The sequence below is a fragment of the Stenotrophomonas sp. SMYL20 genome (genome assembly GCF_036320045.1).
Classification (GTDB): domain Bacteria; phylum Pseudomonadota; class Gammaproteobacteria; order Xanthomonadales; family Xanthomonadaceae; genus Stenotrophomonas; species Stenotrophomonas maltophilia_A.
Window position 1 is genome coordinate 59,203 of record NZ_JAWIRT010000017.1, and the last position, 42,910, is coordinate 102,112.

35 protein-coding genes and 1 tRNA gene are annotated in these 42,910 nt (G+C 66.8%); 20 read left to right on the forward strand and 16 right to left on the reverse strand.

The features are described 5' to 3' along the window. Positions 1-126: 126 nt before the first annotated feature. The 5 genes from nagA to V3B48_RS14110 are packed head-to-tail and all read right to left on the reverse strand — an operon-like array spanning position 127 to position 5,497. Entirely contained in the window at positions 127-1,254 is a 1,128-nt protein-coding gene (nagA, locus tag V3B48_RS14090; protein WP_329893931.1) for an N-acetylglucosamine-6-phosphate deacetylase, read from the reverse strand. Next, a complete protein-coding gene (locus V3B48_RS14095; RefSeq protein ID WP_014038836.1) occupies positions 1,251-2,027 on the reverse strand; it encodes a DeoR family transcriptional regulator in 777 nt (258 codons plus the stop codon). The genes nagA and V3B48_RS14095 overlap by 4 nt, the downstream gene beginning before the upstream one ends. Positions 2,028-2,060: 33 nt before the next feature. Next, on the reverse strand, positions 2,061-3,395 hold the full coding sequence (locus V3B48_RS14100) for a D-tagatose-bisphosphate aldolase, class II, non-catalytic subunit (protein WP_329893932.1): 1,335 nt from the start codon (positions 3,393-3,395) through the stop codon (positions 2,061-2,063). Between the two features lie 16 nt (positions 3,396-3,411). Next, the gene (locus V3B48_RS14105) at positions 3,412-4,350 is read right to left on the reverse strand and encodes an ROK family protein (RefSeq protein WP_329893933.1); all 939 of its coding nucleotides are present in this window, start codon (positions 4,348-4,350) and stop codon (positions 3,412-3,414) included. Continuing rightward, positions 4,343-5,497: an SIS domain-containing protein gene (locus tag V3B48_RS14110; RefSeq protein WP_329893935.1), complete on the reverse strand. Its 1,155-nt coding sequence runs from the start codon at positions 5,495-5,497 to the stop codon at positions 4,343-4,345. Before V3B48_RS14110 ends, V3B48_RS14105 begins: the two co-directional genes overlap by 8 nt. A gap of 321 nt (positions 5,498-5,818) precedes the next feature. Between V3B48_RS14110 and V3B48_RS14115 the strand changes: the two genes are divergently transcribed. The 5 genes from V3B48_RS14115 to V3B48_RS14135 all read left to right on the forward strand — a co-directional run bounded on the left by V3B48_RS14115 (position 5,819) and on the right by V3B48_RS14135 (position 14,740). Beyond that, the gene (locus V3B48_RS14115) at positions 5,819-9,178 is read left to right on the forward strand and encodes a TIM-barrel domain-containing protein (RefSeq protein ID WP_329893936.1); all 3,360 of its coding nucleotides are present in this window, start codon (positions 5,819-5,821) and stop codon (positions 9,176-9,178) included. Positions 9,179-9,311: 133 nt separating this feature from the next. After that, positions 9,312-12,287 carry a TonB-dependent receptor gene (locus tag V3B48_RS14120; RefSeq protein ID WP_329893937.1) on the forward strand — a complete coding sequence of 992 codons (2,976 nt, stop codon included), beginning with the start codon at positions 9,312-9,314 and terminating at the stop codon, positions 12,285-12,287. Positions 12,288-12,352: 65 nt separating this feature from the next. Continuing rightward, positions 12,353-13,708, forward strand: coding sequence for a Gfo/Idh/MocA family oxidoreductase (locus tag V3B48_RS14125; protein ID WP_106469419.1), 1,356 nt, complete (start codon positions 12,353-12,355; stop codon positions 13,706-13,708). 154 nt (positions 13,709-13,862) lie between these two features. Further along, positions 13,863-14,282 carry a hypothetical protein gene (locus V3B48_RS14130; protein WP_125895560.1) on the forward strand — a complete coding sequence of 140 codons (420 nt, stop codon included), beginning with the start codon at positions 13,863-13,865 and terminating at the stop codon, positions 14,280-14,282. Further along, a complete protein-coding gene (locus tag V3B48_RS14135; RefSeq protein ID WP_329893938.1) occupies positions 14,279-14,740 on the forward strand; it encodes an adhesin in 462 nt (153 codons plus the stop codon). The genes V3B48_RS14130 and V3B48_RS14135 overlap by 4 nt, the downstream gene beginning before the upstream one ends. Positions 14,741-14,791: 51 nt before the next feature. On the opposite strand, the gene V3B48_RS14140 is transcribed toward V3B48_RS14135, so the two are convergent. Beyond that, positions 14,792-14,868: transfer RNA gene (locus V3B48_RS14140), tRNA-Arg, on the reverse strand. Positions 14,869-15,017: 149 nt separating this feature from the next. Here V3B48_RS14140 and ubiA point away from each other — a divergent pair. The 3 genes from ubiA (at position 15,018) to V3B48_RS14155 (ending at position 18,148) form a co-directional block, all read left to right on the forward strand. Beyond that, complete coding sequence (gene ubiA, locus V3B48_RS14145; RefSeq protein WP_329893939.1) at positions 15,018-15,911, forward strand: 4-hydroxybenzoate octaprenyltransferase; 894 nt, start codon at positions 15,018-15,020, stop codon at positions 15,909-15,911. Positions 15,912-16,283: 372 nt separating this feature from the next. Next, a complete protein-coding gene (locus V3B48_RS14150) occupies positions 16,284-17,708 on the forward strand; it encodes a TIGR00366 family protein (RefSeq protein WP_197585321.1) in 1,425 nt (474 codons plus the stop codon). Positions 17,709-17,980: 272 nt separating this feature from the next. Further along, positions 17,981-18,148: a hypothetical protein gene (locus V3B48_RS14155; RefSeq protein ID WP_329893940.1), complete on the forward strand. Its 168-nt coding sequence runs from the start codon at positions 17,981-17,983 to the stop codon at positions 18,146-18,148. A gap of 54 nt (positions 18,149-18,202) precedes the next feature. Here the strand turns inward: V3B48_RS14155 and V3B48_RS14160 are convergent, their stop codons facing one another. Continuing rightward, the gene (locus V3B48_RS14160) at positions 18,203-18,829 is read right to left on the reverse strand and encodes a YiiX/YebB-like N1pC/P60 family cysteine hydrolase (protein ID WP_329893941.1); all 627 of its coding nucleotides are present in this window, start codon (positions 18,827-18,829) and stop codon (positions 18,203-18,205) included. An 82-nt stretch (positions 18,830-18,911) separates the two neighbouring features. Between V3B48_RS14160 and V3B48_RS14165 the strand changes: the two genes are divergently transcribed. The 3 genes from V3B48_RS14165 (at position 18,912) to V3B48_RS14175 (ending at position 22,754) form a co-directional block, all read left to right on the forward strand. Then, a complete protein-coding gene (locus V3B48_RS14165) occupies positions 18,912-19,424 on the forward strand; it encodes a hypothetical protein (protein ID WP_329893942.1) in 513 nt (170 codons plus the stop codon). A gap of 73 nt (positions 19,425-19,497) precedes the next feature. Further along, entirely contained in the window at positions 19,498-21,336 is a 1,839-nt protein-coding gene (locus tag V3B48_RS14170; RefSeq protein ID WP_285302027.1) for a M3 family metallopeptidase, read from the forward strand. 77 nt (positions 21,337-21,413) lie between these two features. Then, on the forward strand, positions 21,414-22,754 hold the full coding sequence (locus V3B48_RS14175; protein ID WP_329893966.1) for a TPM domain-containing protein: 1,341 nt from the start codon (positions 21,414-21,416) through the stop codon (positions 22,752-22,754). Between the two features lies 1 nt (position 22,755). Here the strand turns inward: V3B48_RS14175 and V3B48_RS14180 are convergent, their stop codons facing one another. From V3B48_RS14180 to V3B48_RS14190, 3 genes are read right to left on the reverse strand one after another with little or no spacing between them, the layout of a single operon-like run. Beyond that, entirely contained in the window at positions 22,756-23,427 is a 672-nt protein-coding gene (locus V3B48_RS14180) for a VOC family protein (RefSeq protein WP_329893943.1), read from the reverse strand. A gap of 54 nt (positions 23,428-23,481) precedes the next feature. Then, a complete protein-coding gene (locus tag V3B48_RS14185; protein ID WP_329893944.1) occupies positions 23,482-24,561 on the reverse strand; it encodes an alpha/beta hydrolase in 1,080 nt (359 codons plus the stop codon). Positions 24,562-24,574: 13 nt separating this feature from the next. Beyond that, the gene (locus tag V3B48_RS14190) at positions 24,575-25,402 is read right to left on the reverse strand and encodes an AraC family transcriptional regulator (protein WP_285302022.1); all 828 of its coding nucleotides are present in this window, start codon (positions 25,400-25,402) and stop codon (positions 24,575-24,577) included. Positions 25,403-25,603: 201 nt separating this feature from the next. Between V3B48_RS14190 and V3B48_RS14195 the strand changes: the two genes are divergently transcribed. Beyond that, the gene (locus tag V3B48_RS14195) at positions 25,604-28,006 is read left to right on the forward strand and encodes a TonB-dependent receptor (protein WP_329893945.1); all 2,403 of its coding nucleotides are present in this window, start codon (positions 25,604-25,606) and stop codon (positions 28,004-28,006) included. After that, positions 28,006-29,307, forward strand: a complete 1,302-nt coding sequence (locus tag V3B48_RS14200; RefSeq protein ID WP_329893946.1) for an aminotransferase class V-fold PLP-dependent enzyme — start codon at positions 28,006-28,008, stop codon at positions 29,305-29,307. Before V3B48_RS14195 ends, V3B48_RS14200 begins: the two co-directional genes overlap by 1 nt. A 223-nt stretch (positions 29,308-29,530) precedes the next feature. Here the strand turns inward: V3B48_RS14200 and V3B48_RS14205 are convergent, their stop codons facing one another. Genes V3B48_RS14205 through V3B48_RS14220 form a run of 4 tightly spaced genes read right to left on the reverse strand, consistent with a single transcriptional unit; the run spans position 29,531 to position 33,403 of the window. Further along, positions 29,531-31,045, reverse strand: coding sequence for a PLP-dependent aminotransferase family protein (locus V3B48_RS14205; RefSeq protein ID WP_329893947.1), 1,515 nt, complete (start codon positions 31,043-31,045; stop codon positions 29,531-29,533). 9 nt (positions 31,046-31,054) lie between these two features. Then, entirely contained in the window at positions 31,055-31,654 is a 600-nt protein-coding gene (locus V3B48_RS14210; RefSeq protein ID WP_032127099.1) for a DUF6436 domain-containing protein, read from the reverse strand. Beyond that, a complete protein-coding gene (locus tag V3B48_RS14215) occupies positions 31,654-31,932 on the reverse strand; it encodes a hypothetical protein (RefSeq protein ID WP_005414763.1) in 279 nt (92 codons plus the stop codon). Before V3B48_RS14215 ends, V3B48_RS14210 begins: the two co-directional genes overlap by 1 nt. Before the next feature lie 55 nt (positions 31,933-31,987). After that, positions 31,988-33,403, reverse strand: coding sequence for a PLP-dependent aminotransferase family protein (locus V3B48_RS14220; protein WP_071227644.1), 1,416 nt, complete (start codon positions 33,401-33,403; stop codon positions 31,988-31,990). Between the two features lie 183 nt (positions 33,404-33,586). Between V3B48_RS14220 and cyoA the strand changes: the two genes are divergently transcribed. The 5 genes from cyoA (at position 33,587) to V3B48_RS14245 (ending at position 38,254) form a co-directional block, all read left to right on the forward strand. Continuing rightward, on the forward strand, positions 33,587-34,492 hold the full coding sequence (gene cyoA, locus V3B48_RS14225) for a ubiquinol oxidase subunit II (protein ID WP_049421129.1): 906 nt from the start codon (positions 33,587-33,589) through the stop codon (positions 34,490-34,492). Between the two features lie 5 nt (positions 34,493-34,497). After that, entirely contained in the window at positions 34,498-36,474 is a 1,977-nt protein-coding gene (cyoB, locus tag V3B48_RS14230; protein ID WP_006474876.1) for a cytochrome o ubiquinol oxidase subunit I, read from the forward strand. Next, the gene (gene cyoC / locus V3B48_RS14235) at positions 36,471-37,106 is read left to right on the forward strand and encodes a cytochrome o ubiquinol oxidase subunit III (RefSeq protein ID WP_012512371.1); all 636 of its coding nucleotides are present in this window, start codon (positions 36,471-36,473) and stop codon (positions 37,104-37,106) included. Before cyoB ends, cyoC begins: the two co-directional genes overlap by 4 nt. A 1-nt stretch (position 37,107) precedes the next feature. Then, positions 37,108-37,440, forward strand: a complete 333-nt coding sequence (cyoD, locus tag V3B48_RS14240) for a cytochrome o ubiquinol oxidase subunit IV (protein ID WP_006399830.1) — start codon at positions 37,108-37,110, stop codon at positions 37,438-37,440. A 142-nt stretch (positions 37,441-37,582) separates the two neighbouring features. After that, positions 37,583-38,254 (forward strand): SCO family protein, encoded by a 672-nt coding sequence (locus tag V3B48_RS14245; protein WP_049461714.1) that lies wholly within the window; start codon positions 37,583-37,585, stop codon positions 38,252-38,254. 125 nt (positions 38,255-38,379) lie between these two features. Here V3B48_RS14245 and V3B48_RS14250 read toward each other — a convergent pair whose 3' ends face one another. Further along, the gene (locus V3B48_RS14250) at positions 38,380-38,973 is read right to left on the reverse strand and encodes a DNA breaking-rejoining protein (RefSeq protein WP_329893948.1); all 594 of its coding nucleotides are present in this window, start codon (positions 38,971-38,973) and stop codon (positions 38,380-38,382) included. Then, on the reverse strand, positions 38,973-40,739 hold the full coding sequence (locus V3B48_RS14255; protein ID WP_329893949.1) for a S8 family serine peptidase: 1,767 nt from the start codon (positions 40,737-40,739) through the stop codon (positions 38,973-38,975). The genes V3B48_RS14250 and V3B48_RS14255 overlap by 1 nt, the downstream gene beginning before the upstream one ends. A gap of 310 nt (positions 40,740-41,049) precedes the next feature. Here V3B48_RS14255 and V3B48_RS14260 point away from each other — a divergent pair, with 310 nt between their 5' ends. After that, positions 41,050-41,490: a DUF2231 domain-containing protein gene (locus V3B48_RS14260; protein ID WP_121504203.1), complete on the forward strand. Its 441-nt coding sequence runs from the start codon at positions 41,050-41,052 to the stop codon at positions 41,488-41,490. Then, positions 41,483-42,793 carry a sorbosone dehydrogenase family protein gene (locus V3B48_RS14265; protein ID WP_329893950.1) on the forward strand — a complete coding sequence of 437 codons (1,311 nt, stop codon included), beginning with the start codon at positions 41,483-41,485 and terminating at the stop codon, positions 42,791-42,793. The genes V3B48_RS14260 and V3B48_RS14265 overlap by 8 nt, the downstream gene beginning before the upstream one ends. The last annotated feature ends 117 nt before the right edge of the window (positions 42,794-42,910 follow it).

The following is a 42,910-nucleotide window of genomic DNA, read 5'->3' on the forward strand; positions in this document are numbered from 1 at the left end:
GTGGTGGCCGGGGGTGCGCGGTGGTGCCGCGCTCCCGGGGGGGGGGCGCGGCCCCCCCCCCCCCCCCCCCCCGACTCTACAAAGGCGGTGCGTCAGGCATTTCCGGCGTTAAGGAGCGGCGGCACGTCAGGCGTTTGCAGCGTTCAAATCAACTACGCGCCCGCCCACCACCACCTGCTGCAGGCGCAGTTCGGCGTCCAGCACCACCAGGTCGGCACGGGCGTCGGGCGCGATGCGGCCGCGATCGTCCAGGCCCAGGTAATCCGCCGGGAAGGTGGAAACACGTTGCGAGGCATCGGCCAGCTCCAGGCCGACGCGCACCAGGTTGCGCAGCGCCTGGTCCATGGTCAGTGCGCTGCCCGCCAGCGAACCGGTAGCGAGGCGCACGCAGCCGCCACACTTGTGCACGCGCTGCTCGCCCAACGCGTACTCGCCATCGGGCATGCCGGTGGCGGCAGTGGCGTCGGTCACCGCGTACAGGCGCGGAATCGCGCGCGCGGCCAGCCGGATCACGCCGGGGTGGATGTGCTGCAGGTCGGGAATGATCTCGGCGTACTGCGCATGTGCCAACGCCGCCGCTGCAATGCCCGGGCGATAGTGATCGACGCCGGTCATGCCGTTGAACAGGTGGGTGAAGCCGGAGGCACCGGCCTGCAGCGCGGCCACGCCTTCCTCGTAGGTACCGGCGCTGTGGCCGAGCTGTACGCGGATGCCCATCGCTGAGAGCGCGGGAATCAGCGCGGTGTGCTCACCGATTTCCGGGGCCAGCGTCATCACCCGGATCGGCGCCAGCGCATGTAGCTGCTGTACCAGCGCCAGCGTCGCCTCGATGGTGCGGTTGGGCTGCGCGCCCAGCCGCTGCGGGCTGATGAACGGCCCTTCCAGATGCACGCCGGCAATACAGGCGGCCTCGGCGTCGGGTGCCGCCATGGTGGCGGCCACGCCAAGCAGCGCGTGCTCGATCTCGTCGAGCCCGGCGGTCATGGTAGTCGCCAGCAGCGTGGTGGTGCCGAAGCGCAGATGGGTGCGGGCGATGGTTCGCGCCACGTCGCCGCCCTGCATCAGGTCCACGCCGGCCGCGCCATGCACATGCAGGTCGATGAAGCCGGGCAGGATCACCGGCAGCTGCAGGTCGTCAGCGCCGCTGTGGTCATCCACCTGCAACTGGCGCACCTGCGAATCGAAGTGGACGTGGCCACGCCGCCAACCCAGCGGGGTGAGGATGCGGCCATGCAGGGCGCGGGTGTCGGTCATGCGGTGGGCTCGGCGATGATCACTTCGATGCCCAGCCGCTGCAGCCCCTCACGGGTTGCGTCGTCAATGCCGGCGTCAGTGATGATGGCGTGGATCTGATCCAGCAGGGCGATGCGGTGCAGGCTGACGCGGCCGAACTTGGAGGCGTCGGTCAGCACCACGATACGGCGTGCGCGCTCGACCATGCGGTGGTTGAGGCGGGCTTCGGCTTCATCGTGGGTAGTCAGGCCGAACTGCAGGTCCAGGCCATCGACGCCCAGGAACAGGGTGTCGAAGCTGTACGAGTTGAGGCTGGCTTCGGCCTGGCTGCCCTGCAGCGACAGCGACTGCTGGCGCAGCAGCCCACCGGTCAGCAGCACGGTGATGCCCGCGGCATTGGCCAGTTCCCAGGCGATGTTCAGGCCGTTGGTCATCACCGTCACGTCGCGATGCGCGCGCAGGTGGCGGGCCAGGGTCATCGTGGTCGAGCCGGAGTCGATGATGATGTTGTCGCCGGGCTGCACCAGGCGCGCAGCGCGCGCACCGATCGATTCCTTCAGCGGCAGGTTCAGCGCGTCTTTCTCGTGGATGTCCTGTTCCTGCGGCGGCGTACGAACGAGCGTGGCGCCGCCATGGGTACGGTTGGCCAGGCCCTGCGACTCGAAGTGGGTCAGATCGGCACGGATGGTCACCGCCGACACGCCGAAGCGCTCGACCAGATCGGCCACCTGCACCGAGCCATGCTCGATCAGCAGCTGCAGGATCTGTTGCCGGCGGGAGCGGGTGTTGCGCATGGCCATTCTCGGTTTCGCGGGAAAAGGTAGAGATTAGCCGTTCGCAGGAACGCCGGCAGCCGAGCCCGCATTCTGCGTGCGGGTTCCGGCCTGGTTGGCGCTGCAGGCGCGGGCGTATTCGCCCAGGCACAGGCCGATACGGTGCTGCACCAGGGCGGTGGGGGTGTTGGCCAGGCGGCCCTCGCGCACGGCGCGGTACTGCTCCGGCAGGTACTGGCTGAGCAGCACCAGCGGCGGCGCATGCTGCTCCAGGTTGGCGAACAGAGTCTGCACCGCCTGCACCAGCGCCGGCTCGCCCCAGTAGTAGCGGCAGCGGTCGCTGAAGGAGTAACTGCGCAGCAGGCGCAGCGCCGCCTCATCGCCCTGGTAGTAGGACTGCCAGTACTTCGGCTGCGCCACCATCACCTCGTCCAGCACCTGCGGCAGGCGCGAGCACTGCGCGGCCGGCAGCAGCTCGGCCTCGATCGCGGCCAGCGCGAACAGTGCTTCGCGGTAGGCGAAGGTGGCCGCCGGGCCGACCTTCAGGATGGCGAAGTGATCGCGCACCAGTGCATGCAGGCCGCTTTCGCGCTGGTAGTCAGTGGAATGCGCTTCGAACACGATGCGCGGCTGCTGTTCGAGGAAGCCGGCCAGCGTGCTGGCGGCTGCGGCATCGTACTCGTGCACGCTGCTGTGGTCGAAGTCCACGCCCGGCTGCACCACCATCGCGATCACGCGCTGCCACGCGTCGCGCAGCTGCGGCGTGTCGAACGCCTGCTGGTGGATGGCCAGGGTCTGCGCGGCGGCGGCCGGCGTGGTTACCTGCAGGCCTTCGGCCAGCGAGGCTTCGCCACCGGGAATCGGCACTTCGGTACCGATCACGTAGACCGGCGGCGGCAGGCCGTGCTCGGCGGCGGTGCGCTCGGCGATCTCGGCCAGCTCGGCCGAACGCGCGGCGACGATGGCATCGGGCAGCGGCACCGGGTCATCGGCGCAGGACATGCTGCAGTCCAGGTGGATCTTGTGGAAGCCGGCGGCGACGTAGGCTTCGATCAGCACGCGCGCGTGGGTCATCGCTTCGGCGGCCGGGCGCTTCTGCCAGGCATTCGGGCCGAGGTGGTCACCGCCCAGGATCAGCCGTTCGCGCGGGAAGCCTTCCTCATCGGCCAGCGTGCCCACGTAATCGCGGTACTGCGGCGGGGTCATGCCGGTGTAGCCGCCGAACTGGTCGACCTGGTTGGAGGTGGCCTCGATCAGCAGCACGGTGCCGTGTGCCAGCGCCACGTGCATGGCCGCGCGCAGCACCTGCTCGTTGCTGCAGCAGACGCTGTACAGGCCGACGTTGGCACCGGCGCGGTGGGAGGCAAGCAGGGTCTGCAACGGGGACATGGTCAGGCTCCGGACATCAGGAAAACGAGGGTTGGCAGGCGAGCAGGGCAGCACCACGTGCGCCACCGGCATCGCCGAAGCGTGGCGGCACGATCGGTGGCACCTGCACACCCTTGAACAGATGGGCGGCGATGGCGGCGGGCAGGTGCTCGTACAGCGGCGCGTACTGCGAAAGGCCGCCGCCGAGCACGATCACGTGCGGGTCCAGCGCCAGCACCAGCGCCGCCAGACTATGGCCGAGCAGGTCGCGATGGATGTCCAGCGCCTTGCGCGCGCGGGCGTCGCCGGCTTCGGCCAATGCAATCACCGCGCTGGCATCTGCGGCGCTGCCACCGAGGTGGCGTTCGATCATCGCCACGCCGCTGCCGGACACATAGCGCTCCACGCAGCCCTGCAGGCCACAGGCGCAGTCGATCAGCGGCAGGCCGTGGCGCTGCAGCAGATGACCGGGCACGCTCCAGTGGCCCCATTCGCCGGCCAGCCCGTTGAAACCGGACAGCAGGCGGCCGTGCAGGCAGAAACCACCGCCCGCGCCTGTGCCGAGGATGGCGCCGAACATGCTGGGGTAGCCGTCAGCGGCACCGCCGTGTGCTTCCGACAGGGCAAAACACTGCAGGTCGTTACCGAAATGCAGCGGCCGCTGCAGGCGCGCCTGCAGGTCGGCCGCCACGCTGTGGCCGGTCAACGCCGGCACGTTCGCGCTGAGCTGGCGGCCGCTGCGGCGGTCGCGCACGCCGGGCAGGGCGATGCCGATCGCCGCATCACTGCGGCCCAGCGCGGCATCGGCCTCGGCGACCAGGGTCACCACCGCCTGCAGGAAACCGTCGTAGTCGCCCTGCGGCGTGGCCACGCGGCGGCGCCAGGTGACCTGCATCGCCGCATCGCACGCCACCAGCTCGATCTTGGTGCCGCCGATGTCGATGCCGTAGCAGGCGTGGGCGATCAGCTCAGCCATGGTGGATGGTGACGCCCTTGACCACGCGGTTGACGGTGCCGTCCGGGAACGGATTGTCCGGAGTCAGGCCCAGCGCAGCCGAGCGCTGCAGCGCGAACAGCTGCGCAAAGCCCAGCCACACCGGCGCCAGCCACGGATCATCCAGTGCCGGTACGGTGAGGGTGTACTCGTCGTCCGCACCGATGTCCGAATGCGGGCCGATCGCCAGCACCTGGCCGGCCACGCCATCGCGGCGCAGTTCTTCCAGCAGGTCCTGTTCGTAGCGGCGCGCCAGCGGCTGCACGCTGCGCAGCACCACCACCAGGGTGTTGCCGTCCAGCGTCGACTTCGGGCCGTGGCGGAAGCCCAGCGGGGTGTTGGCCAGCGCCAGCACGCGGCCGGCGGTCAGTTCCAGCACCTTCAGCGCGCACTCGCGTGCCAGCGCTTCCAGCGGGCCGCTGCCGAGGTAGATGATGCGGTTGAACGGGCGCTGTGCCAGCGCCGCCACCGGTGCATCCCACTGTGCCTGGCCTTCGCGGGCCAGCGCGGCGATCTGCTTCAGGCGCGCCACACGCGCATCCCACGGCGAACGATCGAACACGGTCAGTGCGGCCAGCAGCATGCAGGTCAGGCTGCTGGTCATGGCGAAGGCACGGTCGCAGCTGGCCGACGGCATCAGCAGAGTGCAGGTATCGGCACGGCCGGCGCCACGACGGGCCAGTTCGCCATCGGCATTGCAGGTGATGTCGAGGAAGCGCGCGTCATCCACGTCGCTGCGCACGCGGTCCACCGCCGCCACGCTTTCCGGGCTGGAGCCGCTGCGGCCGAACGAGACCAGCAGGGTCGGGCGGTCGCGCTGCAGGTACAGCGCCGGGTGGGTCAGCAGGCTGGTGGTGTGCACCACGCGCACATCGGCCTGCCATTGCGCGTTGATGGCATCGGCCACCATTTCGGCGATGAAGCCGGAGCTGCCGGCGCCGGTGAACAGCACGCGCTGGTTGGGATCGTTGAGGCTGTCGCCGAGGAAGGCCTGCAGGCGGTCGCGGGCACGCGACAGGTCCTGTGCGAGGGCTTCCCACAGCGCAGGCTGCTGGGCGATTTCGGTAGCGGTATCGGCTCCGCCAAGGCGCTGCCAGGCGGACACATCGGAAAGCAGGGTGACGTCCATTCGGAGGTTCCAGTTGGGCCAGCGCACCATCTGTGTTTTCTTTCGAAATGTCAAATAGCGAAAGTAAAAAGAAAGAAAATGGCGTGGTGACTTTCCCGCCCGGGAGTGCTTGGGAAAACGAAAGAACCGGCCGGATGCCGTATCGCACAATGCTTAACAGGCGCCTGCAAGCGCTTACACAAAGTATTGCGGCGCAACAACTTTCGTTTCAATGGAATATATCTTCCTTTTTCCTTTCAATTTGTTGACATCTTTCGAATCGCTGCCCTAGAGTCGGCCCAATCGCTTTCGAAACGCCCGGTGAACGGGTTGGGAGTCCGCGTGGAAATCTGCGTTCGTCGCTCGCCGCTGATGCTGGCCCTGTTGCCGGCATTGATGCTGGCGTCCATGCCGGCCCGGGCCGAGCCGGTCGGCAACCTGCGTTCGGTCAGCGCCAGCGCCAGCCGCGACGGCGTGCAGGGCTGGGATCTGCAGACCGACAAGGGCGCGCGCATCCGCATCGAACTGCCGGCCACCGACATCATCCGCGTGCAGGCCGGCCGCAACGGCAAGCTCACCGGTGCAGGCGACAAGGCCGCGCCGATCGTGCTGCCGCAGCCCAAGGCGAACGTGCAGGCGCAGCTGGAAGAAGACGCGCAGGAAATCCGCGTACGCACCGATGCGCTGGTGCTGCATGTGCAGCGGCAACCGCTGCGCCTGCGCCTGGAGCGCTTGGACAACGGTCAGCCCACCGCGCTGTGGCAGGAACTGCAGCCGCTGGACCTAGATGCCACGCAGAGCGTGCAGGTGCTGTCCTCGCAGGCCGATGAAGGCTATTACGGTGGTGGCCAGCAGAATGGCCGTTACCAGTTCAAGGGCCGCGAGCTGGAAGTGTCCTATTCCGGCGGCTGGGAAGAGGGCGACCGCCCCAGCCCGGCACCGATGCTGCTGAGCAGCCGCGGCTGGGGCATGCTGCGCAACACGTGGAGCGATGGCAGCTACGACCTGCGCGAGGCTGACCAGGCCACGCTGCTGCACCGCGAAGACCGCTTCGATGCGTACTACTTCGTCGGCGCCGATCTGCCGAAACTGATCGAGCGCTATACCCAGCTGACCGGCCGCCCGAACATGGTCGCGCGTTGGGCGCTGTCCTACGGCGATGCCGATTGCTACAACGACGGTGACAATGCCAAGAAGCCCGGCACCGTGCCCGAAGGCTGGAGTGACGGCCCGACCGGCACCACCCCGGATGTGATCGACAGCGTGGCCAAGCAGTACCGCGCCAACGACATGCCCGGTGGCTGGATCCTGCCGAACGATGGTTACGGCTGCGGTTACAAGCAGTTGCCGGAAACAGTGAAGGGCCTGGCCGGCTATGGTTTCCGCACCGGCCTGTGGACCGAGAACGGTGTCGACAAGATCGCCTGGGAAGTGGGCAAGGCCGGCAGCCGCGTGCAGAAGCTGGACGTGGCCTGGACCGGCAAAGGCTACCAGTTTGCGATGGACGCCAACCGCCAGGCGTTCAACGGCATCCTCGACAATTCCGATTCGCGCCCGTTCCTGTGGACGGTGATGGGCTGGGCCGGCATCCAGCGCTATGCCGTGGCATGGACCGGCGACCAGAGCAGCAGCTGGGATTACATCCGCTGGCACGTGCCGACCCTGGTCGGTTCGGGGCTGTCCGGCATGGCCTACGCCAGCGGCGACGTCGATGCGATCTTCGGCGGCAGCGCCGAGACCTTCACCCGCGACCTGCAGTGGAAGGCGTTCACCCCGGTGCTGATGGGCATGAGCGGCTGGTCGTCGAACGCGCGCAAGCACCCGTGGTGGTACGACGAGCCCTACCGCAGCATCAACCGCGATTACCTGAAGTTGAAGATGCGCCTGACCCCGTACATGTACGGGCTGGTGCACGAGGCTGCGCAGACAGGCGCACCGCCGGTGCGTGGCCTGATGTGGGACAACCCGCGCGATCCGCATGCGCAGGATGAAACCTACAAGTACCAGTTCCTGCTCGGCCGCGATCTGCTGGTGGCGCCGGTGTACCGCAGCCAGGCGGCAAGCCGTGGCTGGCGCCGCGACATCCATCTGCCGGCTGGTGGCTGGATCGACTACTGGGACGGCCGCCGTGTGCAGGCCGCCGCCGATGGCCGCCAGCTCGACCGCCAGGTGGATCTGGCCACGCTGCCGGTGTTCGTGCGTGCCGGTGCGATCCTGCCGATGTACCCGTCGATGCTGTTCGATGGCGAAAAGCCACTCGATGAGGTGACGTTCGACCTGTACCCGCAGGGCGATTCGCAGTACACGCTGTACGAAGACGACGGCAACACCCGCCGCTACCAGCAGGGCGAATCGAGCACGCAGCAGATCCGCGTGCAGGCGCCGGCGCAGGGCAGCGGCCCGGTGCAGGTGCAGATTGATGCCGTGCAGGGCCAGTACAACGGCCAGCTGGCGCAGCGTCGCTATGGCCTGCGCGTGCTCAGCCGCCAGGCGCCGCGCGCGGTGCAGGCCGGTGGTCGCGCGCTGCCGGCGTTGGCCGATGCGGCGGCGTTCAACAACGCCAGCGAAGGCTGGTACTTCGATGCCCAGGAGCGCCGTGGCACGCTGCACGTGCGTACCGCCACCCAGGACATCCGCCAGCCGCTGCAGCTGCAGCTGGACTTCGCGGTGGCTGCCGCGGCCGCCGACGATGCCTATCCGGCCGCGCCGGTGCTGGGCCGCGAACTGCCGGCCGACAGCCTGCTGGTGGTCAATCGCCCGGCCGAAGAACCCGGCCATGCGCTGGAGAATGCCTTCGATGATGATCCGGGCACCTGGTTCCGCAGCGTGCGCAACCAGGCCGTGCGCACCGGTGCGCACGAGTGGGTGATCGGCTTCGGCGAGCGCAGGATGATCGACGGCATCGACATCGCGCCGCGCAACGATAAGAACTGGAAGCACGGCCAGGTACGCGACTACGAGGTCTACCTCGGCGACAGCAATGGCGAGTGGGGCGAGCCGATCGCCCGCGGCCGCCTGCAGCTGAAGGAAGGCGTGCAGCGCATCGACTTCCCGGCCCACGCCGGCCGCCTCCTGCGTTTCCGCGTGCTGAGCGTGCAGAACCCCGAAGGCGACGGCGCCAGCAGCACCGACCCGATGGTCATTGCCGCACAGGGCAGCGCCCGCGCCTTCGACGCATTGCAGCCGCGCGATGTCGGCCCGATCGCCTTGTCCACCTTCCACATTCTTGAACACCAGGAACCGGAGCGACCGGCCCGGCAGCGCTATCTCTCCGAGCTGCCGGTGCCGGCCGCGCTGGCCAGCCAGGTGCGCACCGACCAGTCGTTCCGTGGCGACGCCGGCATGCGCATGAACGGCCTGCAGTTCCGTCGTGGCCTGGGCGTCGGCGCCAACAGCCGCATCGACCTGCGTCTGCAGGGAGGCTGGCACCTGCTGCGTGCCGATCTCGGCATCGACGACGCCTGCCGCACTGCCGGTGGCCTGCAGTTCCAGGTCTGGGGTGACAACCGCCTGCTGTACGACAGCGGCCTGGTGAAGGCGCCCGGCGTGGTCAAGCCGGAGCTGGACATCCGTGGCCTTTCCACCCTGAGCCTGCGCACGCTGGGTGCGCAGGGCAGCCAACCCGCCCAGGTCTGTGCCAACTGGGCCAACGCCGTGCTGATCGGCCAGGAGGGCGACTCCGCCAGCATCGTCGCCCCATGACCCCTACGTAACACCGCTCCTCCCCCCGCCCATTCCGACTACGGCCCTCATGGCCGTGGCCCGGGAGCGTTTTGCCCGCCGAACGCCCACGCGCTCACTTTTCGCGCCGCACCCCTGCCAGGAGAGAACCCCGATGTTGCCCGCACGCCACCACCGCCCCCCCTGTCGTTCCATCGCTCCGCTGTCGCTGGCCATTGCCGGCGTGCTGTTGTCGGTCGCCGTTCCTGCCTTCGCCCAGGAGAGCAAGGACAAGGCCACCGACCTGGCCCGCATCGAGGTCACCGGCTCCAACATCCGCCGCACCGACGTTGAAACCGCCTCGCCGGTGCAGGTGATCAGCAAGCAGGACATCCAGAACATGGGTGCGCGCACGCTGCTGCAGGTGCTGGACAATCTGCCGGCCGCACGCCCGGCGCAGCAGGATGCGCGTTCGCTGTTCACCGGCTCCGATGGTGCCTCGCAGGCCAACCTGCGTGGCCTCGGCGCACAGGGCACGCTGGTGCTGCTGAACGGTCGTCGCCTGTCGTACTACGGTGCGCCGGCCGGCTTCCAGACCCAGTTCGTCAACATCGATGCGATCCCGGCTGCGGCCATCGAGCGCATGGAAGTGCTGACCGACGGCGCCTCGGCGGTGTACGGCACCGACGCGGTGGCCGGTGTGATCAACGTGATCACCAAGCGCAACTTCCAGGGTGCCGAGGTCAGCTTCACCAACGACACCTCGTCGCGCATCGATTCCTACGGCGAGCGCCAGGCCAGCATCACCGCCGGCTTCGGTGACCTGACCGAGAACCGCTTCAACATCTACGGCGCGGTGAACATGTACCGCCGCGACGCGATCCCGCTGAGCGACTTCTACGACAAGCGGCCCGACCAGTACTACGTCAACAAGCCGAACTACCTCAACGACCTGCGCCTGGGCGTGGGCAGCAAGCCGGGCGAGTTCAACCCGGGCAGCTACTTCGCCTTCGATCCGGTCACTGGCCGCCGCGTGCAGGAAGCTGCGCCGGGCTGCAAGAACGTGCTGACCAGTGAAGCGGCCGGTCCGCGTTGCGTCTGGGAAACCTGGATGAACAACGAGATCGATGCCGGCGCCAAGTCCGAGCGCAACACCGCCTACCTCAACGGCACGTTCCTGGTGGGTGACAGCACCGAGATCTTCGCCGAGGCGACCTACACCGACATCGACCTGCGCGCCAACGGCGGCACGCCGCGCACCTACGGCACCACCACCGGCAACCCGACCAGCTGGTTCTCGCGCAACACCGGCAACACCGTCAACCAGTTCCTGTACCCGTTCCTGGGCCCGAACAACGAGTACAACCACGCCAGCCCGGAAATGAAGGCGATGATGGGCGGTGTGGTCGGCCTGAATTACCTGCTGCAGGATGCCGGCCCGAACTACTTCGGCCAGCGCAACACCGACAAGAGCTACCGCGTGCTGGCCGGTGCGCGTGGCAACCGGGGTGACTGGAACTGGGAGACCGCGTTCGCCAGCGCCGGTACGCACTCCACCACGTACCAGACGATCAACGTCAACATCAAGGGCTTCGAGAAGGCGTTCGGCCCGTACTCGATCGATCCGGGCACCGGCCGCGTGATCATCTCCGACCACCCGGCGTACAAGTTCGGCGAGATCAGCGAAGCCAACGCCGCACTGATCCGTGAAGCGTTCCCGACCTTCGACATCCAGTCGTGGACGCGCCTGCACACCCTCGACGGCAAGATCGAAGGCCCGCTGTTCCAGCTGCCGGCCGGCGAGATGCGCGCCGCGTTCGGCTTCAATGCCAGCCGCGAGACCTTCTACACCCCGGGCAACGCCGATGCAGCCAATGGCCTGATCTCCCAGCAGGGTGGCTCCTGGTTCGACGGCAAGCGCAACACCTACGCGCTGTTCGCCGAAACCGTGGCACCGATCACCGACAAGCTGGAACTGGACGCGGCGGTACGCGTGGACAAGTACCCGAACTTCAGCGCCAACGTCGCGCCGAAGATCGGCTTCAAGTACCAGGCGTTCGACCAGCTGATGCTGCGCGGTACCTACTCGACCGGTTTCCGTGCACCGAGCCTGGCCGAATCCGGCAACGGCGGCGTGTTCGCGCAGCTGGGTGGCTACCGTGACGAGCTGCGCTGCAACGAGACCAACGCCATCGCCAACCTGCTGCTGAAGTCGCAGCGGCCGGGCGATGTCGATCTGGGCAAGACCATGCTGAACGTCGATTGCAGTCGCACCGTGGCACGCATGACCCAGCCGAACAAGGACCTGAAGCCGGAGAAGGCGAAGATCGCCACCCTCGGCTTCGTCTACGAGCCGGCAACCTGGCTGTCGGTGTCGGCCGACTACTGGTTCATCTACCGCGACAATGAAATCGTCGCGCCGGACTACCGCCGCATGGAAGACATCATCTCCTCGTCGCGTTCGCCGATCACCGACAGCGACCGGGCCAACCTGGCGCAGCTGGCGGCGATGTGTGCCGACCCGGCCAGCGGCGTGAACTGCCCGTCGGCACTGCCAGGCTATTCCGCCGGCAACGTGGCCAGCGTGGTGGGCCAGTACAAGAACCGTGGCAAGACGCTGATCGACGGCTTCGACATCGACGCGCGCAGCCGCTTCTCGCTGGGTGACTGGGGCAACCTGAACATCGGTCTGGCTGCCACCATCGCCAACCGAAACCGCTTCTACATGGACGAAGCGAGCGGCTGGTACTACGGCGACGTGGTGGGCTACTACAACAACCCGCGCCTGCGTGCCACGCTCAACGCCGACTGGACCTACAAGCAGGTCACCACCAGCATGTTCGTCAACTATGTGGGCGGCACCAAGTGGGCCACCGACCAGGTCGACGAAAAGAGCAACAACAAGGAAACCTGCACCGGCGGCTACCTGGCCCTGCAGAAGAGCAAGTGCGACGGTGCACCGTCGTGGTGGACCGCCAACATGAGCGTCACCTGGCGCCCGGATGATGCGTGGAATCTGAGCTTCACGGTCAAGAACCTGTTCAACCGCCTGCCGTTCTACGATCCGAACAGCTTCCTGGGTGACTCCAGTGACTACGCAACGATCTTCGGTCGTGGTTACAGTGTGACTGTCGGTTACCGGTTCAAGTAATTCCGTTTGCGTGACCTGGCGTGCCGGCTGCGGCCGGCACGCTGCCAAGAGGAGAGATGTTTGCCATGAAGCGTAGGGAATTCATCGCGGCCAGCGCCGCTGTCGCCGCCAGCAGCCTGTTGCCGCAGACCCCGGCCTGGGCACGCGGGCGCAAGGTGCGCCTGGCCATGATCGGTACCGGCATGCGTGGCCTGGTGCTGCTGAAGGAACTGGTGCGCCGCGACGACGTCGAGGTGGTCGCCGTCTGCGATATCGAGCCGATCATGCTCGGCCGCGCCGTGGAGATGGTCAGCAAGGCCGGCAAGCCGGCACCGAAGACCTACGGCCAGGACCGCGACACCAATGCCTGGAAGCGCCTGCTGGAACAGAAGGGCATTGATGGCGTGATCATTGCCACGCCGTGGGAGTACCACGCGCCGATGGCGATTGCTGCGATGCAGGCCGGCGTGGCAGTGGGCTGTGAAGTAGTGGCCGGCATCACCCTGCAGGACCACTGGGACGTGTTGAAGACCCAGTTGAGTACCGGCACGCCCTACATGCTGCTGGAGAACGTCTGCTACCGCCGCGACGTGATGGCCGCGCTGCAGATGGTGCGCCAGGGCCTGTTCGGCGAACTGGTACACCTGCAGGCCGGCTACCAGCACGACCTGCGCGGCGTGAAGTTCAATTCCGGTGACCCGAACCAGCCGTATGACAGCGGCGTTGAGTTCGGTCCCAAGGGCTGGAGCGAAGCCCGCTGGCGCACCGAGCATTCGGTGGAGCGCAATGGCGAGCTCTACCCCAGCCACGGCATCGGCCCGTGCGCGATGTACACCGGCATCAACCGTGGCAACCGCTTCACCCACATCAACGCCTTCGCGACCAAGGCGCGTGGCCTGCACGAATACACCGTGGCCAAGAGTGGCGGCACCACCCATCCCAGCACCAAGGTGAAGTTCAAGCTGGGCGACATCGTGACCACCACGCTGGCCTGCGAGAACGGCGAGACCATCCTGCTGCAGCACGACACCTCGCTGCCGCGCCCGTACTCGATGGGCTTCCGCGTGCAGGGCACCAAGGGCCTGTGGATGGATGTGAACCATTCGATCCACATCGAAGGCCGCAGCCCGCCGCACCAGTGGGAAGAGTTCAAGAAGTACCAGGACGAGTATGAGCACCCGCTGTGGAAGCAGAATGCCGAGACCGCTGCCAGCGCTGGTCATGGTGGCATGGACTGGTTCGTCATCCACGCGTTTGTCGAGGCGCTGAAGGCCAAGGCGCCGATGCCGATCGACATCTATGACGCGGTGACCTGGAGCGCGATCACCCCGCTGAGCGAGCAGTCGATCGCCAACAGCTTCCAGACGCTGGAGTTCCCGGACTTCACCGCCGGTGCGTGGAAGCAGCGTAAGCCGATTTTTGCGTTTGACGGCAAGTATTGATTCGCTCTTGTAGAGTCGAGCCATGCTCGACTGTTTTGAACACAACGCCGGGCCATGCCCGGCGTTGTTGTTTGCGGCGGCCCCTAACAGGCTCATGCTAGGCTCGGCTTCGTGCCCGGCAGTTGATGTCAATCGACAGAGAGGAGCTTGCCTGATGCGCCTGCTGACCTTCACCTGTCCACTTTGCGGCGCTGCCGGGCAGCGATTCCCGCTGCTTTCCGCATCGAGACGGCAGGCGAAGACGGCATGCAGGGGATGTGGCGTGATGCTGCGCTCGGATCCCCGCTTGGGCCTGCACACGCTCTACCTGCTGCATACGCAGATCATCGTGCTGCTGGCTGCATTGCCCATGATCTGGGCCTGTGCCTTGGGCCGATGGTTCTGGTTGGCTGTGATCTGGGCCGTGGTGCTGGCGTTGTGCTGGTTCCCCGGCGTAATCAGGCACGCACGAAGTCCGATCATGCGCGCCTGCCGCGATCCGGATTACAGCTACGCGCGCAGGCCGGGTGCTTCCACTACGCGCGCTGCTGCAAACGCTGGGCAGGGTAGCGACGTGCCAGGTGCCAGCCCATGATCCGGCCGATCATTGCCCTCCTGACCGCAAGCCTGGCCGCGTGTGCATCGCACCCAGCCGATGCCGTGCAGTGCCCCGAGGCCACGATCACCTACATCGGCAGTGAAACTGTGGATGCCGTGGTCCTTGGCAGGTTCCAGATCAGTACGGAGGGATCGCAGGCACTACGACTGCCACTGGCCAGCGTGGATCGGCAGGCGCATGCACACGCGGTATCGACCGATATCCGCGACGAACACGGTCTGGCCTGGCGTCCCTTCAGTGTTGTTCTGGAAGAGCTCAAGCCGCCGGCTGCGGACCTGGTGATTGCACGTGGTGAGATTGAAACCTTCCTGTACGACGGCAAGGGCGCCTTCCTGCCCGGTGCGGTGCAGAAAGGGCAGGAGCTTTCCATCGTCGTGCGCGATCTTCAAGGTTGCGCACATCGCTCGATGCCGTTCGCTCCTGAGCTGCGTTGACGTGGAAGCGCAAGCGAGAGGCCCGGAGTGACGGGTACGAGCAGGGGAAGATGGCGCGCCCGGAGGGATTCGAACCCCCGACCAATGGCTTCGGAAGCCACTACTCTATCCGGCTGAGCTACGGGCGCGTTGTAGAACCGCCGCGCCACCGACCAGTGCCGGAGCGGGCAACGCAGCGCCATGAAGCGGTGCGGGACCGGCATTCTATCCAGTTTCGCCGAACAAATCTCCCCCCATGGGCAAAGCCCTGCCAGAGGGGCAGGAGTATCCTATCGTCATGGCTGATACCCCCCTCATTTCGCCGCAGTCGCCGGCGACGCCGCGTTGGCGGCATTACTGGAGTCTGATGCGCGCTGATCGCCCGATCGGCACGCTGCTGCTGCTGTGGCCCACCTGGTGGGCGTTGTGGCTGGCTGCGGGCGGCCTGCCGCCGCTGTGGACCCTGTTCGTGTTCACCGCCGGCGTGTGGCTGACCCGCTCGGCCGGTTGCGTCATCAACGACTACGCCGACCGCTGGCTGGATCCGCATGTGGAGCGTACCAAGGCGCGTCCGCTGGCCACCGGCGCAATCAGTGGCCGTGCCGCGCTGGCACTGTTTGCCGTGCTGATGCTGGCAGCGTTCGGCCTGGTGCTGACCCTGAACGGGCTGACCATCGGCCTCAGCTTCATCGGCGTGTTCCTGGCCGCCAGCTACCCGTACCTGAAGCGCTACACCCATCTGCCGCAGGTCTACCTGGGCATGTCGTTCGGCTGGGGTATCCCGATGGCGTTCGCTGCGGTGCAGGGCGAGGTGCCGCTGCTGGGCTGGCTGCTGTATGCCGGCAACATCCTGTGGTCCACCGCCTACGACACTTGGTACGCCATGGTCGACCGCGAGGACGACCTGAAGATGGGCTCTCACTCCACCGCGATCCTGTTCGGTGACCTCGATCTGGTCATCCAGGGCGTGCTGTACGCGTTGTTCCTGGCCACCATGGCGCTGGTCGGCGTGCGTGGTGGGCTGGGTGGGTACTACCTGGCCGGCGTGGCGGTGGCCACCGTTCTGGTGGTGTACGAGTTCTGGATCTGCCGCAACCGCGAGCGCGGCCCGTGCTTCAAGGCGTTCCTGCACAACAACTGGGTGGGCGCCGCGCTGTTCGCCGGCATTGCCGTGGACCTGGCGCTGCGTTGACGATTGGATCTGGTAGAGCCGGCCGCTGGCCGGCTGTACCCGTATGCGGTCCCGAGGTTGCCGGCCAGCGGCCGGCACTACCGCCTTCTACCACCTGCGATGATGCTTGGATCTGGTAGAGCTGGCCGCTGGCCGGCTGCACCCGTATGCGGTCCCGAGGTTGCCGGCCAGCGGCCGGCACTACCGCCTTCCACCACCTGGGATGATGCTTGGATCTGGTAGAGCCGGCCGCTGACCGGCTGCACCCGTGCGCGATCCCGAGGTTGCCGGCCAGCGGCCGGCACTACCATCCCGCCACCTACGACCAATAGGTGGCTGACAGCCTGCACCTCACCGCCCAGAATCGATCCATCGAACCTGGGAGGGTAGGCGATGGCCTCGACGGCAGCAGTACAGGACGGCTGGATGGCGCGCGCTGCGCTGCGCTCGGCCGCCTGGGCGGAAAAGTGGTTCCCCGATGCCTACGTGTTCGCGGTGCTGGGCGTGGTCATCGTCGCGCTGGCGGCGATGGGCTTCGGCTCGACCCCGCAGGCCACCGCCAGCGCCTTCGGTGACGGCTTCTGGAGCCTGATTCCCTTCACCATGCAGATGGCCTTCGTGGTCATCGGTGGCTACGCCGTGGCCACCGCGCCGGTGGTCGCACGTTTCATCGATTTCCTCGCCCGTGTACCGCGCACCGGCCGTGGCGCGGTGGTGTACGTGGGCCTGGTCAGCATGCTCGCCTCGCTGCTCAGCTGGGGCTTCTCGCTGGTGTTCGGCGGCCTGCTGGTGCGCGCGCTGGCGCGCCGTACCGAACTGCGCATGGACTACCGCGCGGCCGGTGCTTCGGCGTATCTCGGTCTGGGTGCGGTGTGGGCGATGGGGCTGAGTTCCTCGGCCGCGCAGCTGCAGGCCAATCCGGCCAGCATGCCGCCAGGGCTGGTCGAGATCACCGGCGTCCTGCCGTTCACCGAAACCATCTTCCTGTGGCAGTCGATCGCGCTGACCTCGGTGCTGATCCTGGTTTCGCTGCTGATCGCCTGGCTGACCGCACCGGCTGCCGGCAGTGCGCGTACCGCTGAGGATTTCCCGGGCGCCGCGCAGGCCGAGCCGGAACCACTGCAGCGCCGCACGCGCCCGGGCGAATGGCTGGAGTACAGCCCGCTGCTGACCGTGCTGCTCTCACTGCTGGCGTTCGGCTGGCTGTTCAACGAGTTCGCCAACAAGCCGCTGGTCACGGCCATCGCCAACCTCAACACCTACAACTTCCTGTTCATTTCGCTGGGCCTGCTGCTGCACTGGCGGCCGCGCAGCTTCCTCAACGCGGTGGCCAAGGCGGTGCCCAGCACCACCGGCGTGTTGATCCAGTTCCCGCTGTACGGTGGCATCGCGATGATCCTCACCCATGCTGCTGGAGGCGACGGACAGACACTGGCGCACCGCCTGTCGAGCCTGTTCGTGCACGTGGCCAGCACCGATACCTTCGCGCTGGTGATGGGCGTCTATTCGGCGGTGCTGGGCTTCTTCGTGCCCTCCGGCGGTGGCAAGTGGATCATCGAGGCGCCGTACGTGATGCAGGCCGCCAATGAACTGAAGGCACACCTGGGCTGGGCGGTGCAGGTCTACAACGCGGCCGAAGCGCTGCCGAACCTGATCAACCCGTTCTGGATGCTGCCGCTGCTGGGCGTGCTGGGCCTGAAGGCACGCGACATCGTCGGCTTCACCTTCATCCAGCTGCTGGTGCACATTCCGCTGGTGCTGGGCCTGCTGTGGCTGCTGGGCATGACCCTGGCGTATGTGCCACCGGTGATGCCCTGAAAGCAGGGTTGGCCTCCCTGCGTGAGCCGGGACGCCAGCCTCGTTCAGCGCGTGTTTCCGGCGGCGAACGCCATGAATGCGTGCAGGCTGACGATGGCATGAGCACATGCCGAACCCGCATGAATCCTTCAGCCGCTTGTGCCACAAGGGCTTCTGCGCGTTCATTCACACGCGTACACACAGATGTAGCCGCCCACCCACGCGTGATTAACCATTCGCTGCAGACGATGGCCACGTCCACCGCATTCCGCGAGTGGCTTTGGAGATCGGACATGGCACAGCAGAACCAGAACCCGAACCAGAAACAGAAACAGCAGGGCCAGCAGAACCAGCAGGATCAGCAGCAGGGCCGTGGCCGCGACCAGCAGCAGCAACAGCAGCAGGAACAGCAGAAGCGCAACCAGAACCAGCAGCAGGGCGGACACGACGAAGAAGAATGACCGCGTTGCATGTGCAACGTGACCGGCGAAGCCCCGCCCCGTGCGGGGCTTTGCTTATTCCAGCATGCCGATGCGCTGCAACACCGGCGCCGCCGACATGTCGTTCGGATTGGTGCCGGGCTGATCCTGCGGCACGTCCATGCCCATGCCGCGGTACAGATCCACCCAGTGCTGGGCGATCTCCCCGGTCTGCGGGTTCCGGAAGTTCATCGGCTGCAATGCGAACACGTGGTGCGCACGGAAGGCGCGTTCGATGAAGTCCGAGCAGTAGTAGCTGTCCTCGTTCAACACATACGACGTGTTGTACGGCTTGCCCAGCATCGTACGCGCGGTGGCGACCGCATCCTTGATCGCTGCCTGCTGCGGCGCGCGCAGGCGATAGACCACGATCTGCCGCTGCCTGGCGCGCGCGTCCTGGCGGAATTCGACCAGCGATTGCCGGCGCGATCCTTTCTCGTCTGCATGCAATACCTCCCAGCCCTTCGGCGCGGAAGCGACCAGCGCGACGTGATCGAAGCTGGGCGCGCCCTGTTTGCCGGTGGCATCGTCGATGGCCGCACTGAGACCGCTGCGGCCGGCAGTGACGAACAGCAGGTCGCCTTCGTGGACATCGACGGCCCTCGCCACCGCCGGCCACAGGGCGGGCAGCAGCAGGCCGATCAGGAGCAGGAGGCGATGCATGAGGACTCTCGGACAAGCGGAATGCCTGAATTGTAGGGTGCGCGGTAGCATGGAGCGACCGGACCGGATTCAGGATGTGCCCATGTGTCGATACCGTTCTGCCGCAGTGCTGATGCTTGCCTGTGGCGCGGTGCTGGCAGCCTGCGCGCCAGTGCCGCAGGCACCGCAGACCGCGACCGAAGCCTCACCTGCCGCAGCGGCGCCGGCGACCACCGTCGCCGAGCCAACAGCTGTGGCTGCACGCAGTGAGTGCCCCTACCCGGAATTCGATACGTTCCTGAAGCATTTCGGCAACGAGATCGCGCTGCAGGAAAAGACCACCGCCGATCCGCTGCTGGACAGCTACATCGATGCAGAGGCCGAGCCGGAACCGCGCAAGGTGGAAAGCCGGCTGGCGCGGGCCGATGTCGAGTGGCCGGTGATGCCTGATCCCGCCGCACTGGCCGGGCAGGGCCGCGAAATGCAGGTCAGCCTCCTGGCCGATGGACAGCGGCAGGTGCAGATCCGTACGCCGGACAGCAGCGACCAGCAGACCTATACCTTTGCGCAGGCGCCGTGCTGGACGCTGGTCAAGCGTGAGGATGAGTCGATCTGATGGCTGATCCGGCACAGGCGCGGCGGGCCAGCGGCTGCTAGGCTCGATCCCTGGTCCAGGCAGGGAGACGCCGATGCAGGCTTTCAGGAAGCGCACCACCACCGCCGCCATTGCCGCCGTATTGGCGATAGCCCCCTTCAGCGGCGCGCAGGCACAGTCGGTGCATGCCGATGACCGCACCTACTTCGCCAGCGCCGCGTCCGAACAGACCGCGCGCGACGCGTTGGGCAAGCGCGTCGAGGCCCTGCAGCAGGCGTCCACCCTCGCACCGGCGGAACGCTTCCAGCAGGCCGAGGCACTGGAGGCGCAGTGCCTGCGGCATCTCGGCTACCTGCATCTGCAGTCCGCCCGCAACGCGCGCGATCTTCGCCCGGCACAGGCGATGGAGCAGGCAGCGGGGCTGTGCAGCCGCATCGCTCGCAGTGGTCGCGCCGCACTGCGCGAGGCGCCCGCAGATGCGGCGTGGGCAGCACCGTATGGCTTCCTGCGCACTCGGGCGCTGAAGGAGGCTGCCACCCCGGCCAACGCCGCGCTTGATGAGGCCGTGGAGGCACTGGCCGATCCGGCGCTGGACAGCTTCGCGCGCCTGCGCGGGCAGATCCTGCGCAGCGCCGAGTATCCGCAGATCGAGCACGGCGGTCGTCACTGGGACACCGGACGCGACAAGCAGCTGCTGGCCCAGCAGCCCGACCGCGCCCTGCGCGAGGCCGGCTGGAAGGGCTACTGGCAGGGGCTGCACTCGCGCCGTGAGCCGATGGCCTCGGTGCTGCTGGGGCTGGTGCAGGTGAATGACGCCGCCGCACGCCTGCAGGGTGACGGCTCGGCGCCGGCATATGGCTACCAGCGCATGGGCCTGGATACTGCCGCAGTGGATGCAACGCTGGTGGCGATCGAACGGCACGCCGGGGACCGCCGTGCCTACCAGGACATGCTGCTGCGCCACGCTGCGCGATCCGGCATCGACGCGCCGCAGATCTGGGATACCACCGTGCCCGATGCCGGCTATACGCCACCGGTGCTGACGTTGGCGCAGCTGCGTGACAACGCCGCCGATGCCATGCAGCACCTGGGGCCGGCGTACGTCGCCGAACTGCGCGCGCTGCTCGATCCGGCCAACCAGCGCATGGATCTGGCCACCGAACGTGGTGACCGCAGCCAGGACGCGTTCCCGGTGAGCGCTCCCGGTGTGCCGGCAATGCTGTTCGTTGGCCTGCGCCGTGGTGATCTGGAAAGCGACGTCGAGATCGCCCATGAAGCCGGTCATGCCGTGCACGGCGAGTGGATGCAGCGCGGTCATGCGTCGCCGCTGCAGCGCAATGGCAGCCAGTGGCTGACCGAGGCGTTCGCGATCTACAACGAGCTGCGCTTCCGCGACCAGCTGTACCAGCAGGCAGAGGATCCGCGCGCCAAAGCCTATTACCTGAAATCGCTGCTGGACGACATGGTGCTGCAGCTGTTCACCTCTTCCGAGGAAGCGCAGCTGGAGCAGTCGATCTATCAGGGTGTGGCCGCAGGCACGCTGGGCACCGCCGATGATCTGGATGCGCTGACCGGGCAGGTGCTGGCGCGCTTCGGCCAGCAACCGGAGCGCTACCCGCAGCTGCGCAACACCTGGATCGGCAAGCGCCTGATGTATGAAGACCCGAATTATCTGGTGAACTACCTGTATGCGGGGCTGCTGGCCGTGCAGCTGTACGTGCAGGACCAGCGCGACCCCGAAGGGTTCCGTGAGCGCTATCTTGCCGTGCTTGGCGAGGGCTTCGACCGCGCGCCGAACGAGCAGGTGGCGCAACTGCTGGGGCACGCGCCTGACTGGGCGGCCCTGGTGGATGCCGATCTGCAGGTGTTCAACCAGACGGCGGCGCAGCTGCAGGCGCTGCATGCGCAGATCGAGGCAGGGCAGGGTACGTGAACCCGGCGCGCCCCTTGCAGCAGGCGGCCGCCACCGTGTGGCTGCTGTTGCTGCTGTTGCTGCTGTGCCTGCTGCCGATGGCAGCGCTGGCGGCAATCCCGGTCCCGGCGCTGGACGATCCCGTGGTGGACACTGTCAACGCGCTGTCCGCTGAAACCCGCGCCACCCTGCGCAGGCAGGCGCTGCAGCTGCAGGCACGGAAAGGTGCACAGCTGCAGGTGCTGGTGGTACCCAGCGTGGGCAGCGAAGGCATCGAGGCCTATGCACAGCGGGTGTTCGATCAGTGGCAGCTGGGTCGCGCCGGTGTCGACGACGGTGTGCTGTTGCTGGTGGCGGTGCAGGACCGCCGCGTACGCATCCAGACCGGCTATGGCCTGGAAGGAGCGCTACCGGACGCGTACGCCGCTCGCATCATCGACAACGCGATCGTGCCGCGCTTCCGTGAGGGCGATGTCGACCAGGGCGTGCTCGATGGCACGACGATCATGGTGGCGCTGATCGATGGCGAGGACCTGCCGGCATGGGAAGAACCGTCGGCCAGCAATGTGCTGCCTGCGGACTGGCGACGCGCAGACTCGGTGGTGGCGTTGACCCTGCTGGCCGGTTTCCTGGCCGGACTGTGGCGCTCGCCGCCGCCCCTCCCGCCGGCGAAGACCGAGGACGATTTCAGCGGCAGCCGTCGGGAGCGGCGGCGCAAGGCACTGGCCGCCAATGCATCGGCACCAAAACCAACCTGGCCGACCTTGCCGGCCTGGGGCCGCCCGATGCTGGTGACCGCTGTTGTGGGTGCGGGTGTGCTCTCCGTGGCGCTGCTGCTGCCACGCCATGTGCTGCCGGGCCTGTGCTTCGTGCTGGCGCTGGGTGTGCCGGTGGCTACCCTGCTGGGCTGGTGCTGGCGCCGCAGCCGAGGTGTGCGCATCGTGCTTTGCGGGATGCTGATGCTCAGCGTGCTCTTCCTGGTGCAGGCGCTGCTGCGTGACCAGCTGCCACCGAGCCTGGCCCGGCACCTGCTGCTGCAGGCCGCCGCGGGCGTTGTCACCCTGATGGTGTTCCTGCTGGTGCAGGCCTGCCGCACACGCTGGAAGAAGAACCGCAGCAGCTTCATCGTGCGCATGACGGTGCTGGTGCTGTTGACCCTCGGCTATGCCGCGGGCGCGTTGCTGGCGGTCCATCGTGCCGAAGGTGACGATCCACGATTGCTGGCGATGATCGTGTCCGGGGTGTGTGGCGTACTGCTGTACTTCGTGTGGTTGTTCACCATGCTGCCGGGCGAGCGCGCACGCGGCCGGGCTTCATCATCCCGCGAACGCACGTCGTCCCGTTCGTCGTCCTCGTCGAGTTCGTCGTCGAGCAGTTCCAGCAGCTGGTCTGGAGGCGGCGGCCGCAGCGGCGGAGGCGGCGCGTCCGGCAGCTGGTAGTTCAGGTCGCCTGCACCCGCCAGCCGAGCGAGGCGTCCTCCACAACACCCGGGCCGGCCACGTCGCCGACCTGCAGCTGCAAGCCGCGCGCGTTCGGCAGGTCCTTCTGCTCGGGGAACCAGCGACGATCCGCCGCAACCACGATCAGCAGGCCCTCATCGTCGCCCATCGGCGCGAACTGCGGCGACGGCGGGCTGATCGGTTGCAGGCCGAACCGCAGGCTGGACTGTTCGCGCACAGCGTCGACATCGTGGCTGGGCAGGCCGACTTCGCTCAGGCAGGTCAGTTCGCTGCCGTGGAACGCACCTTCGCGCGCGCTGGCCGGCAAACGGCGGCGGCCGATCAGTTCCAGGATCAGGCCGTCAGGGCCAGTGAAGTACACCGACTGCGACTGCCAGCTGCTCTCCAGCGCGAAGTAGTCCAGTCCCGCCGGATTGCGTTGCAGCGGCGTGCGCTCACGCAACCAGGTCATCGCCTCGCTGAAGCGGTTGTCCGGTACGTTGAAGGCCAGGTGCACGCCACCGACCGGATGATCAGCTGCCGGCTGCAGTTCGATCGTGCTCCAGCCGATGTGCACATGATTGCCGACCACGCGCTGCTGCAGCACATCGTGGAAATACGCGGCGACGGTGGTGACGTCGGACACTGGCAGGGTGAGGTGAAGCAGGCGCATGGCCGATCCTCCGTGGATGCGCCCACTGTAGCGCCGGGCCATGCCCGGCGGCCACTACCGCAGTGCTTCGGCGAAGAATCGCACCGCGGCATCCACTGCCTGCGCGTGGGTGTCCGCCTTCGGAACCGAACTGCTGCAGAGCTCGGGCAGCCTCTGCACACCAACCGCTGTACAGGCCGCCAGGAAGTCGTAGTGACCGACATCCGGCAGACGCTGCAGCGCAGCGCCCGGAACCAGTGTCTGTGCAGCCTCGCCATTGCTCTGCGGTGGCGCAACCGTGTCAGCCTCGCCCAGCACGATCGACACTGGCTGCCTCAGCGAGGACAGCTGCTCGGGCGCGAACGCCTGCACGATCGCGGGCGCCAGCAGGAATGCCGCACGCACGCCGGGGATCGCGCGCGAGTCGTTGGCGTGGGAGATCCAGGGAGACAGCGCGGGTGAGCCCGCAGCGGCAACACGCGCGTCCATCGTGTGCGTGGCGGTTTCCTGTTGTGGCCGGCAGACGCCGTCATCCGGGTGCGCGCGGCAGAAGGCCAACAGCCGCTGCAGGTCGGGGCGTGCACCGGCGGCCAGCAGCGCGGTGTAGCCTCCGGCCGAGAACCCGGCCACACCCAGTCGCTCAGGGTCGACATGCGGACCCAGCAGCGGATCGGCCTGTACTGCAGCGAGTGCCGAGCGCAGGTCATCCGCACGCAACCAGCTCAGTACGCTGCCGGGCAGGGTCATCTCGTCCACGCCGTTGTTGCCGGGATGATCGACCGCGATTACCAGATACCCGGCGCGCGCCAATGCCGTGCCCAACCAGCCCATCATGCGCGCGCTGCCGCCGTTGCCGTGGGAGAGCAGCAGGGTCGGCAGGCGCTTGCCCGCGATCGGGGCATCCGTGGCTGAGCGGCCGACGTCGAACATCGGCGCATCGGGCGGACCGATGGTCAGGGCGGTTTCCGTGCTGCCAGCGGGCGCGGGATACCAGACCGTGTAGCGCAGGGCGTCGCGATGCTGCGCATCGCGAACCGCGGCGCTGGCCACTGTGGTGGTGCCGTGGCGTTCGCCTGCTTTCCAAGGCTCGCCAGCGCTGGCGGCCCCCGCGGAGGCCATCAGCATCATTCCCATCACAGTGGCTGTCATGCGCATCCTCAACTCCTTGTCAGCGTGGGCGTTCGTCCACCGGCAGCCAGATTTCCACGCCGCCGTTGCCGCTGTGCTCATCGAAACGCATGTCGTAGCGTTCCAGATCGGGGGCATCGGCCAGGCTGAGCCCGGAGCCGGGCAGGTAGTGATCCAGCAGCCAGAACCAGGTCGAGCGGATGGTCGAGATGTGCCCGCCGTGCCAGGCCACCAGGTAGCGGCGCGGCGGAATGTCCACGCGTTGCCAGTGCGCAGGTACGCTCGGCACCGCGCTGGCCGGCAGTGCGGCGATGTAGTCGAAGCCGCCATCGTCATCACTGTTGCAGCACACGCCGAAGCTGATCGGTGCCGGCGCCGGCCATTCCCGGTTGAGCTGCGCCCACTGTCCGGGTATCGCACCGCCGCTGTCGCGGGTATGCCGCATGCCGATACCCGCGACCTGGAAGGCAGGGGTATCGAGCAGGCGCGGCGCTTCGCCGCAGGCAGTCGGCGCATCGTCCACGCGGATCGCCTGCACCAGCGCCAGCCCATCGGTGCCCTGTTCGCGTACCCGCTCCGGGGTCTGCCCGAACTGTTCGCTGAAGGCGCGGGTGAACGCGGCATGGGTGGTGTAGCCCGCGCCCAGTGCCACCTGCAGGATGTCGCCCGCCCCGTTGGCCAGCCGCTGCGCGGCAGCGGTCAGGCGCCGTCCCCGCAGATAACGCACCACCGAGGTGCCGGTGCGGGCCTGGAACAGGCGTGACAGATGGAACGGCGAAAGCCCCGCTGCGGCGGCAATATCGGCCAGTGCCAATGGCCGGTCCGCATGGGTTTCGATGTACCACAACGCCTTGCCTGCCGCGCTCATCCTGCCGTTCCCCGAATCCAATGCCGGGCACAGTAGCGGATCGCGTGGCGCTTCGTTTAGCAGTTCTTGCGCTGCAGCGGCATCAAGCTGTCGCACTGACGTCATGGCTCCTTCACAGATCGCGCCGAGACTGCGCGCCTTGTCCACGCCTGTTGTGTCCGAGCAGGTGCTGGCCCTGTCGCGTCCTCCCGGAGCCCTGCCGTGCATCGTTCGAAGCTTTCGCGTTCCATCCTCCTCGCCCTTTCCATGGCCAGCGCAGGAGGCGCGATCGCAGCGGAGGCCGATGCGGTCGATGCCCCGGCGGGCAGCCGTGCGGCGCCCACCCAGCTCGATGCGATGCTGGTCACTGGCACCCGCGCCTCCAACCGCACCCAGTTCGAAACGTTGGCGCCGGTGGACGTGTTCACCAAGGAAGACATCAAGTCCGTTGAATCCACCGACCTGAAGGACGTGCTGGCGCAGCTGGTGCCGTCGTTCGTGGTGCAGCGCCTGCCGATGGCGGACGGTCAGGTGTTCGTGCGCCCGGCCACGCTGCGTGGCCTGTCGCCGGATCAGACGTTGGTGCTGGTCAACGGTCGTCGCTTCCACCGCAGCGCGCTGCTCGGCAACCGTGGCGCGCAGGCGGCCGATCTGGCACAGATTCCGACCAGTGCGATCAAGCGCATCGAAGTGCTGCGCGATGGTGCGTCGGCGCAGTACGGCTCGGATGCCATCGCCGGCGTCATCAACATCATTCTCGAGGATGGCCCGGGTACCGAGATCACCGCCGGCTATTCGCAATATGCGCAGGGCGATGGCGCCTCGCGCGACTTCAGTGCACGCACCGGCTGGTCGCTGGGCGACTACGGCAGCCTGGTGCTGTTCGCCGAATCGTCCAACTCCGACGCCACCTCGCGCACCCGCCAACGCCCCGATGCCATTGCCTTCCAGGCCGCGCATCCGGATCTGGACGTGCCCAACCCGGTACAGCGCTGGGGCCAACCGGAACTGGAAAGCCGCCGCGTCGGCTTCAACGTGAAGGCCAATGCCAATGACACGCTGGAGCTGTATGCGTTCGGTCTGTACAGCCACAGCGATGGCGTCAGCGATTTCAACTGGCGCAATCCGGATACCACCACCGGTGCCTACCGCACCACCGCGATCTTCCCCGGCTGGAACCTGCGTTCGATCTATCCGGTGGGCTTCAGCCCGCAGTACGGCAACGTCCAGAACGACCTGCAGCTGGTCGGTGGCCTGCGTGGCGAGATCACCCCGAAGCTGCGCTGGGATGTCAGCGCCTCGTATGGCCGCAACGCCATCGACTACAGCCTGAAGAACTCCATCAACGCCTCGCTCGGTCCGGTCAGCCCGACCGCGTTCGATCTCGGCCGCCTGACCCAGACCGAGAAGAACGCCAACGCCGACTTCAACTACGAGTGGGATGTGGCTGCGCTGTCCAAGCCGATCAACGTCGCCTTCGGTGGCGAGTTCCGCCAGGAGACCTACCAGGTGCGCGCCGGTGATGCGGCCTCGTACGCGGTGGGCCCGGGCGCGGCGGCAGGGCTGGAAGCCAACTCCAACGGCGCGCCGGGCTTCTCGGCCAGCCAGGCCGGGCAGTGGAGCCAGCGCAGCAAGGCCGCCTACGTGGATATGGAAGTGCCAGTGGGTGAGCGCTGGAGCATCGGTGCAGCCAGCCGCTACGAGGACTTCTCCAGCTTTGGCAGCACGCTGGACGGCAAGCTCTCGGCGCGTTTCGCGATTACCCCGGACGTAGCCCTGCGCGGTACGGTGTCCACTGGCTTCCGTGCACCGACCCCGGCGCAGCTCAACACCACCAGCACCACCCAGGGCCTGGATACGCGCACGCTGCAGATCTTCACCAGTGGTCGTCTGTCGCCGAACGATCCGCTGGCGCAGCTGCTCGGTGCCAGGCCGCTGAAGCCGGAGGAATCGCGTACCGCGTCGCTGGGCCTGACCTGGCGCACCGACCTGGGCCTGTCCGGCTCGGTGGATGTCTACCAGATCAAGCTCACCGACCGCTTCAGCCAGTCGGCCAGCTTCGCCATTCCGGCTGGTACTCCCAATCCGCTGGGCTATACCTCGGTGAACTACTTCACCAATGACTTCGATACCACCACCACCGGCGTGGACGTGGTCGGCAACTACCTGCGCGATCTCGGTGCCGGCCGCATGACGCTGACCCTGGCCTACAACTACAACCGTACGCGGGTGGACAACGGCAGCACCTCGGTGGCCACCAACGAGACCCAGCGCGTGCTGTTTGAAGATCGCCTGCCCGAGCACAAGGGCAGCCTGACCGGCAGCTGGGATGTCGGCGCCTGGTCGCTGATGGCGCGCATGCGCTACTACGGTGCCTGGACCGACGCCAGCGGCAATGCGGTGGGCGACATCTACCAGCGCTTCGGCGCGATGAGCTTCCTCGACCTCGCCGTGGGGTATCGCATCAACGAGCACCACAGCCTGCGCGTGGGTGCAGACAACGTGCTCGACCGCTATCCGGATGAGGCGGTGTTCCAGGCCAGCCGCGGCCTGGTCTACTCGCGCAACGCGCCGTACGACACCGACGGCGCCAACCTGTACGCGCAGTACCGGTTGAGCTTCTGATGGACCGCACGCGCCGCTCCCTGCTGCGTGCCGGCACCCTGCTGCCGGCCGCAGCCGCACTGTCTTCACTGCCGGCCATGGCTGCCACGCGTTACGCTGCACCCATGCAGATTCCCGCAACGACCGTGGCGCCGGACGTGCTGGCCCGCGATGAAGGCTACTGGGCCGCCGTGGCCAGCCACTTCGACATCACCGATGAAGTGAACCACCTGGAGAACGGCTACTGGGGTGCGATGGGCCGTGAGACGCTGGCCAGCTACCAGCGCCACACCGCTGAAGTGAACCGTGGCAACGCCTGGTACGGCCGTCGTGAGTTCCCGGCGCAGTACATGGCGGTGCAGCGGCAGGTGGCCGAGCTGCTGGGCGTGGGCGTTGATGAAATCGCACTGACCCGTGGTGCCACCGAGGCGATGCTGGCGCTGATTGGCGGCTACAACCGTCTGAAGCCTGGCGACCAGGTGCTGTATGCCGACATCGACTACGACAGCATGATCGGCGCGATGCGCTGGTTGCAGCAGCGTCGCGGCGTGCAGGTCGAGCGTATCGCGCTGCCGGCGGTGCCGGACCACGCGCAGATCCTGCAGACGTATGAGGACGCATTCGCGCGGTTGCCGCGTCTGAAGCTGGTGCTGCTGACCCAGGTCAGCCATCGTCATGGGCTGGTGCTGCCGGTGGCCGAGATCGCCGAACGTGCGCGTGCACGTGGTATCGACGTGATCGTCGATGCGGCGCATGGGTTCGGCCAGATCGACTACGCGGTGCCGCAGCTCAAGGCTGATTTCGTCGGCATCAATCTGCACAAGTGGATCGGTGCGCCGGTCGGCGTCGGCGCGATGTACGTGCGCAAGGGCCGTGTGGCCGATCTTGACCCGTACATGGGGGAGACCGACGACGGCCGCGTGGGCAGCCGCGTGCATACCGGTACGGTCAACTTCGCCGCCTACCTGGCGCTGCCGGAAGCGATTTCCCTGCACCAGCGTATCGGCGTAGCCAACAAGCAGGCGCGCCTGCGTTACCTGCGCGAGCGCTGGACGGTACCGGCGCGGCAGATGGCACATATCGAAGTGCTGTCCTCACCGGATCCGGCGTTGGCGAGTGCATTGGCCAGCTTCCGCCTGCGCGGGCGTACCAGCGTGGCCGACAACATCGCGCTGCAGAAGCGGCTGCTGGATGAGCATCGCGTGTTCACCACCCATCGCGATGGCTTGGAGTCCGGCGCGTGCGTGCGGGTGACACCGTCGGTGTTCACCCGGCCTGAGCAGATGGATGCGTTGGTGCAGGCGCTGGACGCCCTGGCCTGACCCTGCTTTGGTGGGTGCCAACCTTGGTTGGCACATTCCGTCCGTGCCGGGGAATCTTCCGCCGGCCAGCGGCCGGCACTACCGATCCTCCCCCAGCCTGGTGGGTGCCGACCGTTGGTCGGCACATTCCATCCACGCATGGCGTGCACGGGCATTGCCAACCAAGGTTGGCATCTACCGAAGCGGGTCCCGTAGATCCACGCCATGCGTGGATGCTCTCCACCTACCGCTCGATCGCCGGCAACGCATCCGACAACAACAACCGGTCGATCCTCCGCAGCGCACTTTCCAGCTGCCGGCGATCCGCCGCCAGCCCCAACGACAGCCGCACGCCGCTCTGGTGCGATACCCCCGGCAGGCAGAACGCCGATGACGGCGCGATCGCCAGCCCCTGCAGCTGTGCGGTGCGCACCAGCGTGGCGTCGGTCCACGGCGCGGGTATCCGGCACCACGCATGCAGGCCCTCTGCCCGCTGCAACAGCGAAGGCGCAAGCAGATATCGCGCCAGTCGCACGCGTTCGCGCGCCTCGTTGCGCACCTGCGCCAGCAGTGACTGTGCCGAACCATCCAGCAGCAGCTGGCTGGCCAACGCCGATACCAGCGGATGGCCCATCAACCGCGTTGCTCGCAGCGCGGCCGTCATCGCCTCGGCATGCGCGTCGCTCGGGCAACGCACGAAGGCGGTGCGCAGGCCGGGGCTGATCACCTTCGACAGCGTCGCCACGTAGAACACATGACGCGGTGCCAATGTTGCCAACGGTAGCGGCGCATCTTCGGCCAGATGCCAGTACGGATCGTCTTCGATCGCCAGCAGGCCTTCGCTTTCCAGCACACGCGCCAGCGCTTCGCGCCGATGCAGCGGCAGGGTCAGTGCGGTCGGGTTCTGGCAGGTGGGATTGAGATAGACCAGCCGTGCACCGCTTTCGCGTGCCAACCGCGCCAGCGCCTCGGGGCACATGCCGTGCTCGTCGCTGTCCACCGGCAGCAAGCGCCGACCCAGTGCGGCGGCCGCCTGCAGCAGGCCCGGATAGACCAGCGCATCGCACAGGATCGCGTCGTCGTCGCGTCCCTGGCTGACCAGGATCGACGCCAGCGCCACCTGTGCACCCTCGGTCAGCAGCAGGCAGGCATCGTCCACCTTTCCCAGCATCGACTGCAGCCAGCGCGCCGCTGCGTGGCGGTCGGTCGGGTTACCGCCGCCCAGGTGATAGGTCATCAGGTTCGGTGCGTTGCTGCGCGCAAGCACGGCGGCGGCACCGCGGCGCAGCGTCTCGGCCAGCGCATCGGCATCGGGCACCGGTGGCACGTTCATGCTCAGGTCCACCACCTGGTCGAAGCCGGCCTTGGGCGGTGCGATGAAACTGCCCTGTGGTCCACGCGCTTCGATCAGGCCACGCTTGCGTGCTTCATCGAAGGCCCGCGTCACCGTGGTCAGGTCGATACCGAGCTGCTGCGCCAACGCGCGTTGCGAAGGCAGGCGCTGTCCCGGTGCGAGACCACCGCGGCGCACCGTGCGTTCCAGCGAGTTGACGATGCGCAGGTAGATCGGCCCGCTGTGCGCGAGTACGTCCTGCACCCATTCGCGGGCTGCGACATCCGGTCGCGGCATGTACGGAGCATGTCGGGGCGTATCGTTGCTTCCAACGGCGGGAGCCTGTCCATAACCATCGGTCGGTTCGGACAGGTGACCGCCGTTGTTGTTTGCGGCGACCACGCCGGCCAGCGTCAGTGATGTCATTGCGCGTCCTCAGCGCTTGGCCTGCCAGGGGCAGTAGCAGCCCACGGCAAGCAGTCCTTTCGGGCGCACGGTCTCGCCGCGCACCAGTCTGTCCAGCAGCGGTTCGACGAAGCTGTTGGCCGAGTTGCAGACCATGCCGATGCTGTACGGTCCTGCGTAGGCGAGGTGGCCCTGGCGATCCCAGATGGCTACGGCGGGGCTGGCCGGAATGTGTTCGATGCCGTCGATGGTCGGCAGGTTGATCACCTTGTTGCGCAGTGGCTCGGGCAGCTCGCCCTGCGTACCCGGGCGGCGGATGGCATAGAAGTCGATGCCGGCGCGGCGGTACATGCTGATCAGGTAGCTCAGGTGCGCACCGGTCTCGCGGTTGCAGACCGCGCACGCCGGGTCCCAGAAATGCACCACGCGGATGCGGCCGGTATCACCGGCCAGATCGGCCGGCAGGCGCAGCTGCGAATCGTCGAAGACGATGGCCTGTTCGGTGAAGGTGGACTGCGCGCTGTAGCCGAAGTACTGCCACAACGCAGCTGCCACGCCGGCCATGAACAGGCAGGCGAGGGCGATCATCGTCGGCAGCAGCCAGCGGCGACGCGGCGCGGCTGCGCCCATCAGGAATCTTCCCGGCCGAACTTGTGCACGTACTGCTTGCGCATCTCGCGGCAGGAATCGGCCTGCGCGCGGCGCTGGATCTCGCTACGCGACGGATCCTCGCTGCGCTGCACGCACTGCTCGATGGCGTGGCGTTCGGCGGCCTGCACATCCACGGTCTGCGGCTGCAGGCAGACCCAGGCCAGCGCGGCCAGCATCAACACCACAAAGCCACCGCACCCGGCCATCACCAGGTGGAATTTCAGTTTCTCGGCGCGCATCGATGCACGTCCCTTCATCCATACATTGCATACAAAATATCATCTTGTATGGATAAAGCGCCATGCGCCCCGTTCAGACGATGGCGTTGTGGCGTGCCTCGGGGGCCTCGGACAGGATCTCGTTCAGCTTGGCCAGCGCCCCGGCCAGCGCGCCCTGGTCGACCGCGCCGCCCAACGACAGGCGGATCGCGTTGCCCGGTGGCGGTTCTTCCACGCTGAAGGCATCGGAGCTGGCAATGCCCAGCCCCTGCTCCTGTGCGGCCTGGATCAACCGGTACTGGTCGAGCCGCGGCGGCAGCGGCAGCCACACATGCAGGCCGGCCGGATGCGCCTGGGCACGGGCCGGCAGGTAACGGGCGGCAATGGCCTGGCGCTCGCGCAGTTCCTGCTGGAAGCGCTGCACCATGTCCTGGGCCTGGCCGCTGCGGATCCACTGCGAGGCCACCGCCACCATCGACTGGGTCGGCATCAGTGCAATTGCGCGCAGCGCATCCAGCACCGGTTCCATCGGCTCGCCGGCCGGCACCACCAGATAGGCGGTGCGCAGGCCCGGGGCCAGGCACTTGGACAGGGTGGAGATGTAATAGACCGGGCAGCCGGCATCGCGGTGTGCGGCCAGCGGTGGCGCGGCGTCTCCGGCCAGCAACCAGTAGGGATCGTCTTCGATCACGGTCAGATCGTGACGCTTGGCGACCGCCAGCAGCGCCAGCCGGCGCTGTGCCGACATCGTTGCCGTGGTCGGGTTCTGGATGGTCGGCACCAGGTACAGCAGACGCGGGCGACGTAGCTGGCAGGCCTCCTCCAGCGCCTCCGGCAGCATGCCCTCGGCGTCCATCGCCACCGGCACCACGCCCCGCTGGAGCACGCGCGCGGCAGCCAGCAGGCCCGGGTAGGTCAGCTGCTCGGCGGCGATCAGCTCGCCCGGCTGGGTGCGGGCCAGGATCAGCGCACACAGCGCGGTCTGCGCGCCGGGGCAGATCACCACCTGGTCGGCACCCACCGTGCCCAGCATCGGCGCCAGCCACTGCACAGCGGCGGCGCGGTCCTCGCGGGTGCCGGCGCCGACGTGGTAGCTCATCAGTTCGCCCTGGCCCAGCTGCTGGCCCACGTGCTGGAAACCGGCCTCCATGCCCTGTGCGAACGGCGCGCTGCCCAGCAGCGGCGGGATGTTCATGCTCAGGTCCACCGAGGTGCTGCGGTTGCCGGCCGACAACGCGATGAAGGTACCGCCAGCGCCTTGGGCGTCGAGCAGGCCGGCCTGGCGCAGCTCGGCGAAGGCACGGGTGACCGTGGTCAGGTCCACGCCCACCTGCTGGGCCAGGTCGCGCTGCGGCGGCAGGCGGTCGCCCGGGCGCAGCACGCCGTCATCCACCGCCTCGCGCACCTGCTGGGCAATCTGCAGGTACAGCGGGCCGGCGCCCTCGCGGAAGGGGCGAACCCAGGTGCGATTGGGGTGTTTCAGGCGGCGGCCGGCGGCAGGTGGCGTCATCGGTCAGTTTTTTCCATACGTGCAGATGCACAAGTCCATACAATGATGTATCTTGTATGGGCTTGATTGGAGTGGTTCGCCTGCTTGTAGGCGACCTCGTACCCACAGTGTAGCCGCTCCACGCCCGGGCGCTGCGCGCAGGCGAGCCGGTCAAGCGCGCTTCTTCAACAGGGTTGACCTCCAATGAATATCTGCTGGAACCGCATCCGCCTGGCGCTGGTCGCCCTGGCCTGCGTCGGCCTGTCGGGCTGTGACTGGGTGCTGCTGGATTCGAAGGGCATGGTCGGGCTCGCCCAGCGCGACCTGATCCTGATCTGCATCGGCCTGATGCTGATCGTGGTGATACCGGCCATCGTGCTGACCTTCGTGTTCGCCTGGCGCTACCGCGCCGGCAATACCAAAGCCAAATACATGCCTGACTGGTCGCACTCCACCAAGGTGGAGATCGTGGTCTGGGGCGTGCCGCTGATCATCATCGCGGTGCTGGCGGTAATCGTGTGGAAGTCCACCCACGAGCTGGACCCCTACAAGCCGCTGGACGTGGCCGGTGAGCCGCTGCACGTGGACGTGATCGCCACCGACTGGAAGTGGGTGTTCGTGTATCCGGACCTGGGCATCGCCACGGTCAACCAGCTCAACTTCCCGGTCGACCGCCCGCTGGCGTTCAACATCACCTCCAACTCGACGATGAACACCTTCTTCATCCCGCAGCTGGGTGGGCAGATCTACGCGATGGCCGGCATGCGCACGCAGCTGCACCTGATCGCCAACGAGCCCGGCCAGTTCCGTGGCATGTCCGGCAACTACAGCGGGCATGGCTTCTCGAACATGAAGTTCATCGCCACCGCCAGCAGCAATGAAGAGTTCGAGCGCTGGGTGGCCGAGGTGCGCAGCGCGCCGGACGCGCTCAGCTTCACGCAGTTCAAGGCGCTGGCCGCGCCGTCGAAGAACGCACCGGTGCAGCACTTCTCCAGTGTTGAACCACTGCTGTTCAAGAAGGTCATCGACCAGTTCATCGGCGTTGGTGAGAACACCGCTGCTGCGACCCCGGCGGGCGCTGCCGGCGGTGCCCAGGTTTCCCAGGAGTAACGAACATGTTGGGTAAATTGACGTGGGAGGCCGTGCCGCTGCACGAGCCGATCGTCGTGGTCACATTGGCGGCCATGGTGCTGGGTGGCCTCGCGCTGCTCGGCGCGGTGACGTACTTCAAGCTGTGGGGCCCGCTGTGGCGTGACTGGTTCACCACCGTGGACCACAAGAAGATCGGCATCATGTACGTGGTGGTAGCGCTGGTCATGCTGGTGCGTGGCTTTGCCGATGCGCTGATGATGCGCGCGCAGCTGGCCGCGGCTGGCCCGGGCAGTGACGGCTTCCTGCCACCTGAGCACTACGACCAGATCTTCACCGCGCACGGCGTGATCATGATCTTCTTCGTGGCCACCCCGTTCGTGGTCGGCCTGATGAACATCATCGTGCCGCTGCAGATCGGCGCGCGCGACATGGCGTTCCCGTTCCTCAACGCCTTCAGCTTCTGGATCTTCGTGGTCGGCGCCGCGTTGATGATGATCTCGCTGGGCGTTGGCGAATTCGCCATGACCGGCTGGGTGGCCTATCCGCCGCTGTCGGGCATCGAGTTCAGTCCAGGCGTGGGCGTGGACTACTACATCTGGGCATTGCAGGCTTCGGGCATCGGCACCTTGCTGACCGGCGTCAACCTGTTCATCACCATCCTGCGCATGCGTGCGCCGGGCATGACCCTGATGAAGATGCCGGTGTTCACCTGGACCGTGCTGGTCACCAGCGTGATCATCATCGCCGCCTTCCCGATCCTGACCGTGGCGCTGGGTGCGCTCACCCTGGACCGCTACCTGGACTTCAACTTCTACACCAACACGTTGGGTGGCAACCCGATGATGTACGTGAACCTGGTGTGGGCCTGGGGCCATCCGGAGGTGTACATCCTGGTGCTGCCGGCGTTCGGCATCTTCTCTGAAGTGACCGCCACGTTCGCGCGCAAGAAGCTGTTCGGCTACAAGTCAATGGTGGGCGCCACCCTGGCGATCGGCATCCTGTCGTTCATCGTCTGGCTGCACCACTTCTTCACCATGGGCTCCGGTGCCAGCGTCAATGCCTTCTTCGGCATCATGACGATGATCATCGCCATTCCCACCGGCGTGAAGATCTTCACCTGGCTGTTCACCATGTATGGCGGCCGCGTCGAGTTCAGCGTGCCGATGCTGTGGACCATCGCCTTCCTGGTCACCTTCACCATCGGCGGCATGACCGGTGTGCTGCTGGCCATCCCGGGTGCGGACTTCCTGCTGCACAACAGCCTGTTCCTGGTCGCGCACTTCCACAACACCATCATCGGCGGCGCGCTGTTCGGCTACCTGGCCGGCTTCGCCTACTGGTTCCCGAAGGTGTTCGGCTTCACCCTCAACGAGCGCCTGGGCAAGTGGTCGTTCGCCTGCTGGGTGATCGGCTTCTACCTGGCCTTCATGCCGCTGTACATGCTGGGCTTCATGGGCATGACCCGCCGCATGAACCAGTACGACAACCCGGCGTGGACGCCGTACCTGATCGCCGCCTTCATCGGTGCGCTGTTCGTGTTCGCCGGCATCATCCTGATGCTGGTGCAGATCTACGTGAGCGTGCGCGATCGCAAGCGCAACCTGGACCTGACCGGCGACCCGTGGAACGCACGCACGCTGGAATGGGCCACGCCGTCGCCGCCGCCGTTCTACAACTTCGCCGTGGTGCCCAAGGCCGATGAGCTGGATGCCTTCCACGAAGCGAAGAAGCGCGGCCTGCCGCCGCCGCCGAAGAAGTACGCACCGATCCACATGCCGAAGAACACCGGCGTGCCGCTGATCCTCAACATCTGGATCCTGGTGTTGTGCTTCGCCCTGGTCTGGCACATCTGGTGGATGGCTGCAGCCAGCTTCATCGCGATGATCGTCACCCTGATCGTGCGGTCCTATGACGAGGACGTGGACTACTACGTCAGTTCCGAAGAGGTGGCGCGCACCGAAGCAGCCAACCTTGCCAAGCTGAAGGAGGTACGCGCATGAACCTGTTGACCCGCCCGGAGCTGGCCAGCGACACGCAGGCGCACGAGGACCACCACGAACACGACCATGGCCACGAGCAGGGCGGCATGAAGGTGTTCGGCATGTGGGTCTACCTCATGTCCGACCTGGTGCTGTTCGGTTCGCTGTTCGCCTCGTACGCGGTGCTCAGCACCGCCTACGCCGGCGGCCCCACCGGCAAGGATCTGTTCTCGCTGCCGTTCGTGATGGCCGAGACCTTCCTGCTGCTGGTCTCCAGCATCACCTACGGCCAGGCCGTGCTGGCGATGCATCGCCACGATACCTCGGCAGTGCTGCGCTGGCTGGGCGTGACCTTCGTGCTCGGTGCCTCGTTCATCGGCATGGAGATCTACGAGTTCTCGCACCTGATCCACGAAGGCGCGGGCCCCAGCACCAGTGCCTACCTGTCGGCGTTCTTCGCGCTGGTCGCCACCCACGGCCTGCACGTGGCCAGCGGCCTGATCTGGATGGCGGTGGTCATGCATCAGGTCTACAGCCGCGGCCTGACCCCGACCAACATCACCCGCGTGTCGTGCCTGAGCCTGTTCTGGCACTTCCTGGACCTGGTGTGGATCTGCGTCTTCACCTTCGTCTATCTGATCGGAGCCTTCTGACATGGCCCACGTCGAAACCTCGCGCGCCGGCAATGCGCACGGCTCCACCAAGTCCTACCTGATCGGCTTCGTGCTGTGCGCGCTGCTGACCGTGGTGCCGTTCGCGCTGGTGATGAACCCGGTGCTGTCGCGGCCGCTCACGCTATTCCTGCTGGTCGGCTTCGCGGTGGCGCAGATCCTGGTGCAGCTGGTCTATTTCCTGCACATGGACCGCAAGTCCGAAGGTGGCTGGAACCTGGCCAGCTTCGTGTTCACCCTGGTGATCCTGTTCATCGTCGTCGCACTGTCGGTCTGGATCATCTGGAGCATGCACTACCACATGATGATCAACTGACCGTGGCCGGGGTGATCGGCATGGACCGCGCGATCACCCCGGCACCTCCGTCCTCTTTCCCCCACGGGCAGGCCTGACCGAGACCCCGCCCGCGCCTGCGTTGGTGGTACCCGTGAAGCGTCCTGCTGCTGTTGCCCGTTCGTTGTTCTCTCCCCGTTTCCGCCTGCCGCTGCTGGCAGGCCTGGCCGTCGGCCTGCTGGCCGGCTGCAGTGCGCAGTCGCGCATGGACTTCTATTCCAAGGACATCGCCTGCGAAGAGCTCGGCCAGCAGTGGTCGATGCCCGACAGCCACGGCACCGTGCGTGGGCCGAAGGACCTGCAGGGGCAGGTGACCTATCTGTTCTTTGGCTTCACCAGCTGCCCGGACGTGTGCCCGACCACCATGGTCGAGCTCAGCCAGGTCAAGCACCTGATGGGCAAGGATGCCGACCAGCTGCAGGTAGTGTTCGTCAGTGTCGATCCCGCACGCGACACGCCCGAAGTCGCCCGCACCTACGTGGAAGCCTTCGACCCCAAGGCGATCGCACTGGTCGGCAACGAAGCACAACTGGCCGCGATGGCCAGCGACTTCAAGGCGTTCTACGAAAAGGAACCCGGCCCGGTGCCGGACACCTACACCATGAGCCACATCGCCGGCGGCTACGTGTTTGATCGCCAAGGCCGCCTGCGCCTGTTCGCGCCCTATGGCATGCCGGTGGACAAGCTGTTCTCGGACGTGCAGCGCCTGCTGCTCGAGCCTGGCCATCCGGCCGCCGGCAACGGCCCGCTGGCCAGCTGCCACCTCAAGCAAAGCGACACGCTCGCTGCCGGGTAGGTGTCGACCTTGGTCGACACGCGGTGAATGAATCTGGTGGGTGCCGACCGTTGGTCGGCACACCCCCCACACCAATCCCCCGACCGGCCAGGAGAGCCAACCGGCCGGGGGCACCACTCAACGCCTTACTTGCTTTCTTCCCACTGCACCACGTCCGGCTCGGCCGCCTTGATGCCGGCGGTCGACAGCAGCTTGGTGGTCGCATCCAGTGCCGCGTTCACCGACGGATACTCCACAATCGCGCGGCCCGAGGCCTTGGATACCTTCACCACGATGCCGCCGGTGGCGGTGGCCGCACGCTGCGCCGAAGCCGCATCGGTGAAGAACACCTTGACCCGCGAGGTCGCCACGACCGGCGCGCCATCGTTGGAGACAGCGGCCGCAAACTTGCTGGCACCGGCATCCGCACGTGCGGCCACACCGGTAGACGCATCCGTGGACCGCTTGCTGCGGGTGCCGACGGCCGCCGCGCTGGCGTCAGCCCCGGTGGTGATCCGGAACTGGCCGCCGCTGGCCTGCTGCACGGTTGCCGACGGTGCCAGCTGGAAGCGCGAGCCGCCCACATTGAACGAACGGCCAGTGGCCTCCGCCTTCAACTGCTGCGTGTCTACGGTCGACAAGGTCTTCGCCGGAGGTGTCTGGCCCGAGCTCTGTGCCCAGGCGGTGGTGGTCATCGCCGCGAGGGCGAGGGTGCTCAACAGAATGGTCGTCTTCATCATCAGTGCCCCAGAACGCGGATCTTGAAGAATTCGAGGTTGCCACGCGATGCAGCGTTCGCGGCCTGCCCCAGGTCGGTGACTTCCAGCGTCCAGGTGCCCGTGGCGTTCTCATCCAGGAAGGCATTGCTGGACAGCAGGTCCCAGTTGGTGAAGTTGCGCTGGACGCCATTGAGGCCAGAGCCGATCGCGGTGAATGCCGGCTGCACCACGCTGCGGGTGCCACTGGGCGAGATCAGCACGAACTGCAGCTGGCGGGTGTTGCTGTGGTTGACGCGGAAGCCGAGCTGCACGCTCTCGATGTTGCGCGCACCGTTGGCCAGCTGGAAGGTCAGGCGCGCCGCGGCCGCCGAGGTATTGCCGATGGCCACGGTACGCGTCGTGTTGCGCCAGCCACTATCCACCAGTGCACCCAGCGGCTGGAAGTCCTCTGCGACCTGTACCGCGCGTGCTGCATTGACCACACCGAAACCGTACCAGTTGCTGTAGGCACGGCCGGCGGCATTCACCGTCCAGCCCGGCACCAGCACGCGTCCGTCGGAGTGGATCACCGCTGCACGGTTCGGATCGGTGCGGGTGGCGGTGGTGGCCAGGATGTACTTCACATCGCGGTAGGACAGGTTCGGGTTGGTCTCCAGCAGCAGTGCCGCCACGCCCGACACCATCGGCGTGGCCGCCGAGGTGCCGTTCATCTTGCCGGTGTAGTTGCAGGTGCTGTCGATGGCAGACTGGTCGCCGTCCAAGGTGTTGCGCAGGCTCGTGTTCTTGTTGCTGCCCTGCGCGCAGCCGGTGACATCGGTGGTGAGGATGGCCGGATCGTAGCGGATCGCCAGCTGCCCCGGCACGACCTGCCGCTGCCAACCATTCTCACCGCCGAAGCCGGACACCCACAGCGCCGAGCCGGTGGACGAGTAGGACGAGCGCACGCCATCGGCGCGCACGGCGGCAACGGTGATCACGTTGAACAGGTTGTTACGCGGGTCGCGACCGGCCGGAATGCAACCCGTGTTGCGGTTCTTGGTGTCTGCCGAGCAGATGTCGGTGCCATCCGAGCGTGCGCCGTTGTTGTGGTTGTTGCCGGCGGCCTTCACGTAGATGCCACCGCGCCCACCACGGGTGCCGGACATGGCCTGCTCATAGGCGGCGATGTCGTTCTGGCTGTAGGCCAGCGGCAGGTTGGGGTTGCCCGGGCTGGAGCCCCAGCTGTTGTTGAAGACCCCCACATCGGCCACTTCGGCGCCGTCCCACCACGAGTACTCGATGTTGGAATTCGAATTGCCCTGGGCATTGGACGCCAGGAAATTGAAGCCCTTCAGGGTGGCCGCCGAGGCCACGCCGCGCACGCCCAGATTGTTGGCACCTACTGCACCGGCGATGCCGCCGACCATGGTGCCGTGATTGTCGCGGTCCGGATTGGACGGTGAAGGGTTGTTGCTCTGGTTGGCGAAGTTCTTGCCCGCGACCGCCGCGACGTTGGCGGCCAGGTCCGGGTGTGCGATCTGCAGGCCGTCATCGACGATGGCGATGGTGACGCCCTGGCCACGGATGCCATTGCGGAACAGGCCATCCACGTTCAGATCGTTGCCAGCCACCGGCAGGGTATCGCCCAGTACGGCCTGTCCGGTGTTGAGCAGATGCCACTGACGCCCGGCCAGCGGATCGGCCTGTTGGGCCTGGGCGGTGGCGGCCAGGCTGCCCAGCACCAGGGCAGTGGCAAGGGCCAGGCGCGCGGAGCGCGGTGGCGCGGAGCGTTGCGTGTGTCGCTTCATACACGAATCCTTCTGTTGTGAATCGGCATGGCAGGACGGCGGGGCGGAACTGCCCCATCGCAACGAGCCAAACGCGACACAACGAACAACCCCCTACCTCTTCACACTCCCAATCTGCAGATGTGCCGATTGCGTCACAAACACTTATGCCGTGGGGTAATGACGAATGCAGCGGCCCGCATCTGGTAGGTGCCCACCTGGGTTGGCATCCGCATCCACACATGGCGTGGATCTACCCGGCATCATCGCGCCCCCTCACATCCGGCTGTGCTACTACAGCGCGTGCACCCTTCCGCATCGGAGCACGATGATGGTCAACCCTCTGGCCCAGGCCCATCGCGGCCTCGGCACCACGCTGTTCAGCCTGTTGAACCCGATACCCTTCGGCTTCTTCGTCGGCGCGCTGATCTTCGACGCGATCTACCTCAACAGCGCCGAGGTGATGTGGGGCAAGGCCGCCGCCTGGCTGATCACCTTCGGTCTGCTGATCGCCATCATTCCGCGCCTGATCAACCTGTTCGCGGTCTGGCGCCGCAACGGCACCGCCACCCGCATCGACCGCATCGACTTCTTCCTCAACCTGGTCGCGGTGCTGCTGGCGATCTGGAATGCCTTCGTGCACAGCCGCGATGCGTATGCCGTTGCGGTGCCGGGCACGATCCTGTCGGCGCTGACCGTGGCCCTGATCGCACTGGGCCTGATCCTGCTGTCGTTGCAGCCGCCGGTGCTGCAGGGAGGACGTCATGGCTAAGCACATCCTGCCTACCGTGGGCGCCCTGGCGCTGGCCGTGATGCTGTCGGCCTGTGCCGGCAAGGCCGAATACCACCCCACCGACCAGTCGGGTGCGAAGCCGCCTCTGCCGGCACCGAAGAACTTCCTGATGCCGCCGATGCAGGTGCCCAAAGGCGTGGGTTGGGCCGACGGCCAGTCACCCACCGTGGCCGAAGGCCTGAAGATCGAACGCATCGCCGCCAACCTGCTGCATCCGCGGCGATTGTTGACCCTGCCCAACGGCGATGTGCTGGTGGTGGAGGGCAATGGCCCCGGCGAAGAACCGGTCACCACGCCCAAGCAGTGGATCGCCGGCAAGGTCAAAGCGCGCTCGGGCAAGGCCGGCAAGGGCGGCAACCGGGTCACCCTGCTGCGCCGCACGCCGGGAACGAACACCTGGACCCAGCACGTCTATATCGAAGGCCTGCATTCGCCGTTCGGCATCCAGCTGATCGGCGACACGCTGTACGTGGCCAACACCGGCAACATCATGCAGTATCACTACGTGCCTGGTGAAACCCGCATGTCCGACAAGGGCCGCGAGTTCACCGACCTGCCCAGCACCATCAACCACCACTGGACCAAGGAACTGCTGGCCAGCCGTGATGGCAGCAAGCTGTATGTGGGCGTGGGTTCCAACAGCAACATCACCGAGAACGGCCTGGCCGTCGAGTACCGCCGTGCGGTGGTGCTGGAAGTGGACGTGGCCACCCGTGGCAGCCGCATCTTTGCGTCGGGCATCCGCAACCCGACCGGACTGGACTGGGAGCCGAGCACCGGCACGCTGTGGGCCGTGGCGAACGAACGCGATGAAATCGGTGCGGATCTGGTGCCCGATTACCTCACCTCGGTGAAGGAAGATGGCTTCTACGGGTGGCCCTACAGCTACTACGGCCAGCACGTGGACGAGCGTGTGCAGCCGCAGCGGCCGGACCTGGTGGCGAAAGCCATCACGCCGGACTACGCCATCGGCTCGCACGTGGCACCGCTGGGCCTGCTGTTCTACACCGGCCAGGCACTGCCGGCGCAGTACCACGGCGGCGCCTTCATCGGCGAACACGGCAGCTGGGATCGTTCGCCGCTGAGCGGCTACGAAGTGGTCTACGTACCGTTCAAGGACGGTAAGCCGACCGGGCGACCGCAGACCGTGGTCAGTGGTTTCGCCTCGAAGGACGAGAAGACGCTGATGGGCGCGCCAGTGGGCATGGCCATGGATGCCGAGGGTGCATTGCTGGTCGCCGATGACGTGGGCGACGTGGTGTGGCGGGTGTCAGCCAAGTAGTTCTGTAGCGTCGAGCCACGCTCGACTGCGTTGGATCTGGCCCTTGTAGAGTCGGGGGCGGGGGGGGTGGGAGTTGGCGGGACCCGGCACAACTGCGAGGCGGACCGAAAAAAACAA

Bases quoted from the DNA above. Each gene is read 5' to 3' on its own strand.
- nagA (WP_329893931.1), bottom strand. From the start codon at position 1,254: ATGACCGACACCCGCGCCCTGCATGGCCGCATCCTCACCCCGCTGGGT.
- V3B48_RS14095 (WP_014038836.1), bottom strand. From the start codon at position 2,027: ATGCGCAACACCCGCTCCCGCCGGCAACAGATCCTGCAGCTGCTGATC.
- V3B48_RS14100 (WP_329893932.1), bottom strand. From the start codon at position 3,395: ATGTCCCCGTTGCAGACCCTGCTTGCCTCCCACCGCGCCGGTGCCAAC.
- V3B48_RS14105 (WP_329893933.1), bottom strand. From the start codon at position 4,350: ATGGCTGAGCTGATCGCCCACGCCTGCTACGGCATCGACATCGGCGGC.
- V3B48_RS14110 (WP_329893935.1), bottom strand. From the start codon at position 5,497: ATGGACGTCACCCTGCTTTCCGATGTGTCCGCCTGGCAGCGCCTTGGC.
- V3B48_RS14120 (WP_329893937.1), top strand. From the start codon at position 9,312: ATGTTGCCCGCACGCCACCACCGCCCCCCCTGTCGTTCCATCGCTCCG.
- V3B48_RS14125 (WP_106469419.1), top strand. From the start codon at position 12,353: ATGAAGCGTAGGGAATTCATCGCGGCCAGCGCCGCTGTCGCCGCCAGC.
- V3B48_RS14130 (WP_125895560.1), top strand. From the start codon at position 13,863: ATGCGCCTGCTGACCTTCACCTGTCCACTTTGCGGCGCTGCCGGGCAG.
- V3B48_RS14135 (WP_329893938.1), top strand. From the start codon at position 14,279: ATGATCCGGCCGATCATTGCCCTCCTGACCGCAAGCCTGGCCGCGTGT.
- ubiA (WP_329893939.1), top strand. From the start codon at position 15,018: ATGGCTGATACCCCCCTCATTTCGCCGCAGTCGCCGGCGACGCCGCGT.
- V3B48_RS14150 (WP_197585321.1), top strand. From the start codon at position 16,284: ATGGCCTCGACGGCAGCAGTACAGGACGGCTGGATGGCGCGCGCTGCG.
- V3B48_RS14155 (WP_329893940.1), top strand. From the start codon at position 17,981: ATGGCACAGCAGAACCAGAACCCGAACCAGAAACAGAAACAGCAGGGC.
- V3B48_RS14160 (WP_329893941.1), bottom strand. From the start codon at position 18,829: ATGCATCGCCTCCTGCTCCTGATCGGCCTGCTGCTGCCCGCCCTGTGG.
- V3B48_RS14165 (WP_329893942.1), top strand. From the start codon at position 18,912: ATGTGTCGATACCGTTCTGCCGCAGTGCTGATGCTTGCCTGTGGCGCG.
- V3B48_RS14170 (WP_285302027.1), top strand. From the start codon at position 19,498: ATGCAGGCTTTCAGGAAGCGCACCACCACCGCCGCCATTGCCGCCGTA.
- V3B48_RS14175 (WP_329893966.1), top strand. From the start codon at position 21,414: ATGGCAGCGCTGGCGGCAATCCCGGTCCCGGCGCTGGACGATCCCGTG.
- V3B48_RS14180 (WP_329893943.1), bottom strand. From the start codon at position 23,427: ATGCGCCTGCTTCACCTCACCCTGCCAGTGTCCGACGTCACCACCGTC.
- V3B48_RS14185 (WP_329893944.1), bottom strand. From the start codon at position 24,561: ATGCGCATGACAGCCACTGTGATGGGAATGATGCTGATGGCCTCCGCG.
- V3B48_RS14190 (WP_285302022.1), bottom strand. From the start codon at position 25,402: ATGAGCGCGGCAGGCAAGGCGTTGTGGTACATCGAAACCCATGCGGAC.
- V3B48_RS14200 (WP_329893946.1), top strand. From the start codon at position 28,006: ATGGACCGCACGCGCCGCTCCCTGCTGCGTGCCGGCACCCTGCTGCCG.
- V3B48_RS14205 (WP_329893947.1), bottom strand. From the start codon at position 31,045: ATGACATCACTGACGCTGGCCGGCGTGGTCGCCGCAAACAACAACGGC.
- V3B48_RS14210 (WP_032127099.1), bottom strand. From the start codon at position 31,654: ATGGGCGCAGCCGCGCCGCGTCGCCGCTGGCTGCTGCCGACGATGATC.
- V3B48_RS14215 (WP_005414763.1), bottom strand. From the start codon at position 31,932: ATGAAGGGACGTGCATCGATGCGCGCCGAGAAACTGAAATTCCACCTG.
- V3B48_RS14220 (WP_071227644.1), bottom strand. From the start codon at position 33,403: ATGACGCCACCTGCCGCCGGCCGCCGCCTGAAACACCCCAATCGCACC.
- cyoA (WP_049421129.1), top strand. From the start codon at position 33,587: ATGAATATCTGCTGGAACCGCATCCGCCTGGCGCTGGTCGCCCTGGCC.
- cyoB (WP_006474876.1), top strand. From the start codon at position 34,498: ATGTTGGGTAAATTGACGTGGGAGGCCGTGCCGCTGCACGAGCCGATC.
- cyoC (WP_012512371.1), top strand. From the start codon at position 36,471: ATGAACCTGTTGACCCGCCCGGAGCTGGCCAGCGACACGCAGGCGCAC.
- cyoD (WP_006399830.1), top strand. From the start codon at position 37,108: ATGGCCCACGTCGAAACCTCGCGCGCCGGCAATGCGCACGGCTCCACC.
- V3B48_RS14250 (WP_329893948.1), bottom strand. From the start codon at position 38,973: ATGATGAAGACGACCATTCTGTTGAGCACCCTCGCCCTCGCGGCGATG.
- V3B48_RS14255 (WP_329893949.1), bottom strand. From the start codon at position 40,739: ATGAAGCGACACACGCAACGCTCCGCGCCACCGCGCTCCGCGCGCCTG.
- V3B48_RS14260 (WP_121504203.1), top strand. From the start codon at position 41,050: ATGGTCAACCCTCTGGCCCAGGCCCATCGCGGCCTCGGCACCACGCTG.
- V3B48_RS14265 (WP_329893950.1), top strand. From the start codon at position 41,483: ATGGCTAAGCACATCCTGCCTACCGTGGGCGCCCTGGCGCTGGCCGTG.